The organism is Sphaerotilus natans, assembly GCF_900156335.1.
In the GTDB taxonomy this organism is placed as follows: Bacteria; Pseudomonadota; Gammaproteobacteria; order Burkholderiales; family Burkholderiaceae_C; genus Sphaerotilus; species Sphaerotilus natans.
Window position 1 is genome coordinate 57,672 of the sequence record NZ_FTMZ01000010.1, and the last position, 56,179, is coordinate 113,850.

Annotated in this window: 50 protein-coding genes (2 of these 50 only partly in view); 22 read left to right on the plus strand and 28 right to left on the minus strand. The window is 72.0% G+C overall.

Annotation, left to right across the window (positions count from 1 at the left end):
* Positions 1 to 805 carry the final stretch of an Ig-like domain-containing protein gene (locus BW996_RS10615; protein ID WP_139330834.1) on the plus strand. Its footprint begins 1,238 nt before the window's first position, so only the last 805 of its 2,043 coding nucleotides appear in the window; its start codon lies off the left edge, out of view; it ends in the stop codon at positions 803 to 805.
* A 16-nt stretch (positions 806 to 821) separates the two neighbouring features.
* Here BW996_RS10615 and BW996_RS10620 read toward each other — a convergent pair whose 3' ends face one another.
* Both BW996_RS10620 and BW996_RS10625 read right to left on the minus strand, forming a co-directional pair.
* Positions 822 to 1,412: an IMPACT family protein gene (locus tag BW996_RS10620; RefSeq protein ID WP_076458886.1), complete on the minus strand. Its 591-nt coding sequence runs from the start codon at positions 1,410 to 1,412 to the stop codon at positions 822 to 824.
* A 34-nt stretch (positions 1,413 to 1,446) separates the two neighbouring features.
* Complete coding sequence (locus BW996_RS10625) at positions 1,447 to 3,405, minus strand: aminotransferase class I/II-fold pyridoxal phosphate-dependent enzyme (RefSeq protein ID WP_076458887.1); 1,959 nt, start codon at positions 3,403 to 3,405, stop codon at positions 1,447 to 1,449.
* A gap of 314 nt (positions 3,406 to 3,719) precedes the next feature.
* On the opposite strand from BW996_RS10625, the gene BW996_RS10630 reads away from it, so the two are divergent.
* The 4 genes from BW996_RS10630 to BW996_RS10645 all read left to right on the plus strand — a co-directional run bounded on the left by BW996_RS10630 (position 3,720) and on the right by BW996_RS10645 (position 8,016).
* Positions 3,720 to 4,271, plus strand: coding sequence for a GNAT family N-acetyltransferase (locus BW996_RS10630; protein ID WP_076458888.1), 552 nt, complete (start codon positions 3,720 to 3,722; stop codon positions 4,269 to 4,271).
* Between the two features lie 89 nt (positions 4,272 to 4,360).
* The gene (locus BW996_RS21695) at positions 4,361 to 6,571 is read left to right on the plus strand and encodes a hypothetical protein (protein WP_156027852.1); all 2,211 of its coding nucleotides are present in this window, start codon (positions 4,361 to 4,363) and stop codon (positions 6,569 to 6,571) included.
* Between the two features lie 382 nt (positions 6,572 to 6,953).
* Positions 6,954 to 7,646, plus strand: a complete 693-nt coding sequence (locus BW996_RS10640) for a TerC family protein (RefSeq protein WP_037483372.1) — start codon at positions 6,954 to 6,956, stop codon at positions 7,644 to 7,646.
* A 118-nt stretch (positions 7,647 to 7,764) separates the two neighbouring features.
* Positions 7,765 to 8,016, plus strand: coding sequence for a hypothetical protein (locus BW996_RS10645; RefSeq protein ID WP_139330837.1), 252 nt, complete (start codon positions 7,765 to 7,767; stop codon positions 8,014 to 8,016).
* A gap of 13 nt (positions 8,017 to 8,029) precedes the next feature.
* Here BW996_RS10645 and BW996_RS10650 read toward each other — a convergent pair whose 3' ends face one another.
* Together BW996_RS10650 and BW996_RS10655 are read right to left on the minus strand one after the other, a co-directional pair.
* Positions 8,030 to 8,989, minus strand: coding sequence for a M14 family metallopeptidase (locus tag BW996_RS10650; protein WP_037483369.1), 960 nt, complete (start codon positions 8,987 to 8,989; stop codon positions 8,030 to 8,032).
* A gap of 55 nt (positions 8,990 to 9,044) precedes the next feature.
* On the minus strand, positions 9,045 to 10,100 hold the full coding sequence (locus BW996_RS10655) for a helix-turn-helix domain-containing protein (protein WP_076458889.1): 1,056 nt from the start codon (positions 10,098 to 10,100) through the stop codon (positions 9,045 to 9,047).
* A 234-nt stretch (positions 10,101 to 10,334) separates the two neighbouring features.
* Between BW996_RS10655 and eat the strand changes: the two genes are divergently transcribed.
* From eat to BW996_RS10675, 4 genes are read left to right on the plus strand one after another with little or no spacing between them, the layout of a single operon-like run.
* Complete coding sequence (gene eat / locus BW996_RS10660) at positions 10,335 to 11,729, plus strand: ethanolamine permease (protein WP_037483361.1); 1,395 nt, start codon at positions 10,335 to 10,337, stop codon at positions 11,727 to 11,729.
* Positions 11,730 to 11,748: 19 nt separating this feature from the next.
* The gene (locus BW996_RS10665) at positions 11,749 to 13,125 is read left to right on the plus strand and encodes an ethanolamine ammonia-lyase subunit EutB (RefSeq protein WP_037483431.1); all 1,377 of its coding nucleotides are present in this window, start codon (positions 11,749 to 11,751) and stop codon (positions 13,123 to 13,125) included.
* The gene (gene eutC / locus BW996_RS10670; protein ID WP_051632067.1) at positions 13,122 to 13,976 is read left to right on the plus strand and encodes an ethanolamine ammonia-lyase subunit EutC; all 855 of its coding nucleotides are present in this window, start codon (positions 13,122 to 13,124) and stop codon (positions 13,974 to 13,976) included. Before BW996_RS10665 ends, eutC begins: the two co-directional genes overlap by 4 nt.
* Before the next feature lie 50 nt (positions 13,977 to 14,026).
* Positions 14,027 to 15,034, plus strand: a complete 1,008-nt coding sequence (locus BW996_RS10675; RefSeq protein WP_206539520.1) for a DUF72 domain-containing protein — start codon at positions 14,027 to 14,029, stop codon at positions 15,032 to 15,034.
* Here the strand turns inward: BW996_RS10675 and BW996_RS10680 are convergent.
* The 11 genes from BW996_RS10680 to guaB all read right to left on the minus strand — a co-directional run bounded on the left by BW996_RS10680 (position 15,014) and on the right by guaB (position 27,059).
* Positions 15,014 to 15,751 carry a hypothetical protein gene (locus tag BW996_RS10680; RefSeq protein ID WP_051632066.1) on the minus strand — a complete coding sequence of 246 codons (738 nt, stop codon included), beginning with the start codon at positions 15,749 to 15,751 and terminating at the stop codon, positions 15,014 to 15,016. The two genes, BW996_RS10675 and BW996_RS10680, sit on opposite strands and share 21 nt — an antisense overlap.
* The gene (locus tag BW996_RS10685) at positions 15,748 to 16,863 is read right to left on the minus strand and encodes a hypothetical protein (protein ID WP_051632065.1); all 1,116 of its coding nucleotides are present in this window, start codon (positions 16,861 to 16,863) and stop codon (positions 15,748 to 15,750) included. Before BW996_RS10685 ends, BW996_RS10680 begins: the two co-directional genes overlap by 4 nt.
* A 57-nt stretch (positions 16,864 to 16,920) precedes the next feature.
* Positions 16,921 to 17,310, minus strand: a complete 390-nt coding sequence (gene arfB / locus BW996_RS10690) for an alternative ribosome rescue aminoacyl-tRNA hydrolase ArfB (RefSeq protein ID WP_037483357.1) — start codon at positions 17,308 to 17,310, stop codon at positions 16,921 to 16,923.
* Entirely contained in the window at positions 17,307 to 17,558 is a 252-nt protein-coding gene (locus BW996_RS10695) for a DUF1653 domain-containing protein (RefSeq protein WP_037483407.1), read from the minus strand. The genes arfB and BW996_RS10695 overlap by 4 nt, the downstream gene beginning before the upstream one ends.
* A gap of 62 nt (positions 17,559 to 17,620) precedes the next feature.
* A complete protein-coding gene (locus tag BW996_RS10700) occupies positions 17,621 to 18,319 on the minus strand; it encodes an expansin EXLX1 family cellulose-binding protein (RefSeq protein ID WP_051632064.1) in 699 nt (232 codons plus the stop codon).
* Positions 18,320 to 18,487: 168 nt separating this feature from the next.
* Positions 18,488 to 19,363, minus strand: coding sequence for a hypothetical protein (locus tag BW996_RS10705; protein WP_076458890.1), 876 nt, complete (start codon positions 19,361 to 19,363; stop codon positions 18,488 to 18,490).
* Between the two features lie 465 nt (positions 19,364 to 19,828).
* The gene (locus BW996_RS10710; RefSeq protein ID WP_076458891.1) at positions 19,829 to 21,094 is read right to left on the minus strand and encodes a ChaN family lipoprotein; all 1,266 of its coding nucleotides are present in this window, start codon (positions 21,092 to 21,094) and stop codon (positions 19,829 to 19,831) included.
* A gap of 93 nt (positions 21,095 to 21,187) precedes the next feature.
* Entirely contained in the window at positions 21,188 to 22,426 is a 1,239-nt protein-coding gene (locus BW996_RS10715; protein ID WP_162177988.1) for a GNAT family N-acetyltransferase, read from the minus strand.
* Positions 22,427 to 22,656: 230 nt separating this feature from the next.
* Complete coding sequence (gene guaA / locus BW996_RS10720) at positions 22,657 to 24,264, minus strand: glutamine-hydrolyzing GMP synthase (protein WP_037483351.1); 1,608 nt, start codon at positions 24,262 to 24,264, stop codon at positions 22,657 to 22,659.
* Positions 24,265 to 24,313: 49 nt separating this feature from the next.
* Positions 24,314 to 25,579 carry an MFS transporter gene (locus BW996_RS10725; RefSeq protein ID WP_241462011.1) on the minus strand — a complete coding sequence of 422 codons (1,266 nt, stop codon included), beginning with the start codon at positions 25,577 to 25,579 and terminating at the stop codon, positions 24,314 to 24,316.
* Positions 25,580 to 25,586: 7 nt separating this feature from the next.
* The gene (gene guaB, locus BW996_RS10730; RefSeq protein WP_037483346.1) at positions 25,587 to 27,059 is read right to left on the minus strand and encodes an IMP dehydrogenase; all 1,473 of its coding nucleotides are present in this window, start codon (positions 27,057 to 27,059) and stop codon (positions 25,587 to 25,589) included.
* Positions 27,060 to 27,169: 110 nt separating this feature from the next.
* Between guaB and BW996_RS10735 the strand changes: the two genes are divergently transcribed.
* Positions 27,170 to 27,727: a DUF4124 domain-containing protein gene (locus tag BW996_RS10735; protein ID WP_162177987.1), complete on the plus strand. Its 558-nt coding sequence runs from the start codon at positions 27,170 to 27,172 to the stop codon at positions 27,725 to 27,727.
* Here BW996_RS10735 and BW996_RS10740 read toward each other — a convergent pair.
* Both BW996_RS10740 and BW996_RS10745 read right to left on the minus strand, forming a co-directional pair.
* A complete protein-coding gene (locus BW996_RS10740; protein ID WP_241462010.1) occupies positions 27,705 to 28,034 on the minus strand; it encodes an RnfH family protein in 330 nt (109 codons plus the stop codon). The genes BW996_RS10735 and BW996_RS10740 overlap by 23 nt on opposite strands.
* 10 nt (positions 28,035 to 28,044) lie before the next feature.
* Positions 28,045 to 28,512 (minus strand): type II toxin-antitoxin system RatA family toxin, encoded by a 468-nt coding sequence (locus BW996_RS10745; RefSeq protein WP_037483339.1) that lies wholly within the window; start codon positions 28,510 to 28,512, stop codon positions 28,045 to 28,047.
* Between the two features lie 47 nt (positions 28,513 to 28,559).
* On the opposite strand from BW996_RS10745, the gene smpB reads away from it, so the two are divergent.
* Complete coding sequence (gene smpB / locus BW996_RS10750) at positions 28,560 to 29,027, plus strand: SsrA-binding protein SmpB (RefSeq protein ID WP_037483338.1); 468 nt, start codon at positions 28,560 to 28,562, stop codon at positions 29,025 to 29,027.
* Between the two features lie 12 nt (positions 29,028 to 29,039).
* Here smpB and BW996_RS10755 read toward each other — a convergent pair whose 3' ends face one another.
* The 6 genes from BW996_RS10755 to BW996_RS10780 form a co-directional block, all read right to left on the minus strand.
* Positions 29,040 to 29,585 (minus strand): OsmC family protein, encoded by a 546-nt coding sequence (locus tag BW996_RS10755; protein WP_051632063.1) that lies wholly within the window; start codon positions 29,583 to 29,585, stop codon positions 29,040 to 29,042.
* Positions 29,586 to 29,812: 227 nt separating this feature from the next.
* Positions 29,813 to 31,015 (minus strand): ABC transporter permease, encoded by a 1,203-nt coding sequence (locus tag BW996_RS10760; protein WP_037483336.1) that lies wholly within the window; start codon positions 31,013 to 31,015, stop codon positions 29,813 to 29,815.
* Between the two features lie 31 nt (positions 31,016 to 31,046).
* Complete coding sequence (locus tag BW996_RS10765) at positions 31,047 to 32,255, minus strand: ABC transporter permease (protein ID WP_037483333.1); 1,209 nt, start codon at positions 32,253 to 32,255, stop codon at positions 31,047 to 31,049.
* Between the two features lie 14 nt (positions 32,256 to 32,269).
* Positions 32,270 to 32,965, minus strand: coding sequence for an ABC transporter ATP-binding protein (locus BW996_RS10770; protein ID WP_037483331.1), 696 nt, complete (start codon positions 32,963 to 32,965; stop codon positions 32,270 to 32,272).
* A complete protein-coding gene (locus tag BW996_RS10775; protein WP_051632062.1) occupies positions 32,962 to 34,149 on the minus strand; it encodes an efflux RND transporter periplasmic adaptor subunit in 1,188 nt (395 codons plus the stop codon). Before BW996_RS10775 ends, BW996_RS10770 begins: the two co-directional genes overlap by 4 nt.
* A gap of 120 nt (positions 34,150 to 34,269) precedes the next feature.
* Entirely contained in the window at positions 34,270 to 34,716 is a 447-nt protein-coding gene (locus BW996_RS10780) for a hypothetical protein (RefSeq protein ID WP_139330838.1), read from the minus strand.
* A gap of 157 nt (positions 34,717 to 34,873) precedes the next feature.
* Here BW996_RS10780 and BW996_RS10785 point away from each other — a divergent pair, with 157 nt between their 5' ends.
* From BW996_RS10785 to BW996_RS10835, 11 genes are all read left to right on the plus strand, one after another.
* Complete coding sequence (locus BW996_RS10785; RefSeq protein WP_051632061.1) at positions 34,874 to 35,941, plus strand: LacI family DNA-binding transcriptional regulator; 1,068 nt, start codon at positions 34,874 to 34,876, stop codon at positions 35,939 to 35,941.
* 73 nt (positions 35,942 to 36,014) lie between these two features.
* Positions 36,015 to 37,172, plus strand: coding sequence for an ABC transporter ATP-binding protein (locus tag BW996_RS10790; protein ID WP_037483326.1), 1,158 nt, complete (start codon positions 36,015 to 36,017; stop codon positions 37,170 to 37,172).
* 1 nt (position 37,173) lies between these two features.
* Positions 37,174 to 39,180: a beta-galactosidase gene (locus BW996_RS10795; RefSeq protein WP_037483324.1), complete on the plus strand. Its 2,007-nt coding sequence runs from the start codon at positions 37,174 to 37,176 to the stop codon at positions 39,178 to 39,180.
* A 125-nt stretch (positions 39,181 to 39,305) separates the two neighbouring features.
* A complete protein-coding gene (locus BW996_RS10800) occupies positions 39,306 to 40,541 on the plus strand; it encodes an ABC transporter substrate-binding protein (RefSeq protein ID WP_139330839.1) in 1,236 nt (411 codons plus the stop codon).
* A 60-nt stretch (positions 40,542 to 40,601) separates the two neighbouring features.
* Positions 40,602 to 41,510, plus strand: a complete 909-nt coding sequence (locus tag BW996_RS10805; protein WP_037483322.1) for a carbohydrate ABC transporter permease — start codon at positions 40,602 to 40,604, stop codon at positions 41,508 to 41,510.
* Positions 41,510 to 42,361, plus strand: a complete 852-nt coding sequence (locus BW996_RS10810) for a carbohydrate ABC transporter permease (RefSeq protein WP_037483320.1) — start codon at positions 41,510 to 41,512, stop codon at positions 42,359 to 42,361. Before BW996_RS10805 ends, BW996_RS10810 begins: the two co-directional genes overlap by 1 nt.
* Before the next feature lie 19 nt (positions 42,362 to 42,380).
* Positions 42,381 to 44,531: an alpha-galactosidase gene (locus BW996_RS10815; RefSeq protein ID WP_037483318.1), complete on the plus strand. Its 2,151-nt coding sequence runs from the start codon at positions 42,381 to 42,383 to the stop codon at positions 44,529 to 44,531.
* Positions 44,524 to 45,600 (plus strand): UDP-glucose--hexose-1-phosphate uridylyltransferase, encoded by a 1,077-nt coding sequence (locus BW996_RS10820; RefSeq protein ID WP_241462009.1) that lies wholly within the window; start codon positions 44,524 to 44,526, stop codon positions 45,598 to 45,600. The genes BW996_RS10815 and BW996_RS10820 overlap by 8 nt, the downstream gene beginning before the upstream one ends.
* Positions 45,597 to 46,787, plus strand: coding sequence for a galactokinase (galK, locus tag BW996_RS10825; RefSeq protein WP_241462008.1), 1,191 nt, complete (start codon positions 45,597 to 45,599; stop codon positions 46,785 to 46,787). The genes BW996_RS10820 and galK overlap by 4 nt, the downstream gene beginning before the upstream one ends.
* Positions 46,784 to 47,779, plus strand: a complete 996-nt coding sequence (locus tag BW996_RS10830; protein ID WP_051632060.1) for a galactose-1-epimerase — start codon at positions 46,784 to 46,786, stop codon at positions 47,777 to 47,779. Before galK ends, BW996_RS10830 begins: the two co-directional genes overlap by 4 nt.
* A 32-nt stretch (positions 47,780 to 47,811) precedes the next feature.
* A complete protein-coding gene (locus BW996_RS10835) occupies positions 47,812 to 48,675 on the plus strand; it encodes a metallophosphoesterase (protein ID WP_076458892.1) in 864 nt (287 codons plus the stop codon).
* On the opposite strand, the gene BW996_RS10840 is transcribed toward BW996_RS10835, so the two are convergent.
* The 5 genes from BW996_RS10840 to BW996_RS10860 all read right to left on the minus strand — a co-directional run.
* Entirely contained in the window at positions 48,599 to 52,108 is a 3,510-nt protein-coding gene (locus BW996_RS10840) for an ATP-binding protein (protein ID WP_037483316.1), read from the minus strand. The genes BW996_RS10835 and BW996_RS10840 overlap by 77 nt on opposite strands.
* 7 nt (positions 52,109 to 52,115) lie before the next feature.
* Positions 52,116 to 53,414 carry a DNA repair exonuclease gene (locus BW996_RS10845; RefSeq protein ID WP_037483315.1) on the minus strand — a complete coding sequence of 433 codons (1,299 nt, stop codon included), beginning with the start codon at positions 53,412 to 53,414 and terminating at the stop codon, positions 52,116 to 52,118.
* A gap of 61 nt (positions 53,415 to 53,475) precedes the next feature.
* The gene (locus BW996_RS10850) at positions 53,476 to 53,838 is read right to left on the minus strand and encodes an H-NS histone family protein (RefSeq protein ID WP_037483313.1); all 363 of its coding nucleotides are present in this window, start codon (positions 53,836 to 53,838) and stop codon (positions 53,476 to 53,478) included.
* A 171-nt stretch (positions 53,839 to 54,009) separates the two neighbouring features.
* Positions 54,010 to 55,035 (minus strand): tRNA dihydrouridine(20/20a) synthase DusA, encoded by a 1,026-nt coding sequence (gene dusA / locus BW996_RS10855; protein WP_051632059.1) that lies wholly within the window; start codon positions 55,033 to 55,035, stop codon positions 54,010 to 54,012.
* A gap of 86 nt (positions 55,036 to 55,121) precedes the next feature.
* Positions 55,122 to 56,179, minus strand: partial view of a glycoside hydrolase family 2 protein gene (locus BW996_RS10860; RefSeq protein WP_051632058.1) — the 3' portion only. The gene runs 220 nt beyond the window's last position; only the last 1,058 of its 1,278 coding nucleotides appear in the window; the start codon falls outside the window, past its right edge — the gene reads right to left on this strand; the stop codon is at positions 55,122 to 55,124.

Below are 56,179 nucleotides of genomic sequence, written 5' to 3' on the forward strand. Positions count from 1 at the left end.
GGACTACCACAGCGTCGGCTACACGCTCAGCGTGGCCAACCGCACCGACAGCGGCGGCAACCCCGTCTACGACCGGGTCGTCGTCACCTCGCCGCGCGGTCACCAGCTCACGCTGCGCCCGACCAGCGGCAGCAGCTATCTGGTGCTGGTCAAGTCCGGCGGCACGCTGACCGGCACGAACTTCGTGCGCCTGCGCAGCCGCTACGCGGCAGCCGACGCCGGCGGCCACCCGTCCGAGCGCGACACCTCGCTGTTCTTCGCCCCGACCGACATGGAGGATGGCGAGCTGTCGGGCCTGTCGGCGCATTCGGTCTGGAAGTTCGAGTACTACCTGGCCTCGGCGCCGGGCACGATCGCGGCGACCCAGCACTACAAGACCCGCGCGCGGCCGCTGTCGATCGCCGAGCTGCGCCAGCGCGGCCTGGCCACGCTGACCGAGGCCGGACAGAGCGCCCTCGCCGCCGCCACCCTGCCGAGCAACGGCCGGCTGCCCCTGCCCGACAGCGGCGGCGTCACGCTGGACTGGCAGGTTCCCGACGGCGCGCTGGCACCGACCAACCTGAAGCTCTTTGGCCGTGCCAGCGCCTCGGGCGGCAGCTTCAACGACCAGCAGAACGTGGCCTCGACCGCCCGCAGCGGCACGATCGGCTGCTCGGCGCAGACCGCCAGCGACGCGCACTGCACCGTCGGCGGCGACTTCGTGCCGGCCGCCACCGCCGACGGCCTGCACCTGTGGGCGCGCGACGGCGACGGCCGCGAGTTCGCGTCCTTCTACGCGATGTACAGGCTGGCCACGCCGCAGTGAGCGGCCGCGGATGGGCTCAGGCCGGAGCGAGCCAGCCCACCCGCCCCTGCCCGGCTTCGTCGAGCCGGGCCTTCAGCCCTGGGGCCTGGGTCTCGGGCAGCTGGAAGTTTAGCTCGACCTGCGCGCCGTGGCGGACCTCGCCCAGCAGGGCGCCGGCGGCCTCGAGCTCGCGGCGCATGCGGCCCTCCAGCGCATAAGGCACGGTGCAGCGCAGCGCGGTCATGCGCTGCAGCAGCACCTTCTCGGCGCCCAGCAGCGCCTGCGCGACCGCATCGGTGTAGGCGCGCACCAGGCCGCCGGCGCCCAGCTTCACGCCGCCGAAGTAGCGCACCACCGTGGCCAGCACGCCCTCCAGGTCCTGATGGCGCAGCACGTCGAGCATCGGCCGACCGGCGGTGCCGCCGGGCTCGCCGTCGTCGTTGGCCGCCGACTGCCCGCCCGCCAGCAGCGCCCAGCAGACATGGGCTGCGCCCGGGTGCTCGGCCTTCAGCCGTGCCACCACCTCCAGGGCGCCGGCGCGGTCGGCCATCGGCTGCACGCAGCCGATGAAGCGGCTTTTCTTGATCAGCAGGTCGCTGTGGACGGGGGCGGCGAGGGTCTGGGGCATGGGGGGGCGATCTTATTTCAGCGCACGCCTCCCCTCACGCCAGCGGCCGCAGCCGCGCCCGCTCCGCCTCGCGCAGCACCCGCAGGTGCGGCTCGCCGTCGCGCATCGCCAGGCCGTGCAGCTCGATGGAGCGCTGCGACTGCAGCAGCCGCACCAGATAGCCCAGGATGGCCGCGTCGATCACCTGCCCCGGCACCAGCACCGGGATGCCCGGCGGATAGGGCACGATCTGGTCGCAGCAGACCCGATCGAGCAGCGCCGGGTTGGGCAGGCCGCGCTCGTCGAGCAGGGCCAGGCGCTCGCCGGCCTCGTAGAAGGCGTCGCGCGGCAGGCAGGCCAGCCGGGTGAAGTGCGGGATGCGCGGCAGCCGCGCCACCGGGCGGGGCTCGCGGCGCTCCTTCTGGGCCTGGCGCGCCAGCCGCAGCATCGCGTCGAACAGCCGCGAGACCTTGCTGCGGGTCGTGCCGATGGTCAGCAGCAGCGTCAGCGTGCTGTGGGTGTTCTTCTCGATCTGGATGTTGAAGCGCTCGATCAGCTCGTCGCGCAGCTCGTCGGCGCCCCAGCCCGAGGCCGAGATGTCGATCGTCAGCTTGGTCGGGTCGAGTCGGATGCCGTCGCTCCGCACCTCGTCGGCCAGCAGTTCGTCCAGGCCCAGCACCCGGAACACGCCGGTGGCATTGATCTTCTCGCGCAGCTCGGCGGCGAAGCCCAGCGAGCGCTCGAGCAGGCCGTAGCCCTCCATCACCGCCTGCCGGCGCGCCACATCCAGGCTGGCGATCAGGCCGTACTGCGGGCTGGTCGAGGCGTGCATGTTGAAGTTCTCCCGGAACAGGTGCTCGTCGAAGCCGGGGTCGTTCACATGGATCATGCTGGCCTGCGAGAAGGCCGAGAGCACCTTGTGCGTGCTCTGGGTGACATAGTCGGCGCCGGCCTCCAGCGCGGTCGGGCGCAGCGCGGGATGGAAGCGCGCGTGCCCGTACCAGGCCTCGTCGACGATCACCTTGATGCCGGCGGCGTGGGCGGCCGCGATGATCGGCGCCAGGTCGTAGCGCAGGCCGTCGTAGGTGCAGCTCGTCAGGATCAGCACCCGGGCCTCCGGATGGTCCTGGATCGCCTGCAGCACCCGCGCGCGCGGCACCGGCCCGAACAGGCCGTGGCGCTCGTTGACCGAGGAGTCCAGGTACACCGGCCGCGCGCCCGACAGGATCACGCCGTGGTGCACCGACTTGTGGCAGTTGCGGTCGAGCAGCAGCGTGTCGCCCGGCGCCAGCAGCGTCTGGAAGATGACCTTGTTCGAGGTCGAGGTGCCGTTGGTGGCGAAATAGGTGCGCCGCGCGCCGAAGGCCTGCGCGGCCAGGCGCTGCGCCTGCGCGATCACGCCGGTCGGATGCAGCAGCGAATCGAGCTGCGGCACCGACACCGAGAGATCGGCGCGCAGCATCTGCTCGCCGACGAAGTCGTGGAAGTCGCCCACCCACGGGCTGGCGCGGTAGGCGTCGCCGCCGGCGTGGCCCGGCGTGTGCCAGGAATCCTTGGCCTGCGCGACATAGGCGCGCAGCGCGTCATAGAAGGGCGTGGCCGCGGTCTCGGCCACCTCGGCGGCGAGGATGCGCACCCAGCCGGCCGGGTCGGCGTCGCCACGGAAGAAGTAGCCGTCGATGCGCTCGCTGGCCAGCGCCTCGACCAGGCCGCGGGTGTCGTCGTCGTCGAGCAGCAGGTAGATCGACAGCTCCGGGCGGCACTGCGCCAAGGCCTGCGCCAGCGCGACCGCCTCGTCGCCGGAGGCGATGTCGATCAGCACCAGCTGCACCGCCGCGTCGGCACGCACCGCCGCCAGCGCCTGCCCGGGCGAGGCGCCCTGCACCGCCAGCGCCGGGCGCGGCGCGGCGCGGCGCGCCTCGGCCGCCAGCGCCGCGACCAGCGCGGTGCGGCCGGCCTCGTCATGGCCGACGACAAGAAGATGGACGACGGGATCGGGGCTTGAAAGGCTCATCGCAGGCTCATGGCAAAAGGTTGCAGGTGTGCGAGCGCGTGACGGGATGCATCATTCCTGAAACCGCCATGGTCTCGGCGCAACCATCCCCCACGAATCGGTGGTCAAGAGTCGCTGCGTTCAGGATAGCCTGCGCGCAAACGCCTGAACTGCAAGAGCTTCCCAGGCATTCCGAACCCGCCTTCAGCCCCAAGCCAAGACAAGGTCAGAACAACATGCTGGCTCATGCCCGACACGATACCGCCCCCTCCCCGGCGCTGAGCGCCGTCCCGAAGGCTGCGCCCGAGCGCGCACGTTCGGTCCCGGCGGCCGACGTGGCAAGCATCGGCCTGAGCCGCCCGGCCGACTGGGTGGAAATGCTGGAGCTGGTCGACCGCTGCTTTCCCTACGCGACCGAAGAGATGATGGGCTGGTGGCTGTGCTACCAGCGTCCGCTGATGCATGTGGCCCGGCTGGACGGTCGCGTCGCCGGCTTCGTGCATGTGCAGGCCCGGCCCGAGAGCGACACGCTGTGGATCAACATCCTGGCGGTGACCGAGGAGTTCCGCCACCGTGGCATCGCCCGCCAGCTGCTGGCGCACTGCGAGCGTCTGGCCGCCGAATGGGGCCTGGGCCGGCTGGGGCTGCAGTGCCACGAGGACAATGCCTCGGCGCTGCGCCTGTACGCGCTGCAGGGCCATGCGCAGGTCGGCGAGGACTTTCATGCCGATGCCGGCGGCCGCTATATCGTGCATGACAAGGCGCTGCCGGCCAGCGCCATCGCCGCGGCGGTGCGCACGCCGGCGGCGGATCCACGCTGGCGCTGCATCGCGCACCGCCTGATCTATCGCGCCTGGACCCGCCGGCGCGCGCGCACCACGCGCTGACTGGCCGCTGAACGCCCGAACTGCAAGTCCGCCGCGGCTTGTGTCATCCTCACGCCCGCGGCGATCGGGGCCGCACATCGAGGCAAGGGATGACGAGCAGGCGGGGATCGGAGACAGGGCGACGGCAGCGGGTCGCCGACGTGGTGGCGGCGCAGATCGAGCCGCTGACCCGGTTCAGGGCCCAGGACCTGCGCGAGCTCGGGCCGGAGCAGGATTCCTGGGCCGACATCACCGTCACCACCCGTCAGCGGGTCGAGCTGGACTGGATCGTCACCGCCCATCCCGGCGCGCTGCCTGAGGGCATCGCTGCCTGCGCCGACGCCCAGGCGCTCGAGACCGAACTGCAGGCCCGGCTGGCCGAAGCCGAGCGCACCGCGCCGGCCCTGATACAGCACTGGGCCCATGAGGACAGCGGCCGCTACCGTCGGCTGCTGCCGGGCGGGCTGTTCAGCTCCGGGCTGGAGGCGCCATTGGGCCTGGACGAGACCTGCCCGGCCTGTCAGGGCCGCGCCCGGCTCGACTGCCCCGACTGCAGCGGGGGCCAGCAGCCCTGTGCCGGCTGCCACGGCAGCGGCCGGATCGGCTGCGCCGACTGCCGCGGCCTGGGCCGCATCGCCTGCGGCGCCTGCCATGGCAGCGGCCGCACCGCGTCGGCGTCGGCACCGGCCGGCGGCACGACCGACTGCCAGGCCTGCGGCGCCAGCGGCTGGATCGACTGCCGCACCTGCGCCCGCCAGGGCGAGCTGCCCTGCCCCGACTGCGGCAGCCGAGGCAGCAGGGACTGCGCACGCTGCCAGGCCCGCGGCGAGATCGACTGCGCCGACTGCCAGGCCAGCGGTCGACGCCACCGCATCGGCCGGCTGCGCGAGCAGATCCTCGTCGAGGACCAGATCGACATTCATCATCCGGACGCGACGGTGGCAGCGCTGTGCGCCCGCCACCTGGCCGACCCGGCGGCGCTGGGCGCGCTGGCGACGCTCGAGGCGGTGCGCTGGACCACCGCGCCCTTCGCGGTCCAGGCCACCCACCGGCTGCGCCTGCCGGTGCGCCAGGTCACGCTGCAGATCGGCGCCCAGCCACAGACCTTCACCGCGCTCGGCCCCGAGCTGCGGGTGCCGGAGCTGCACCACGCGGCCTCGCGGCTGCTCGCGCTCGACCTGCAGACGCTCGAGCGCAATGCGCTGGGCAGCGGCCGGCATGTGTCCGAGGCGCTGCAGCGCTTCCTGGCCTCGCCGCTGAACGCCCGCATCGCGGTCATCGGCCAGGCCGCCGCCGCTGGCGACGACCGGGTCGCGCCGGACTATCCGGCCCAGGCCCGCGAGCGCATGCAGCAGGCGGTGGAACGCCTGTGGCAGCAGCGGCTGTGGCGCCCAGGCGTGGCGCTGCTGGCCGGCGCGTCACTGCTCTCGGGCGGCTTCACGCTGCTCACCGCGCCGCAGCCGGACTGGATGCTGAGCGCGCTGGGCGGCGGCGTGGCGGCGGCGGCCGGCGCGCTGATGCTCGACTGGCGGCTGCGGCACCAGCTCGCCGCCGAATTCGGCGGCGAGGCCGGCGCGGCGCTGGTGCGCCTGCTGCGGCGTGCGCCGGTCTGGCGCCGCGGCCTGGGCCTGGGCATCGGCCTGGCGCTGCTGGCCTGTGCACTGCTCGCCTGGTCGGCCACCCGGCTGCCGCCGGCCAGCACCCGCATCGCGGCGCAGCAGGTCGAGCAGCAGGCGCAGGCACAGCTCGCGCACTGGGCCCAGACCGGCCGCGACTACCGGCTGCGCACCTACCCCGCCGTCGACTGGCTGCGGGCCCGCACGGAAGCGGGCGACCTGCAGGCGCAGCAGGTGCTGGCCTGGGCGCTGCTGCTGGGCGTGGAAGACCGGCCGGTCGATGCCGCCGCAGCCCGACGCCTGCTCAAGGCCCTGGTGACGGAGGCGGCCCCCGCCGACCCGGCGGTGCGCATCGGCCTGGCCCGGGCGACGCTGCTGCTCGAGCCGCGCTCGGTCGCGGCGCTGCAGGCGGCCGCCGACGACCTGGCCTTGATCCAGGAAAGCCAGGTGCCCGAGGCCACCTACACCCTCGCGCTGCTGAGGCTGGCACCGGCGCTGGTGGCCCGCCACGGCACGGCCGCCGGCCTGGAGGCGCTGCAGCATGCCGCCGACATGGGCCACCCTTCGGCCTGCCTGGCCCTGGGTCGCCGTCTGGCCACCGGCCACGGACTGCCCCGCGATCCGGTCGCGGCCCGGCGCTATCTCGGCTTCGCCGCCGAACGCGGCCTGCCCGGCGCGCAGCAGGCGCTGACCACGCTGAAATGAGTGGGCGAACCGCACGGACCCACAGCCAGACCCTCACGTTGCACCGAAGCGACATTTCGCCAAAGATGGCTTGATCCGCATCAGCAAGGGGTGACAAGCCTGGACCCGAGCTGTTCCAATCGCGGCTCTGAAGGGGAGTAGTCCCGCGCAGGTTCCGGTCCCGGATCACCTGCCGAGCGCGATTCGTCAATACGTGGTGGCCTTGCGGGCCGCCTCCGGATCGAGCGTCGAGCCACCCGGCACGATGGACAAGACCTTCGACCCGCTGCAGTCGCGGCGCGGGTTGAAGGCCGAACCGCTCCCGGGTCGCCTGCCGGATGCCTGCACGCGTGCTGCGTTGAACCGAACGAACAGCCTTGCCTGCGCACACCGCACCGTCCTCATGGAACTCTTCTCCTCCGCCTGGTTCTCGGCCCTGCTGGCCATCATCCTGATCGACATCGTCCTGGCCGGCGACAACGCCATCGTCATCGCGCTGGCCGCGCGCAACCTGCCCCCGCATCTGCAGAAGAAGGCGATCATGTGGGGCACCGTCGGCGCGATCGCGGTGCGCTCGCTGATGACGCTGGGCGTGGTCTGGCTGCTGAAGATTCCCGGCCTGATGCTGGTCGGCGGCCTGGGCCTGCTGTGGGTAGCCTACGGCCTGATCAAGCCGCAGGACGGCGGCGATGACCATGGCCCGGTGGCCAGCACCTTCTGGGGCGCGATGCGCACCATCATCGTCGCCGACGCGCTGATGGGCGTCGACAACGTGCTGGGCGTGGCCGGTGCCGCGCACGGTGCCTTCGACCTGGTGGTCATCGGCCTGCTGATCAGCGTGCCGATCGTCGTCTGGGGCAGCCGTCTGGTGCTGGGTCTGGTCGAGCGCTTCCCGGTCATCACCGAGATCGGTGCCGCGGTACTGGCCTTCACCGCCGCCAAGATGATCCTGGGCGAAAAGCTGCTGGGCGACGTCTTCACCGCGCAGCCGGCGCTGAGCTGGGTGCTCTACGCGGTGTGCATCATCGGCGTGCTGGGTGCCGGCCGCCTGGCCGCACGACGTGCGTCGCGTGAGGATGCCGCACCCGCAGTCTGAACCTCGGGGGACATCGAACAAGGGGGATGCAGCCGTGCCGGAATTGTCAAGGGTGATTTGACCAAGGGTTTACCCTCAGGTACAAACCAGACCCAGACAGAACTTGCACAAGATCATCATGCTGTACACCCCGATGAACCCGCTGACCCCCCTCTCGCCGCTGCGCGTCGCGCTGCCCTCGCAGCAGCGCGATGCCGACCGCGCGCTGCGCAACTGGCTGGCCCTGCCCTTCGACATGGCCCGCGCGCAGTACGCCAACGCGGTGCGCGGCGGCCTGATCCGGCCGTCGAAGCTGGCCTCGCGCGACTTCGAGCAGCTGGTCGGCTCGATGGAGCGCCTGACGCTGGGCCCGCTGGCCCGCCGCGTCTGAGCCTTGTGCGACCTCAGCCGAGCTGGCGCCCGCTGAGCTCGGCCAGATAGAACCACTCGGCGCCGACACGCGCACGCGGGTTCGGGAACACCACCCGCCCGTCAGCCGGCGCGAGCACCTCGCGGCCGTCGGCGCGCCAGCCGATCACTTCGCCGGCGCACACCGCGTCGAAGCTGGCCCAGTCGCGCGCCAGGCGGTCGCCCTCGGCCTCGCGGTCGACCACGTCGACCAGGCGCACCACCTCGAAGTCCGGCTGCGCGCAGGGCGCGGACGCGCCGGCGTCGATCATGCCCAGATGCTCGAGCGTGCGCAGCGTCGCCTGCCAGGCGACTTCAGGCGCGGCCGGATCGTCATGGCGACCGCACTCCAGCGTCAGCCCCCAGCCGCCGGCCGAGCGCATGTATTCGGTCGTGCCGATGCCGTACTGCGCATCGCCTCCACGCCGCGCCACGCCCTGGGCGTAGGCCTCCAGCCAGCCCTCGACCCCCTGCCGCACGCCCAGCGCCGCCGCCAGCGCGGTCTCGGCCGCCTCGTGGCGGAAAGGCTCGAGCCAGCCGTCGTTGTCGCGCGGGCCGATCATCACGAAGGGCTCGCCGTCGGTGTGGAAGGAATGCAGGTCCAGCAGCACCTCGTGGCGCGCCAGGAGCGGGCACAGCACCCGCGCGATGCGGTCCTCGTGGTCCTGCGGGATCGCCACCGGCAGCAGCCGGCGGTTCAGGTTGCGCTCGCCCTCGCGCCGGCCGGCCTGATGCGCCATCGGATTGCAGACCGGCACCAGCGTCAGCTCGCCGCGGCGCAGCTGCAGCCGGCCGGCATCCAGCGCCTCGATCAGCCGGCCCAGCGCGACCGTGCCGCAGGTCTCGTCGCCGTGCACGCCGCCGAGCACGATCAGCTTCGGGCCGGGCTGCAGCCCGAGGTACTGGTGCACGCGCAGCGCGGTCGGGGCCGGGCCCGGAAATTCGTCTCGGTTCATGGGATGAGCATAGCCGGGCCGGAGCGCGGCCGTCAGCGCAATGACCCGCACGCCCTCAGTGGCCAGGCCCGGCCACGCCCGGATGCAGCCGCCGCCAGGTCTGCGAGGGCAGCTCGCCGTACATGCGCCGGTAGTCCTGGGCGAAATGGCCGAAGTGCCAGAAGCCCCACTGCGCCGCCGCCTCGGTGACCGAGGGCGCCTCGCGCAGCGCTCGGCGCGCGCCCGCCAGCCGGGTCGCGCGCAGATAGGCCGCCGGCGCCAGCCCCAGCACCTGCTGGAAGGCCGCCTGCAGCGTGCGCCGGCTGGTCTGCAGCTCGGCGCAGAGCATCGCCACCGTGACCGGCATTTCCGGATCGCGATCGACGATCGCGCGGGCCTGCTCGACCAGCGCGCGCGGGCGCTGGCCGGCGTCAGGCGGCAGCGCGGCGGCGCCCACCAGCAGCTCCAGCGCATTCGACTGCGCCGCCTGCCGCAGCATGCTGCGCATCGCCGGATTGCGCAGCAGCTGCGGCTGCGCGGCCAGCATCTCGAAGGCACCGCGCACGAAGTCGCGCAGCGTCGCCAGCGCCCCGTGCGGCGCGCGGTGCAGCGTCGCCACCTGGCCGATGCGCTCGATCAGCGCCTGCTCCTCGGGCGTGGCCAGCCGCGCCAGCTCGGCGCGGTCGAACTCCATGCCGGCCATCACCAGCCCGGCCGGCGTGAAGAACTCGAAGCCGCCGCGACCGGAAAAGGTGCAGAAATGGCCCGCACCGGGCTCACCCGCGCCGTCGCCGTCGCACGACTGCCAGTCGGAGCGGCCGCAGAAGCGCGCCGGCCCGGCCTGCACCACTTCCGGCAGCGCCAGCGGCAGCCCGAGCGCGAGCCGGTCGGCGCGCAGCTCGCCGCGCTGGTGCAGACGCTGGCTGGTGGCCTCGACGAAGAGATGCACGCCGTCGAGCCAGGCCTCGTCGATGCGGCCCGCGAAGCCGCCGGCCGACAGCTGCGCGTAGTCCTGATGCCAGTCGGTCAGCAACGCGGCCTGCTCATCGACATCGCGGGTGTCGACATGCAGCACCGCGCACGGTCCGTGCGGCGAAGAAGCGATCGGGGCGGAAAGAGCGGTCAGGGTCATGGCGGCGGCAAGCAGGCGGAGAGAGCGGCGCGGCCCCGCACACCCACGCACCAGCGCAGGGCGGTCACGCCACGGTCACACAGCATCCAGCAAGCGCCATGCCGACGCATCGGTACCGGTCCGGGGCCGGACGCTGCCAAAACTGGATAGCGCGCCCGCGGCAGGCGCCGCCACCATCGGCGCCATCCCTGATCTCTCCGTGATCTTTTCCCTCTCTGCAAGGAGCCTTCGTCCATGACGACCCCCGCGACGACATCCGCCAGCACACAGCTGAAACCGGCGCTGAACGCCTGGCACCTCTGGGGCCTGGCCGTCGGCCTGGTCATCTCCGGCGAGTACTTCGGCTGGAGCTACGGCTGGGCCAGCGCCGGCACGCTGGGCTTTCTGGTGACCGCGCTGCTGGTGGCGCTGATGTACACCAGCTTCATCTTCAGCTTCACCGAGCTGACCACCGCGATCCCGCATGCCGGCGGGCCCTTTGCCTACGCCTCGCGGGCGCTGGGGCCGACCGGCGGCTTCGTCGCCGGCTTCGCCACGCTGGTGGAATTCGTGTTCGCGCCGCCCGCCATCGCGCTGGCGATCGGCGCCTACCTGAACGTGCAGTACCCCGCGCTCGATCCGAAGCTGATGGCCGTCGGCGCCTACCTGGTGTTCATGACGCTCAACATCGTCGGCGTGAAGACCGCCGCCACCTTCGAGCTGTTCGTGACGGTGGTGGCCATCGGCGAGCTGCTGATCTTCATGGGCGTGGTCGCGCCCGGCTTCTCCTGGGACAACTTCACTGCCAAGGGCTGGGCCGGCGCGGACGAGTTCTCGATCGGCACGCTGGCCGGGATCGCGGCGGCCGTGCCTTTTGCCATCTGGTTCTTCCTGGCCATCGAGGGCGTGGCGATGGCCGCCGAAGAGGCCAAGAACCCGCAGGTGACGATTCCGCGCGCCTACATCGGCGGCATCCTGACGCTGCTGGTGCTGGCCATCGGCGTGATGATCTTCGCCGGTGGCGCGGGCGACTGGACGAAGCTGTCCAACATCAACGACCCGCTGCCGCAGGCGATGAAGATGATCGTCGGCGAGAACAGCGGCTGGCTGCACATGCTGGTGTGGATCGGCCTGTTCGGCCTGGTCGCCAGCTTCCACGGCATCATCCTGGGCTACTCGCGCCAGATCTTCGCGCTGGCCCGCGCCGGCTACCTGCCGGCCCGCCTGGCCAGCGTGCATCCGCGCTTCGGCACGCCGTGGCTGGCGGTCATCGCCGGCGGCGTGGTCGGCATCCTGGCGATCTTCAGCGACGAGGTGATCAAGATCGGCGGCCAGACGCTGACCGCCAACATCGTCACCATGTCGGTGCTCGGCGCCATCGTCATGTACATCATGTCGATGTGGAGCCTGTTCGTGCTGCGCCGCAAGGAGCCCACGCTGACCCGCCCCTTCCCCGCGATCGGCTATCCGGTGCTGCCGGCCATCGCGCTCGGACTGGCCGTGCTGTGCCTGGTCACGATGGTCTGGTTCAATCCGCTGGTGTCGGCGATCTTCGCCGCGCTGATGCTGCTGGCCTACGGCTACTTCCGCCTGACCGCCGGCCACCGCGCGACGCTGGCCGCCGATGAGGACCTTCTCCCTCAGACCTGAGCCCTCAGGCTTGATGCCCATGCCCTATTCCCACACGCTGGGCGGCCAGGTCTGGCACTTCGCCGACCTGGCCACGCTGATGGCCCGCGCGACACCGCTGCGCTCGGGCGACGTGCTCGCCGGCGTGGCCGCGCGCACCATGACGGAGCGCATGGCCGCGCGCATGGCGCTGGCCGAGCTGCCACTCAAGGCCTTCCTGTCCGAGGCCCTGGTGCCCTACGAGAGCGACGAGGTCACCCGGCTGATCGTCGACAGCCACGACGCCGCGGCCTTCGCCGAGATCGCGCACCTGACGGTGGGCGACTTCCGCGACTGGCTGCTGCAGGACAGCACCGACGAGACGACGCTGGCGCGGGTGCGCGCCGGCATCACGCCGGAAATGGCCGCGGCCGTCTCCAAGCTGATGCGCAACCAGGACCTGATCCGGGTGGCGCGCAAGTGCCGGGTGATCACGCGATTTCGCAACACGCTCGGCCTGCCCGGGCGCATGGCGATGCGGCTGCAGCCCAACCACCCGACCGACGACGCCCGCGGCATCGCGCTGTCGATGCTCGACGGGCTGATGTACGGCGCCGGCGACGCGGTGATCGGCATCAACCCGGCCGGCGACGGGCTGGACGCGCTGGGCGCGCTGATGCGGCTGACCGACGAGGTGATCCAGCGCTTCGAGATTCCGACCCAGTCCTGCGTGCTGACGCATGTCACCAACCAGATCCGCGCCATCGAGCAGGGCGCGCCGGTCGATCTGGTCTTCCAGTCGATCGCCGGCACCGAGGCGGCCAACCGCAGCTTCGGCATCGACCTGGCGGTGCTGCGCGAGGCGCGCGAGGCGGCGCTCTCGCTCGGGCGCGGCACGCTGGGCGACAACGTCATGTACTTCGAGACCGGCCAGGGCTCGGCGCTGTCGGCCGGTGCCCACCACGGCCTGGACCAGCAGACCTGCGAGGTGCGCGCCTACGCGGTGGCACGCGCCTTCGAGCCGATGATCTGCAACACGGTGGTCGGCTTCATCGGGCCGGAATACCTGTTCGACGGCAAGCAGATCGTGCGCGCCGGGCTGGAGGACCACTTCTGCGGCAAGCTGCTGGGCCTGCCGATCGGCTGCGACGTCTGCTACACCAACCATGCCGAGGCCGATTCGGACGACATGGACAACCTGATGCTGCTGCTGGGCGCGGCAGGCGTCACCTTCCTGATCGGCGTGCCCGGCGCCGACGACGTGATGCTGAACTACCAGAGCACCTCCTTCCACGACGCGCTGGTGCTGCGCGAGGTGCTGGGCCTGAAGCGCGCCCCGGAGTTCGAGGCCTGGCTGGAGCGCATGGGCCTGACCGACGCCGACGGCCGGCTGCTGCCCGCACCGTCGCGGCATGCGCTGCTGGAGCATTTTGCATGAGCGACGACCGCAAGAGGCTGGACGTTCTGGACGCGCCGGACGCGCTGGCGCCGACCGATCCGTGGTCGGCGCTGCGGGCGCTGACGCCGGCGCGCATCGGCCTGGGCCGCGTCGGCGCCAGCCTGCCCACCCGCGAGCTGCTGGCCTTCGGCGCGGCGCATGCGCAGGCGCGCGACGCGGTGCACCTGCCGCTCGATGTCGCCGCGCTGCGCCCGCGCCTGCAGGCGCTCGGGCTGCAGCCCATCGAGCTCGCCAGCGCCGCGCCCGACCGCGCGACCTACCTGCTGCGCCCGGACCTGGGCCGGCGGCTCGGGGCCAGCGGCGGCGCGCTGCTCGACGCACACACGGCCGCGCACGGCCCGCTGCCCGACGACGCGCTGCTGATCGTCGTCGGCGACGGCCTGTCCTCGGCGGCGATCGAGCGCCAGGCGGTGCCGCTGCTGGCCGAGGTCCAGCGCCAGCGCCCGCCGGGCTGGACGCTCGGGCCGGTGGTGGTGGCCACCCAGGCGCGCGTCGCGCTGGGCGACGACATCGGCCAGCGCCTGGGCGCGGCGATGGTGGCAGTGCTGATCGGCGAGCGCCCGGGCCTGAGCTCGCCCGACAGCCTGGGCATCTACCTGACACGCGCGCCCCGCGTCGGCCGCAGCGATGCCGAGCGCAACTGCCTGTCCAATGTCCGCGCCGAAGGCCTGGTCCACGCTGAGGCGGCGCGTCGGCTGTGGTGGCTGGCCGAAGCCGGGCGCCGGCTGGGCGCCACCGGCGTGGCGCTCAAGGACGACAGCGGCCTGGCGCCCGGCGCCGGTCTCGGCGTCACCGCGGCGGCCCCGCTGCCGTCCGGCCGCAGCGGCTGAAGCCGGCCGCTGCACCGCGCCAGCCCGCGATCCGGTGCATCATCGCGGCCGTGCCGCACCAGGATCTTCTCTTCGACCCGCCCGAGCCCGCCGTCCGGCCGGCGCGCCCCGACCCGGACCAGCTCGCGCTGGCCGCGCAACTGCCCGCCAGCCTGCGCCTGGGCACCTCGTCCTGGAGCTTTCCGGGCTGGGCCGGCCAGGTCTGGGCCGACCAGCATGACGAGGCGACGCTGGCGCGCGAAGGCCTGGCCGCCTACGCGCGCCACCCGCTGCTGCGCACCGTCAGCCTCGACCGCAGCTACTACCGGCCGATGAGCGCCGCGCAGTTCGCCGCGCTGGCCGCGCAGGTGCCGGAGGATTTCCGCTTCGTCGTCAAGGCCCCGGCGATGATCAGCGACGGCGCGCAGCGCGATGCCGGCGGCCGGCCGGTCGGGCTCAACCCCGGCTTTCTCGATCCGGCGCTGACCACCGAACAGTTCGTGCAGCCGGCGCTCGACGGTCTGGGCGCCAGGATCGGCGCGCTGGTGATCGAGATCGGGCCGCTGCCCGGCAGCCTGAAGGCCGACCTGCCGGCGCTGCTGCAGCGGCTGGCGCGGCTGCTCGACGCGCTGCCGCCGCTGGCCCCGCGCGCGCCGGACGCGGTGATCGCCGTCGAGGTGCGCGACCCCGAGTGGCTGGTGCCGGCCTTCCGCGACGTGCTGAAGGCCGCCGGCGCGCGCTACTGCCTGGGCCTGCATCCACGCCTGCCGCCGATCGAGGCGCAGCTGCCGCTGCTGCGCGCGATGTGGCCCGGCGCCTTCGTCTGCCGCTGGAACCTCAACCGGCGCCACGGCGCCCACGGCTACGAGGCCGCCAAGGCCGGCTATGCGCCCTTCGACCGGCTGGTCGATCCCGACCCGGCCACCCGCGAGGCGCTGGCGCGCATCATGCGCGGCACCGCCGCGGCCGGGCATCCGGTGCTGGTCACCGTCAACAACAAGGCCGAGGGCTCGGCGCCCTGCTCGGTGGCCGAGCTGGCGCGCGCGGTCGCATCGGACTCAGCGGCACCAGGCCGGTGAGGGCGCGCTCGCCTCGCAGGCCAGCTGCGCCCGGTCCAGCGTGTCGAGAAAGACCGGCGCCTGCGGGCCCAGCCGCTGCCAGCGGGTGCGCGCCACGCCGCGGCGCTCGAAGGCATTCAGGCCCTCGACCGTCTTGCGCTGGCCGGTCAGCAGATTGGTGCTGATCTCGGTCTGTTCGCCGCTGGCGCGCGAGAACTCGCTGCGCTCATGGCCGATCAGCCGCAGCCGCGTGCCTTCCAGCCGGAAGATGAACTGCTCGCGGCCGGCGCCATAGCTGCCGCAGCTCGTCCAGTGCTGCAGCGCCAGCACCAGCCGCCCCGGCGGCATCTCCACGCCGCCGCCGTCGAGCGGATCGGCGACGCAGGGCGACTCGGCATCGTGCTCGCTCGGCAGCAGGCCGTCGCGGCGCAGCAGCACCCGCTCGTCCGGCCCGACCTGCAGCAGCACCAGCAGCCGGCGCGGATTGAGGTTCAGCACCGGCGCGCCCAGACCCGGATTGTCCCGGCGCCGTGCCGCGTCGGTCGTTTCCAGCACCAGGGCGGCATCCTCGCGACCATCGCCATCCAGATCGCCGCTGACGGACGACAGCAGGCGCCAGCCCGGCGGCACATGGCGGTCAAACGTCTTGTCTGCGCTCGACGCCCCCGGTGCGGCGGCCATCACGCCGCCGAAGCCCGTCGCCAGCAGGGCGGCGGCGATCGCCAGGCCACGCTTCATCCGAAGGCCCGCAGCCAGGCGCCAACCGTCTCGCGGTCACGGCACCAGCCCAGATCGCGTTCCAGCGCGGTGCTGCGCGCGCGCAGCTCGCGGATCTCGGTGCCCAGCAGCGTCTCGACCAGCTGCGGCGTGACGGTGTCGGCGCGCGCCGGCAGGTCCGGGCGCAGCACCGCGAAGCGGCGCACCATCTCGTCGATCTCGGCCTGCAGGCGCTCGCGCTGCACCTGCAGCGCCGCCTCGATGTCGTTCGCGCTCGTCGCCAGCGGTGCCGCAGCCGCCTGCGCGACCGGCTCGGGCAGGTGGAGACGCTGCAGCGCCAGCAGCGCCAGCAGGTCGCCGGCGGCATAGGCCTCGTTGACCTGCTGCATCAGCGCGGTCTTGCGCACGCGCTCGGCCGCATCGGGCTCGCGGTCCGGGTGCAGCCGGCTGGCCAGGCGGCGGAAGACCTCGCGCAGCGAGGCGGTGCCGGCGCTGGCGCCGCGTCCGGCGTGGCGTTCGCGGCGCTCGCGCTCGGCCTGGTCCTTGCGACCCTTCCTGGCGGTGCGGCGGCTGGCCTCGGCCTGGGCGCGACGGCGCTCGGCCTCGCGTTCCCAGGGCTCCAGGCCATCGTCGGGATCGTCGGCGGGCGCCTGCGCGCCCGCTTCGTGGCCTGGGTCGTCCTCGTCGCCCGCATCAAGCGGCGGCGCGACGTCCTCCTGGTGGCGCGCCCGCAGCGCCAGCATCTCGGCATCGTCCGGCCGCTCGACCAGCACCGCCTCGGCCAGCGACAGCATCCACTCGGCGGCCCTGCGCTGCGCCGCGCGCCCGATCGGCTTGCCCGGCGGCGGATCGAGGAAGAGCGCGCCCTCCATCCGCAGCGCCAGCTCGCGCAGCCGATCGCACCAGCGCCTGATCTCCGGCTGCAGCTCGCGCGCGATCCGCTCGTGGTAGCGGCTCTCGCACTGCTGCCACTGCTGCAGCCGCTCGCGCAGTTGCTCGATCTCGCGCAGCAGGCGCTCGTGGCGCGCAGAAGGCGCCGGCGGCTCGGGGGCACGGGGGGCCGGCACGGGCGGCAGGGTCGCCGGCAGGCACGGATCGGGCAGATCCGCCGGGCAGGGGTCGTCAGGGGTCATCGGCAGCGCGTCAGAAAGGGAGCGCCATTGTGCCGGCTCGCTCGTCGCCTCGCCGCCTCACCAGCCGACCTTGCCGCGCCCGGCCTTGATCTCGCCGCGCTGCGACTTGGTCTCGAGCCGGCGGCGCTGCGAGCCGCGCGTCGGCCGGGTCGCCTTGCGCGGCGGCTGCACGCGCGCGGCCTCGGCCACCAGCGCCTGCAGCCGCGCCAGCGCCTCCAGCTTGTTCTGCTCCAGGCTGCGCGAGGACTGCGCCTTGATGACGATGACGCCGTCGCCGCTGACGCGCTGGTCGGGCCGCTGCAGCAGCCTCTCCTTGACCGCCTCCGGCAGCGAGGAGGCGCGGATGTCGAAGCGCAGGTGCACCGCGCACGACACCTTGTTGACGTTCTGCCCGCCCGGCCCCTGGGCGCGGATCGCGGTGAAATGCAGCTCGTGCGGGGAGATCATGCCGGGTCGTCGTCCAGCGGGCTGAAGCGCAGCACGCGCTGCCCCTCGTGCTCGACCGTCTCGAGGAACATCTCGAAGGGCCGCACCCAGTCGCCGACATCGCGGCCCAGCGGGCGATAGAGCACCATCGGCTCGAGGGACTCGCTGTGGCGCACCACGCCGAGCACCCGGTATTCGCCGCCCTTGTAGTGGCGATAGCGACCGGTGCGGATGGTGGGCAGCGGGGAAAGATCGTCGTCGTTCGTCATGGCGCGCATGGTGCGGCGGGCGGGCGTGGGGCGCAAGCCCGGCGGCCGGGGCGCGGCGGCGTTCAGGGCGCCGCGGGAAACTGCGTCTGCCCCTTGACGGTGGCATTGGCCCTGAAGCGGATGCCGTCGTCGACCAGCTGGTGGCCGAACAGGTCGGTGACGCGGAAGCGGTAGTCGCGCGGCCCCCTGCCCGGCAGCTGCATCTCGAAGTAGTTGTAGTCCTTGCGCGGCACCTCGACCCACTGGCCGCCGGCCTCGTATTCCAGCCGCACCAGCGGGTTGCGGTGGTTGCGCACCTGCACCGCCAGCCAGTAGGGGTTGCTCTCGCGCTTGAAGTGATACGCGATCGGGCCCTGCAGCGGCAGGCTGACGAGCTGCCAGCGGATCGGCACCTTGCCCGTCACCAGATCGGCGAGCTGCGCGAACGCCTCGCGGCTCAGGTCCAGATGCCCGGCCTTGCATTCCGGGCAGCGGTTGACGATGCGCACCACGATGCTGTTGCCCTGCGGCCCCTCCACCCGCACCTGCGCGCCGCACCAGTCGGCCTGGCCGTACTGCGCCTCGTTCATCGCCGCGATCATGCGCTCGCGCGGGTCCAGGTCGAAGGCGCAGGACACGGGGCCGGTGGCGTCGTAGTGGGTGGCGATGCCTTGCTGCGGCTCGGGCGTGGCCTGGGCGTGGGTCTGCAGGGGCGAGAGCAGTGAGCAGACGAGGGTCAGCGCGGCGGTAGCGATGCTGGGTTTTGGTTTTGCCGTTTGCATTTTTTCCCTGTCAGCCGCTGGTTTTGTGTGCGTTGGTCAGATTGTTTTATCTCTGCTCAAGCATGTTTCAAAAACCTGCCAGGGGAGGCTTTATCGACATCGCGGGGATGCGCTTGTAGTTCGAGCTAAGCGGGCGACGACAGCAGGGCGCTCCGCTTGAGCGAGGGGTTAGGCCCCAGCGTCACCAACTGCCTTCTGAATTGCAGCTTTAGCAGCAGCAATCTTGTTTGCACGCTCCCGCGCTTCAAGCCGCTCATCGAGTATGAGTTCAATGCCTAAGCGTAGCGTTGCAAAGTGCTTGAGACACTCATCCTCAGAGAGCTCGTGGATGCCCTTACTAAGTAAGGAATACATTCCAGGGTGCTCTACGAGAAAGGTTGGCAGATGCGCCTTGAGCATGGAGATCTTCTCTCCCATTCGGCAGCGAGAATAGGAATCCTCGTCCCAGCTAGACGCCTCTTTCGCGACTACATGAGCCTCTTCGACAAGGTTTTCGAAGATGCGGCGCAAGTAGACGTACGCGCCAACGCCTACGTCATGTGAGGCCAGACCTATGGCTCGCGTTAGTTCACCCAATTGCGCCTTCGACAAAACATGCGTGTACTTCTTGACCTGAAGGAGATGAAGGTCACCATAAGATGGCTGCTGACCGATCTTCTGAATTGACCATTTAACGATCGGCGGATCAGAGTCGCTTGGGATTATCTGGTAGTCAATAAAGAACAGGAAGTCTTGCCGGTGACTTTCATGCCTGGTGCAATTGGCTCCAACTGAGTAGACCGCAGAGGGAGGGAGCGGATGTTCCGAATCGACCCCGTGTTGCCGCTCCCATTTCTCTCGCACGTAGTTTCGCTTGTATTCGTCAGGCCTGTGGGGTGCGCTGACTTTAAAAGTTGATTCGCGCTTGCACTTTACGCAGAAACTGTCGTATGTACCGCTGAAGTATAGAACCTCCAGAACATCCCAGACCTGTTCGCCTTCGTACGCGACAGGCGCGTAGAGGGGTAGACCGAGGAGGAATTCGAGTGGCTTTGGAATAGTCATGAAAATTAGTGAAGCGTATTCTAGGGCCTAACGAATGAAAGGGCCATCCCCTCGCACCGCGCGCGATACGGAGGATTCTGCCAATAGGCGCCGCGCTTGCCCAGCGCGCACCATGAGACGGCAAAATCTCAACCCACAGCCGGACGCCGCAAGGAGATGCCCATGACGGTGGTATTTCTCGGAATCGATCTGGCCAGGAATGTCTTCGTGCCGCACGGCGTGGCGTAGCGTGGCGTGGCAGTTCGCTGGCTTCGGCTGTGCCGTACATGCTTTCTCCCCTGGAAGAATCGATCCGAAACCCTGTGGCGGGGTTTGATGCTGGCGTTGTTATTGTTGCTGCCAGCATAGCGATTGCTCGTTTTTTCGTCTATGGGCGCGGTGGCAGCGGTGGGTCCTCGCCTGCGCGAGGATGACGGGATGTGACGGAATGCCGGATCAGGGGCGGTAAGCGGCCGATGCGGAAGATCAACCGCCGGCTGGAAAGCGCACCACCACCTCCTGCACCACCGGCGCCCGCCCCGCCCCCTCGCGCTGAACCTTCAGCGGCAGCCAGGTACCGGGCGGCTGGCGCTGCACGAGGGCGCGCAGGGCGTCGGGGCTGCGCAGCGGGCGGCCGGCGGCCTCGGTGAGCAGGTCGCCCTCGCGCAGGCCGGCGGCGGCGGCCAGGCTGCCAGGGGTCACGGCGCTCAGGCGCACGCCGTCGGGCGCGGGCGCCATCGCGATGCCCAGGCGCGGCGGGGCGTCGTCGCGGGGCGGGTCGATCAGATAGAGGCCGTCGGCCAGCGTCTCGCCCAGGGCCTGGCAGCTCTCGGCGCGCTCCCAGGTCAGCAGCGCGCCGATGCGCGGCACGCCCAGGTCGCGCAGCTGATGCGCCACGCCGTGGCCGTCGCGCACATGGCCGCCGCCCAGGATGCCGACGATCAGCAGGCCGGGCTCGCGCGCCAGCCGCGCGGCGATGGCCTCGGCCATCGCGCGGTCCCAGAAGGCCTGCGCGCCGATGAAGCGCGCGAAGGCGTCCGGCGGCGGCGCGTCAGGGGCGGTCGGGGAAGGCTGCGCTGCGCCGCCCTCGCCGGCCGGGCCGGGATGGGCGTGGAAGACCTGGCGCAGCATCTGCCGGTAGGCCTCGGGCGGCTCGGCGGGTCGGCCGACGCCCTCGCGCTCGGCCTCGCTCAGCGCCTCGAAGCCGCGCCGGCCGACCGCCGCCACCACGCCACGCTCGACATTGAGCGCCAGCATCGGCAGCCGGTTCATCCGGGCGAAATGGAAAAGCGGCAGGTACAGGCGCGCGTCGAAGCCCCAGACCTGGTCCCACTCCGACTGGCGCAGGAACTCGGCCTCCGACAGCCGACCGGCCACCCAGGCATCGAGCACCGGCTGCAGCCGGCGCGGGAACATCTCCAGCCCGAGCGCCAGCGCCGGCCGGCGCGCGTGCAGCTGCGCCAGGACCTGGAGCTGCCAGCGGTGGTCCTCGGCGCTGTCGTGGCGCTCGCCGAGCAGCACCACCTGCGCCTCGGCCATCCAGCCCAGCAGCTCGGCGGCGGGCAAGGGGCGCGGCGCGGCGGCGGTCGGCGCCAGCCACTGACCGGGAGGCTGGTCAGGCGCGCAGAGCGCGGCCGCAGGGGGCGGCTCGGCCGCCGCGCCCGGCCCGGGCAGCATCAGCATCGGCACCAGCAGCGCCGAGAGCAGCCACGGGCGGGCCGGCGACAGAACGGACGGAAGCGGCAGGCGCATGGGCAGGACTCCGGGAAGCGGCGCGAACAGACGGAAGGACAGCCGTCCCGCCGATCATCGCACCGCGATCTGCCCCGCCCTGACCCCAGGCCTTCAGGCCTCCGCCGCGGAACGAGGCGAGCGCAGCGCGCGCAGCCGCTCCAGCCATGCCGTCTGCCCCTGCCACACGCCGCAGCGCAGGCGCGACATCAGCGAGCCGGTATTCACCGCCAGGTAGCGGCGGTGCGAGAAGACATGGTTGCCGAAGTCTTCCTTGATCTTGGTGGTGCCCGGCATCATGTCGATGTGATGCGTGTCGCCCCGGGCGATCTCGGCCTGGATCTTCAGCAGCATCAGCACCCGACCGGGCTCGTACTTGGCGTGCGCGCTGTCGAAGGCGGTCAGGTGGAAGAACAGCGTGCCGGCGAAGTGGAAGCACAGCGCGAAGGCCAGCACCCGCCCCTCGCCCGACTTCAGCAGGTAGTGGCGCGCCCAGCCCCGCTGGGAGGCCGTCTCCAGCATCGCGTGGTAGATGCCGCTCTCGGCCGGAATCTCGAACAGCGAATGGCGTTCGCGCCCCTTGCCCGCCAGTTCCCGCTGCCGCTGCACATGCAGCGCCTCGACCTGTTCCAGCTCGTCGGCCGACAGGCGCGAGACGCACGTCAGGTGCGCCCCCAGGTCCCGTTCGGCGGCACGAAGCCGGTTCATCACCTTGCCCAGCACCGACTTCTTCAGCGTCGCGCAGTAGGCATCGAACGTGGGAGCCAGCACCGCCCAGTGCGACACCATCGGCTCGATCTGCTCGGGCGCGATGTGGCTGGCGGCCTCGAACGCCACCTGGCAGGGCGAGGCCCCCCGGAAGTAGGCCAACTCGATGTAGTCGGCCGGCGCCGACGGCCCGCGCAGATGCGCCACGAAGGCCCGGGCGCATGGGCGGACATCGGTGGCCTCCGGAACGAGGAAGTCCCCTTCCAGCGCCAGCGAGCCCTGCACCTTGCCCCAGAACCAGACCCGGCGCACATGGCCTCGAACCCAGGGCCGCTGCTCGATCACCAGCGGGGCCATGCCAATCAGTCGCTCGCCGCGCCAGGCCAGCAGGAAATGCATGCGCCGGCCCGACTGCAGGAACAGCGGAGCCATCAGCCGCACCCACTCGGGCTGGTAGAACAGCCCCCGGCCATCGGGCACACGGTCGAGCAGGTCATGGATCGCGATCGCATGAGCCGACAGCTCATCGGGATGGGCGACCACCGTGATGCGGGGGAGCGCCGGCGAGGCCATCAGCTCACGCCCTGCATCCAACCCTGCAATTCGGGGGAGGAAGGACTCGGCCATCTCGTGGACAGGCAACATCAGGCGCGAGTCAGTCATGACACCCCCCCGCAAATGGGTGTAGAAATTGAATTCATTTTGTGCGAACAGCGATCTGATCCCGCCTGATCGCGGGATATAGGTGGAATTCACCGCCTTTCTATCCGTAAAAAGCAAAAAGCCCGAGCTTTGTAGCCCGGGCTTTACAACACACGAGGTCAGATGATGAACAGGTCACGGAACAATCCGGGACCCGAAGAATCGACGCCGTTTCACTCCCACTCGATCGTTGCCGGCGGCTTGCTCGAGACGTCGTAGGTGACGCGGTTGATGCCGCGGACCTCGTTGATGATGCGGCCCGACACCTTCTTCAGCAGGCTGTAGGGCAGCTCGGCCCAGTCGGCGGTCATGAAGTCGCTGGTCTGCACCGCGCGCAGCGCCACGACATAGTCGTAGGTGCGGCCGTCGCCCATCACGCCCACGCTCTTGACCGGCAGGAAGACGGTGAAGGCCTGGCTGGTCAGGTCGTACCAGCTCTTGCCGGTGGCCGGGTCGATCGTGGCGCGCAGCTCCTCGATGAAGATCGCGTCGGCGCGTTGCAGCAACTTGGCGAACTCGGGCTTGACCTCGCCCAGGATGCGCACGCCCAGGCCCGGCCCCGGGAACGGATGGCGGTAGACCATCTCGGGCGGCAGGCCCAGGGCCACGCCCAGCTCGCGCACCTCGTCCTTGAACAGCTCGCGCAGGGGCTCCAGCAGCTTCAGGCCCAGCTGCTCGGGCAGGCCGCCGACGTTGTGGTGGCTCTTGATCGTGGTGGCCTTCTTGGTCTTGGTGCCGCCCGACTCCACCACGTCCGGGTAGATCGTGCCCTGCGCCAGGAAGGTCGCGCCCTTGACGCCGTTGCCGGCCGCCTTGAGCTTCTCGGCCTCGGCCTTGAAGACGTCGACGAACAGGCCGCCGATGATCTTGCGCTTGCGCTCGGGATCGGTCACGCCGGCGAGCTGGCCCAGGAAGAGCTCGGAGGCATCGACGCGGATGACCTTGGCGTGCAGCTTGCCCTCGAACATCTCCATGACCATGTCGCCCTCGTTCAGGCGCAGCAGGCCGTGATCGACGAAGACGCAGGTGAGCTGGTCGCCGATGGCGCGGTGGATCAGCGCGGCCGCGACCGACGAATCGACGCCGCCCGACAGGCCCAGGATGACTTCCTCGTCACCGACCTGCTCGCGGATCTTCTGCACCGCCTCGGCGATGTAGTCGCCCATGATCCAGTCGCCGCGGCAGCCGGCGATCTCGCGGACAAAGCGCGTCAGCATCGCCTGGCCCTGCAGCGTGTGCGTGACCTCAGGGTGGAACTGGACGGCGTAGTAGCCCTTGTCCTCGTTGGCCATGCCGGCGATCGGGCAGCTCGGGGTCGAGGCCATCAGCTTGAAGCCGGGCGGCAGCTGCGTGACCTTGTCGCCGTGGCTCATCCAGACCTTGAGCATGCCGTGGCCCTCGGGCGTGGCGAAGTCCTGGATGTCCTTGAGCAGCGTGGTGTGGCCGTGCGCGCGCACCTCGGCATAGCCGAACTCGCGGGTGTCGGACCAGCTCACCTCGCCGCCGAGCTGCACCGCCATCGTCTGCATGCCGTAGCAGATGCCCAGCACCGGGACGCCGGCGTCCCAGACTGCCTGCGGCGCGCGCAGCTGGTGGTCCTCATAGGTCGAGGCGTGGCTGCCCGACAGGATGATGCCCTTGGGCGCGAAGCTCCGGATGAACTCGTCGGAGACGTCGTTCGGGTGGATCTCGCAGTAGACGTGGGCCTCGCGCACGCGGCGGGCGATCAGCTGCGTGACCTGCGAGCCGAAGTCGAGAATGAGGATCTTGTCGTGTTGCATGGGCGGTGCGATTCGGATGCGATTCGGTGCGATGCGGCGCCGGACGGGCTCAGACCGCGTGCGGCGCCGAAGAGGAGACAAAGGCCGGATGGCGGCGGAAATGGCGCACGGCCAGCACGAAGGCCGCCAGCGTCAGCGCCGAGCAGAGATAGAGCGGCGCGCCGATGCGCCAGTCGCCCCGGGGCAGGTCGGACACCAGGCCGAGCAGGCCGGCACCGATGACCGGCGCGAAGACCTGCATCGCGCTGTTGAGCGAGGCCACCGCGCCGAGCGAGCGGCCCTGCGCGCTGTCGTCGGCGGCGTTGGAGACCAGCGTCTGGATGGCCGCCTGCGTCATGAAGCCGAAGACGTTCATGCCGATGATGGCGTACACCATCCAGGCCTCGGTCGCCGCGCCCCACAGCGCATAGCAGACGGTCGACGACAGCAGGCCGATGACGGCGATGCGCTGCGGCGTCGAGCGCTTCAGCGCCACCCGGATCAGCCCGCCCTGCACCAGCACCGACATCACGCCGATGGCGAACAGCGACCAGCCGTTCTCCTTCGGCCCCCAGCCGAACTTGAAGGTGGTGTAGAGCACCCAGGTGGTGTGCAGGATGAACTGCGCCAGCCCCGCCAGCGCGATCACCGTCACCAGCGCGCCGATGCCGTGCAAGTCGCGCAGCTGGCGCAGCGAGGTCAGCGGGTTGGCGCGCTTCCAGTCGGCCGGGCGGCGCTTTTCGGGCGGCAGCGACTCCGGCAGCACGAAGACGCCGTAGATCGCGTTGAGCACCGCCAGCCCGCCGGCGACGAAGAAGGGCAGATGCAGGTCGATCGCGCCCAGCAGCCCGCCGAGGACCGGCCCGAGCACGAAGCCCATGCCGAACATCGCGCCCAGCATACCGAAGCGCTTGGCGCGCTCCTCGGGGGCGCTGATGTCGGCCACATAGGCCTGCGCGACCGCCGCATTGGCCTGCATCGCGCCGCTGACCAGGCGCACCGCCACCAGCATCCACAGCGCGGTGGCCAGGCCGGTGACGATGAAGCTCAGCGCCAGGCCGAAGAAGCCCAGCAGCAGCACCGGGCGGCGCCCGTGCTGGTCCGACAGCGCGCCCAGGATCGGCGAGCCCCAGAAGCTGGCGAAGCCGAACGCGAAGGTGATGACGCCATACCAGAAGGCATGGTCGCCCTGGTCGCCGGTGAAGGTGCCCACCAGCGGGGCCAGCACCGGGATGATCAGGCCGATCGACACCATGTCGATCAGCACCGTCAGCATGATGAAGGGCATGGCCGCGGCCCGAGGGGGGCGCGGCACCTTCGCGTCGGCAGCGCTCACGAGACGATCACTCCAGCCGGTAGTTCGGCGCTTCCTTGGTGATCTGCACGTCGTGGACGTGGCTCTCGCGGATGCCGGCGGAGGTGATCTCGACGAACTCCGCCCGGTCGTGCATCTCGGCGACCGAGGCGCAGCCGCAGTAGCCCAGCGAGGCGCGGATGCCGCCGGCCATCTGGTAGATGATCGCCAGCACCGAGCCCTTGTAGGGCACGCGACCTTCGATGCCTTCCGGCACCAGCTTGTCCTGGTTCGGGTTGGTGGTCTCGTCGTTTTCCTGGAAGTAGCGATCGGCCGAGCCGGCCTTCATCGCGCCGATCGAGCCCATGCCGCGGTAGCTCTTGTACGAGCGGCCCTGGTACAGGATGACCTCGCCCGGGGCTTCCTCGGTGCCGGCGAACATGCCGCCCATCATCACGGTCGACGCGCCCGCGGCCAGGGCCTTGGAGATGTCGCCCGAGTAGCGGATGCCGCCGTCGGCGATCAGCGGCACGCCGGTGCCCTTCAGCGCGGTGGCGACGTTGTCGATCGCGGTGATCTGCGGCACGCCCACGCCCGCGACGATGCGGGTGGTGCAGATCGAGCCCGGGCCGATGCCGACCTTGACCGCGTCGGCGCCGGCCTCGGCCAGCGCCAGCGCGGCCGCGCCCGTGGCGATGTTGCCGCCGATGACATCGACCTGCGGGAAGTTCTTCTTCACCCAGCGCACGCGCTCGATGACGCCGTGGCTGTGGCCGTGCGCGGTGTCGACCACCAGCGCGTCGACGCCGGCGGCCACCAGCAGCTCGATGCGCTCCTCGGTGCCGTCACCGACGCCGACGGCCGCGCCGACGCGCAGCTTGCCCTGCGCGTCGCGCGCGGCGTTCGGGAAGCTGGTCTGCTTGGTGATGTCCTTGACGGTGAACAGGCCGCGCAGCTCGGACTGCTCGTTGAGCACCAGCACGCGCTCGAGCTTGTGCGTGTGCATCAGCGCCTTGGCCTCGGCCAGCGAGGCGCCCTCGTTGACGGTGACCAGGCGCTCGCGCGGGGTCATGATGTCGCGCACCGGGGCATCAAGACGGGTCTCGAAGCGCAGGTCGCGGCCGGTGACGATGCCCACCACCCGGCCGTTCTCGACGACGGGGAAGCCGGAAATGCCGTGGGCACGCGACAGCTCGATGACGTCGCGCACGCGGGCGTTCGGCGCGATGGTGATCGGGTCCTTGAGCAGACCGGATTCATAGCGCTTGACGCGGGCGACCTCGGCCGCCTGCTGCTTCGGGCTGAGGTTCTTGTGGACGATGCCGATGCCGCCTTCCTGGGCGATCGCGATCGCCAGGCGGGCCTCGGTCACGGTGTCCATCGCTGCCGACACCAGCGGCAGGTTCAGCGTGATGTTGCGCGACAGCTGGGTCGCCAGGGAGGTGTCGCGGGGCAACACCTGGGAGTACGCGGGGACCAGCAACACATCGTCGAAGGTCAGGGCTTTGCCGAGAAGGCGCATGGGAAGGGGCTCCAGACGCAAAAGGAGATTATACGGACCCGTTACAGCCTCTTCCCAGTCCTCATGATCTGGACATGTTCGGCGCGGGCTGGCGCACTACACTTCGTGGCATGTCTTCGCCTTCGAATTTCCAGCTCCGGGCGCGGATGCCGGCCCTGCTGCTGTCGCTCCTGGGTGTGCTGGGCGGGCTGATGCTGAGCTCGCCCGCAGCCGCGCAGTGGAAGTGGCGCGATGCCCAGGGCCGCGTGCAGTACAGCGACCGCCCTCCCCCGACCACCGTGCCCGACCGCGACATCCTGGCGCGACCGGCCGCCGCCCGCACCACCGGCACAGGCACCGTCTCCAGCCCGTCGGTGGCCAGCGCATCCGGTCCGGTGTCGGGCAGCGCGGCCAGCGCCGTGCCGGCCCCGGCCGCCGCATCGGCGCCGACCGCCGGCGAGACCCGCCGCCGGGCCCAGGAAGACGCCACCCGCCGCGCCGACGAGGAGCGCCAGGCCCGCCAGCGCGCCGACAACTGCGCCCGCGCCCGCGACTACGCCCGCACCGTCGAATCCGGCCAGCGCCTGACGCGCACCAACGAGCGCGGCGAGCGCGAGTTCCTCGACGACGGCCAGCGCGCGGCCGAGCTGCGCCGCGCCCGCGAGGTCATCGCGAGCGACTGCCGCTGACGCGCCGGCGCCCGCCCTCGCCCTGCGCGCGGTAGCGCTGGCGGCGCGCCTCCTTCGGATCGACCTTCAGCGGCCGGCAGATGTCGAGCCGGTCGCCCGGCTGCATCGGCGTGTCGGGCGCGACCAGGCGGCCGCCGATGCCGAAGGCCAGGCCCTCGGCGCCGACCAGCTCGGCATGGCGCGCCACCAGACCGCTGGCCGCCAGCGCCTGCGCCGCGCTGGCGCCGGCCGCCAGCGTCACCCGCACCCGATCGATCTGGCGCGGCCCCGGGCTGAAGGCGACCTCGACCTGCATCGGCAGGCTCATCGGCGTGTCCTCAGCGCCGGCCATGCACCTGCTCCGCCCGCGTGACGAAGGCGTCGACGAAGGTGTTGGCGATGCGGTCGAACACCGGGCTGACCACCATTTCCAGCGGCCGGCTCGAGAAGGCATAGCTCAGCTCGAACTCGACCCGGCAGGCCTGCGGCCCGGACTCCGGGCGCGAGGCCGCCGGCGTGCCGATCGGGATGAAGCGCCAGGAGCCGTCGAGCCGCGAGAACGGGCCGTCGACCAGGCTCATCGTGACCGACTCGCCCGGCACATGGCTGTTGCGGGTGGTGAACGCATGGCGCACGCCGGCATAGGCCAGGTGCAGCCGCGCGGTCACCGCACCGGCTTCGTCACCGAGCACCTCCGCCTTCTGGCACCAGGGCAGGAACTTGGGATAGCTGGCCACATCGACGACGAGATCGAACATCTCGCGCGGCGAGTACCAGAGCAGGACGGACTTCTTGACGTGCTTCATACAATGCCCGGATTGTATTGAGTCCCAGAACGAACCCGTCCCAAGCCATGAGCATCGTCGAGAACCGGAAAGCGCGTTTCAACTACCACATCGAGGAACGCTTCGAGGCCGGCGTGGTGCTGTCAGGCTGGGAAATCAAGGCCATCCGCGCCGGCCAGGTGCAGCTCACCGACGGCTACATCGTGCTGAAGGACGGCGAGATGTTCATGATCGGCTGCCGCATCAACGCGCTGCGATCGGCCTCGACCCATGTGCGCCCGGAGGCCGACCGCACCAAGAAGCTGCTGATGAAGAAGGAGCAGATCCGCCGGCTGATCGGCAAGGTCGAGCAGAAGGGCTTCACGCTGGTGCCGCTGGACCTGCACTTCAAGGGCAGCTACGTGAAGGCCGAGATCGCGCTGGCCAAGGGCAAGGCCGAGCACGACAAGCGCGAAACCGAGAAGAAGCGCGACTGGGAGCGCGAGAAGGGCCAGCTGATGCGCACCAAGGTCTCCAGCCCGCGCAAGGACGACTGAGCCCGAGCCCGCTCAGGCCCCGGTCCGTGGCGCCAGCGGTTGCAGCGGCGCCAGACGCTGCAGCCTCACCTCCAGCGGCGGCGGCTCGCGCAGCGTCTGCGCGATGACGCAGTAGCGCTCGGTCAGCTTCAGCAGCGTGGCGAGCTGCTCGTCGGAGGCGTCCGAATCCACCTCGAAGCGCAGCCGCAGCGCGGTCAGGCCGACCGGCACGTCGCACGCCAGCCCCAGCGTGCCGCGGAAATCGCTCTCGCCCTCGACGATCACCCGCGCGGTGCGCAGCCTCACCCCGGTGGCGGTGGCCACCACATTGAGCGTGACGCCGGCGCAGGCGGCCAGGGCCTCGAGCAGCATGTCGCCGGAGCAGGCCTCGCCGCCCTCGCCACCGGCGGCCGGGTGCAGTCCGGCGTCGAAGGCCGCGAAGCGGGTCTCGATGCGGCACGAGGGCTTCTCGGGGTGCAGCAGCGCCTCGGCGCGAAAGGTCTGGCGCGCGGCGGCCGGCTCGTCACGGTAGCGCGCCTTGATCGGCGCCTGGCGCTGGCGCAGTTCCTCGGGGGTCATCGGCGAGTCTCCTGGGCGAAAGGCGAATGTCGTTGTGATCTGGAACACGCCGATGATGACCGCCCCCCCGCCCCCGCGCCATCGGGAACGCCCTTGTCGACGCCGGCCGCGGCGTTGCGCCACGTCAATGCGGGGACATGAATGAAGCCACGCGCCGAACCGCACCGAAACGCGCCGAACCGCCGTCATGCCCGCGCAGGCGGGCACCCACGCCGGACACCCGCCCCCTACTCCGCCCGCAGCGCCTCCACCGGATCAAGCCGAGCGGCCGCGCGCGCGGGCATCACGCCGGCGAGCAGCCCCACCGCCGCCGACAGGCCCAGCGCCAGCAGCACGAAGGGCAGCGGCGTGCTGACCGGCAGCGCCGGCAGCAGCAGATGCACGCCCTGCGCGATGCCGATGCCGATCGCCAGGCCCAGCAGGCCGCCCAGCGCCGACAGCACCACCGCCTCGCCGAGGAACAGCGCCATCACCGTGCGCCGGCGCGCACCCAGCGAGATCAGCAGGCCGATCTCCGCGGTGCGCTCGCTCACCGCGATGGTCATGATGGTCACGATGCCCACGCCCCCCACCAGCAGCGAGATGCCGCCCAGCGCGCCCACCGCCATCGTGACGATGTTCAGGATGTTGGAGAGCGTGCCCAGCATGTCGGCCTGGGTGACGATCGTGAAGTCCTCGCGGCCGTGGCGGGCACTCATCAGCGCGCGGGCCTGCGCGACCACCGCCGCGGGCGACAGGCGCTCGTCGTAGGTCAGGTGGATCTCCATCAGGCCGGGGCGGTTGAACAGCTCCAGCGCGCGCGCCGACGGGAGGTAGGCGACATCGTCCAGGTCGACGCCGAGGAACTGCCCGCGCGGCGCCAGCACGCCGATGACGCGGAACTGCTGGCTGCCGATGCGCAGGCGCTGGCCCAGCGGCGAGCTGCTGCCGAAGAGCTCGCGGCGCAGCGTCGAGCCCAGCACGACGAAGTCGCGCGCCTGTCCGGCCTCCTCCTCGGGCAGGAAGCGGCCCGTCGCCACCGTCAGGTGGAAGGCCGGCACCAGCGCGGCGCTGGTGCCATAGACCAGCGCACGGCGCAGCCGCCCGCCGGCCTGCATCTCGGCGTTGCCGGTCACGCCCGGCGTCACGCCGGTGAGCTGCGGCAGGTGGCGGCGCAGCGCCTGCGCATCCTCCAGCGTCAGCGGCCGCACCGAGGACGGAAAGCCCGGATTGGTGCCGCCGGTGGTGGTGCGCCCCGGCGAGAGCGTGACCACGTTCGTGCCGATCTGGCTGAACTCGGCCAGCAGGAAGCGGTGCAGGCCCTCGCCGATCGAGGTCAGCAGGATGACGGCGGCGATGCCCACCGCGATGCCCAGCAGCGTCAGCACGCTGCGCCCGCGCTGCGCGACGATCGCGCGCCAGGCCATCGAGACGGTGTCGGTCCAGCGCATCGGTGCGGCCCTGTCCTGTCCTTGTGTCCGTTCAGCGCCGCGACAGCGCCGCGACCGGCTCGAGCCGGGCCGCGCGCCGCGCCGGCATCACCCCGAACAGCAGCCCGGTGCCGATGGCGGTGCCCAGTGCCGCCGCCACCGCCCACAGCGGCGGCCAGGCCGGGAACTGCGGATAGAGCAGCCGGATCACCCAGGCGCCCGCCTGCCCGACCACATAGCCCAGCAGCGCGCCGGCCAGCGACAGCAGCGCCGCCTCGGTCAGGAAGACCGCGCGAATGGTCGCCGCAGGCGCGCCCAGCGCCTTGAGCAGGCCGATCTCGCCGGTGCGCTGCGCCACCGCCACCAGCATCACGTTCATCACCAGGATGCCGGCCACCGCCAGGCTGATCGCCGCGATCGCCGCCACCACCGCGGTCAGCGCCAGCAGCACCCGGTCGAAGGTGGCCAGCACCGCGTCCTGGGTGATGACGGTGACATCCTCCTCGCCGTCGTGGCGGGCCTTGAGCAGCGCGGTGGCCTGGCGCTTGGCCGCCGGGATGGCATCGCGGCTGCGCGCCTCGATCAGCACCCGGAACAGCGTGTTCGAGTCGAACATCGCCTGTGCCAGCGCCACCGGCACGATCGCGAGCTCGTCGGCATTCATGCCCAGGCCCTGGCCGGCCGGGGCCATCACGCCGATGACCCGCAGCCGCCGCCCGCCGATGCGCACCGTCCGGCCCAGCGCCGAGCCCTGGCCGAAGAGCTCGCGCGCCAGCGCCGCGCCCAGCACCGTGACCGCGCTGCCGCGCCCCCAGTCCTCGTCGGGCAGGAACTGCCCCTGCGCCAGCGCCAGCCGGCGCACCGCGAGGTAGCTGCGGCTGGTGCCCAGCACCATCGCCTCGCGCAGCCGCCCGGCCACCGCCACTTCCGACAGCCCCACCGCCAGCGGCGCGACCTGCGCGACCGCTGCCAGTCGGGTGATCGCCTGCGCGTCGTCGATCGTCAGGTCGCGCGGCGTGGTGCTGACCGCATTGGCCGGGCTGAAGCCGCCGGTCTGCGAGCGCCCGGGCAGCACGATGACCAGATTGGTGCCGATCGACGAGAACTGGTCGACCACATAGCGCCGCGCGCCGTCGCCCAGCGCGGTCAGCACCACCACCGCCGCCACGCCGATGGCCATCGCCAGCGTCATCAGCAGCGTGCGCAGCGGGCTGCCGGTGGCGGCGCGCCGCGCGAAGTCCAGGATGTCCCACCCGCGCATCGGTCCGGGCCCGCTCAGGGCGCCGCGCGCTCGTCGCGCCGCAGCTGGCCGTCTTCCATCATCAGGCGCCGGCGCGCCCGGGCGCCCAGGCTGGCGTCATGGGTGACGACGATCAGCGTGACGCCGCGCGCGTTGAGCGCCTCGAGCAGGCGCACCACCTCGTCGCCGGTGGCGCGGTCGAGGTTGCCGGTGGGCTCGTCGGCCAGCAGCAGCGGCGGCTGCATGATCGTCGCGCGTGCGATGGCCACGCGCTGACGCTGCCCGCCCGAGAGCTCGCTGGGGCGGTGGTCGGCGCGCTGGGCCAGGCCGTAATCCTTCAGCGCCTGCGCGACGCGCGCCTGGCGCTCCTTCGGCGCGATGCCGGCCAGCACCATCGGCAGCGCGATGTTCTCGGCCGCGCTCAGCCGCGGCACCAGATGGAAGCTCTGGAAGACGAAGCCGATGCGCCGGCTGCGCACCGCCGCCTGCTCGTCCGGGCTCAGCGTGGTGACGTCGCGCCCCTCGAGCAGCAGCCGCCCGCGGCTGGGCTGATCGAGCAGGCCCAGGATGTTGAGCAGCGTCGACTTGCCCGAGCCGCTCGGGCCCATGACCGCGACGTATTCGCCGGCCTCGATGCCCAGGTCCAGCCCCTGCAGCGCATGCACCTCGCTGTCGCCCAGGCGGAAGGTGCGCTCGACCTGCGCCAGCTCGATCAGTGCCGGCGCGCTCATGGCGTCGCGCCCGAGGCGGCCGGCTCGACCCGCGCCAGCACGCCCGGCTTGACGCCCTCGCGCTCGAGCGAGCTGACCACCTGCTCGCCGGCCTTCAGCCCGTCGAGCACCTCGACCTGCTCCCAGTTCGACAGCCCGGTGCGCACCCGCCGCTCGGCCAGCACACCGTCGGCGCCGATCACCAGCACCCGGCCGCCCTCGCCGATCGCCGCCGCCGGCACCCGCAGCACGTCGCGGTGCACGTCGAGCACCACCTCGACATCGGCGCTGTAGCCCACCCGCAGCGGCCCGGCCGCCTTCAGGTCGTCGAAGTCGACATCGATGTCGACGGTGCGCGCCTGCTTCTCCAGCGCCGAGACGATCGGCGCGACCCGGCGCACCCGGCCGGCGAAGGTCCGGCCCGGCAGCGCGTCGATGGTGATGCGCACCGGCTGGCCCGGCTGCAGGCGCGGCGCGTCGACCTCGTCCATCGGGGCCTTCACATAGAGGCAGCTGTCGTCGAGCAGGTCGATCGCCGGCGGCGTGGGCACGCCCGGCGGCGACGGCGTCGAGTATTCGCCCACCTCGCCGACGATCTTCGCCACCGTGCCGTCGAAGGGCGCCAGCAGCACCATGCGGCCCTGCTCGACCTGCGTGGCCGCCAGCCGCGCCTCGGCGGCGCGGGCGTCGGCCTGCGCGGTCTGGCAGGCGGCGCGGCGGGTACGGGCCTCGCTGAGCGCGCGGTCTTCGGCGGATTCGGAAATGAAGCCCTGCTCGCGCAGGCCGCGCTGGCGATCGGCCTCGCGCTCGGCCGTCTCGGCGGCCGAGCAGGCCTCGACGATGCGTCGGCGGCTGGTGTCGAGCTGCGCGGCGGCCAGCGCCGCCTGCGCGCGCTGGTCGTCGTTCCACAGCTTCATCAGCAGCTGGCCCTGGCGCACCCGGTCGCCCTCGCGCACCTCGAGCCGCTCGATGCGCCCGCCCAGGATGGTCGAGAGCCGCGTGCGCTGGCAGGCCTCGACCGTGCCGGCGCGGGTGTTGGCGATCGTGGCCTCGACGGTGCCGCGCGTCACCTCGACCGCGCTGACCGCCACCGGCTGCGGCCGGCGCAGCCAGGTCACCGTGCCAGCGCCCAGGCCCACGACCAGCAGCGCGACCAGGCCGCGGCGCAGCCAGACGGAGGAAGCGTTCGGGGCAGCGGCGCTCATCGGGATCCTTGTCGGTGCGGCACACGATGGCGTGCGCCATGGCACGCATTCTGCCGACCGGCACCGGTCACGCGCATGACCGGCGTCAATCTGACCGACGGGTCAGCAATGTCAGCAGGATCAGCAGTCGCAGGATTCGCGGAAGACCGCCGCGGCGTCGGCGGCCAGGCCCAGCGTCAGCGCGCCGGCCTCGATGCGCAGCGCGGTGCCGTGGATCAGCTGCAGCTCCAGCACCAGCGGCGCCGCCGCCGCCCCGTCCAGATGACCGGGCAACGGCAGCGCGTCGATCACCCAGCCAGCCTGCAGCACCCGCGCGGCGCGGATGCCGCCGAAGAGTTCTTCCAGCGCGGCTCCGTCGCAGCGGGCCTGCGCCAGCCGCAGCTCGACCGGGCGCAGATAGCCCGCCACGCCGTCGGCGGTGCGCCGCACCGCCGCGGCCGACAGCCGCAGCACCAGCGTGCCGGACGCAGGTCCGGCCGCGCCCTCTATGCGGGCCGCGGCGATCTCGCTGCCGGCCAGGCTCAGGCGCCAGGGCGCGCTCCAGGGGAGAGAATCGAAAGCCATCATGGCCGCCAGCATAGCCGAGGCCGGGTTATCACCAATTATTAGCAAATCATCACCCGGCATGATCCCGGTGGCGGGGCGAGCGGCCGCCTCGCTACCATCGCGGCCTGCCCGTCGATCCTTCCACCGAACTGCCGTGACCTCCCGCAAGCCTGCCCCGATGCCCGTGCGCCGCCCCACCATGACCGATGTGGCCAAGGCCGCCGGCGTGTCCCAGTCCACCGTGTCGATGGTGCTCAACAACATGAGCGGCGCGCGGCTGTCGGCCGAGACGCGCAGCCGCGTGCTTGGCGTGGCGATGGAGCTGGGCTACCGGCTGCCGCGGCGCGAGCAGCCTACGCCGCAGGTCGCCGCGGCCAGCCCGGCGCCCGGGCTGAGGCGCAACCTGATCGGCTACCTGGTCGACGAGATCTCGACCAGCCCGCATCCGGTGGTCAGCGTCGATGGCGCGCGCGACGCGGCCTGGGAGCACGACTGCCTGGTCAGCATCATCGTCACCCGCAGCAATGCCGACCAGGAGGCGGCGGCGATCGCGGCGCTGCGCGCCAATCCGATGCTGCTGGGCATCGTCTACTCGACCATCTTCACCCGCGAGGTGACGCTGCCGGCGGCGCTGACCGACGACGCCGAGCTGCCGGTGGTGCTGCTGAACTGCCACGACGAGCGCCACCGCCTGCCCACCATCGTGCCCGGCGAGGTCGGCGGCGGCCACGCGGCCACCGAGCACCTGATCGCGATGGGCCACACCCGCATCGGCTTCATCAACGGCGAGCCCTGGATGGAGGCGGCCAAGGACCGGCTCAAGGGCTACCGCCGCGCGCTGGCCACCGCCGACCTGCCCTTCGACCCGGCGCTGGTGCGCGACGGCGACTGGATGTCGGGCACCGGCTTCGAGGCGACGCTGTCGCTGATGCGCGAGGCGCGCCCGCCCACCGCCCTCTTCTGCGCCAACGACCTGATGGCGCTGGGCGCGATGGAGGCGCTGGCCCAGCTCGGCCTGAAGGTGCCCGAGGACGTCTCGCTGATGGGCTACGACGACCAGGAGATCTCGCGCCACACCCATCCGCCGCTGACGACGATGGTGCTGCCCAACTACGAGATGGGCCGCGCCGCGGTCGAGGCGCTGCTGGCCGCGGCCGACCTGCCCGCGACGCAGCGCGCCGCGCGCCGCCACCTGATCAAGATCGACTGCCCGCTGGTGGCGCGACAGACGGTGCGTCCCCGCTGAGGCGCTGAGGCGCAGCGGACGCCCGGGTTTTCACCGATTATTGCTAATAATATTGGCAGCAAAATGCCGCCTCATGGCGAGCATCGAACTTTCATCCGTCTTCAAGGCCTACGGCGACCACGCCCCCGTCATCCGGGACGTGAACCTGCACATCGCGCAGGGCGAGTTCTGCGTCTTCGTCGGGCCTTCGGGCTGCGGCAAGTCGACGCTGCTGCGCATGATCGCGGGGCTGGAGGACATCAGCGGCGGCGAGCTGCGAATCGGCGGCCAGCGCATGAACGAGGTGGCGCCGGCGCAGCGCGGCGTGGCGATGGTGTTCCAGTCCTACGCGCTGTTCCCGCACATGAGCGTGTACGAGAACATGGCCTTCGGCCTGGGGCTGGCCAAGGTGGACAAGGCGGTGATCCGCGAGAAGGTGACGGCCGCGGCCCGCGTGCTGCAGCTCGAGCACCTGCTCGAGCGCAAGCCCAAGGCGCTCTCGGGCGGCCAGCGCCAGCGCGTGGCCATCGGCCGCGCGATCGTGCGCGAGCCCGGCGTCTTCCTGTTCGACGAGCCGCTCTCCAACCTGGACGCGGCGCTGCGGGTGCAGACCCGCTTCGAGATCGCCAAGCTGCACCGCGACTTCGGCCGCGCCAGCACCGTCTACGTCACCCATGACCAGGTCGAGGCGATGACGCTGGCCGACCGCATCCTGCTGCTCAACAGCGGCGAGGCGGTGGCGCGCGAAGGCTCGGTGGCACAGTGCGGCAGCCCGCTGGAGCTCTACCACCGCCCGCGCAATCTCTTCGTCGCCGGCTTCATCGGCTCGCCGAAGATGAACTTCCTGCGCGGCCGGCTGGTCGAGGCCGGACCGGCGCAGGCCACCGTGCGGCTGGACGGCGGCGCCGGCGAGCTGCTCCGCGCCGCGGTCGACGCGCGCCGGCTGCAGGCGGGCGCACCGGTCACCCTGGGCATTCGTCCGGAACATGCACGGCTCGGCGGCGACGAGCAGCCTATCGTGCGGCCGATGCAGTGGCAGGAACGCCTGGGCGAGGCGACCTACTTCTACCTCGAGGCCGGCGGCGGCGCCGAGACCTTCGTCGCGCGGGCGCCGGGCCAGGCGCACGCGGGCGCCGGCACCCGGCTGGCGGTCAGCCTGCCGGCCGAGGCGATCCACCTCTTCGACGCGCAGGGTCTGGCGCTGCCGCGCACGGTCGAGGCCGCCGACATCCGTCTGCCGGAGGCCGCCTGACATGAAGCTCGGCGTCTGCTACTACCCCGAACACTGGCCGCGCACGCTGTGGGCCGAGGACGCGCGGCGCATGCACGCGATGGGCATCCGCGTGGTGCGCATCGCCGAATTCGCCTGGAGCCGCATCGAGCCCGAGCCGGGCGTGTTCGACTGGGCTTGGCTGGACGAGGCGGTCGAGACGCTGCACGCCGCCGGCCTGGGCGTGGTGATGTGCACGCCCACCGCGACGCCGCCGAAGTGGCTGCACGACCGCATGCCCGACATGGTCGCCGTCGACCTGCAGGGCCGCCCGCGCGGCTTCGGCTCGCGGCGCCACTACTGCTTCTCGCACGCCGGCTACCGTGCCGAGTCGCGCCGCATCAGCCGCGCGGTGGCCGAGCGCTACGGCCGCCACCCCGCGGTCGTGGCCTGGCAGACCGACAACGAGTACGGCTGCCATGACACGGTGCTGAGCCTGTCCGAGGCGGCCCGGCAGGGCTTCCGGCGCTGGCTGGCCGAGCGCCACACGACGATCGACGCGCTCAACGCGGCCTGGGGCACCGTCTTCTGGAGCCAGGTCTACCGCAGCTTCGACGAGATCGATCTGCCGGCGCTGACCGTCACCGAGGCGCATCCGGCGCACCGGCTCGACTGGCGCCGCTTCGCCTCGAGCGAGGTGCGCGCCTTCAACCGCGAGCAGGTCGAGATCCTGCGCGAGCACTCGCCCGGTCGGCCGGTGTCGCACAACTTCATGGGCTTCTTCACCGAGTTCGACCACCACGAGGTGGCCGCCGACCTCGACATCGCCACCTGGGACAGCTATCCGCTCGGGTTCACGCAGATGTTCTTCCTCACGCCGGAGGAGAAGACGCGCTGGGCCCGCACCGGCCACCCCGACATTCCCGGCTTCCACCACGACCTCTACCGCGGCCTGTGCCGCGACGCGCAGGGCCAGGGCCGCTGGTGGGTGATGGAACAGCAGCCCGGCCCGGTCAACTGGGCGCACTGGAACCCGGTGCCCGAGGACGGCATGGTGCGGCTGTGGAGCTGGCAGGCCTTCGCGCACGGCGCCGAGGTGGTGAGCTACTTCCGCTGGCGCCAGGCGCCGTTCGCGCAGGAGCAGATGCACACCGGCCTGCTGCGCCCGGACTCGAGCGAGGACCAGGGCGCGGCCGAGGCCGCGCAGGTGGGCGCCGAGCTGGCCGCGCTCGGCCTGGACGACCGCGGCCCAGTGCGGCTGGCGGTGCAGGCGCCGGTGGCGATGGTGGTCGACTACGCCGCGCTGTGGATGCTGCAGATCCAGCCGCAGGGCGCCGACTTCAACCCGCTGGAGCTGCTGTTCCGCGCCTACGAGGGCCTGCGCGGCCTGGGACTGGACGTGGACCTGGTGCCGGCCGACGCGGACCTGTCGGGCTACCGGCTGATCGTGCTGGCGGCGCAGCCGCAGATCAGCCCGGCGCTGCAGGCGGCGCTGGAGGCGGCCGCAACGCGCGGCGCGCAAATCGTGCTGGGCCCGCGCGCGGGCTCGAAGTCAGAGCATCTGTCCTTCCCTGCAGGCGATTCGCCCACCGGCCACGGCCTGCCGCCGGGGCCGCTGAGCGCGCTGGCTGGCGTGCAGGTGCAGCGCTCGGCCTCGCTGCCGCCGGGCTGCGCCGAGCCGGTCGTCATCGGCGGACAGACCGTGCAGGTCCGCCGCTGGCGCGAGGATCTGGCCCCGGCCGAGGGCACCGAGGTGCTGGCGCGCTTCGCCGACGGCCGCGCGGCGCTGACCCGCCGCGGACCGGTGCGCTACCTGGCCGGCTGGCTCGACGCCGACGGCTGGCAGGCGCTGCTGGCCGAGGCGGCCGGCGAGGCCGGCCTGGCGGCCGCGCCGCTGCCCGAGGGCCTGCGCCTGAGCCGCGCCGGCCACCTGCTGCTGGCCTTCAACTTCTCCGACCGGTGCCTCGACGCGCCGGCGCTCCCGACCGCGGCGCCCCTGCTGGGGCAGCGGCCCCTGCCCCCCCGGGGGCTGGCGATCTGGCGCACCTGAGATGACCGGAGGCGGCTTGTCCCGCCGCACGGCCCGCGCCCTTTTCTCTCACTTTTCTCTCACCTCACCGACCGACAACGACGTCCGACACCCGTTCGACACGACGACACGACAGGAGACAAGCGATGAAGACGATCCAGAAGACGACGATGAAGCTGGCCGTGCTGGCCTGGGCCGCGGCCGCCTGCGCCGCGCAGGCCGGCACGCTGGTCATCAACACCGACGCCTCCGACCCGGCGCCGAAGGCCGCCTGGGAGGCGATGGCCAAGGGCTTCATGGCCGCCAACCCGGACGTGACGGTCAAGATCAACACCTTCGACCATGAAGGCTTCAAGACCTCGATCCGCAACTTCCTGTCGGCCAACCCGCCCGACATCGTGACCTGGTATGCCGGCAACCGCATGGCGCCGTTCGTCAACGCCGGCCTGTTCGAGGATGTCTCCGACGTCTGGACCAAGGAAAACCTCGGCACCCAGCTCAAGAGCGCCGCCTCGTCGATGACGATCAACGGCAAGCAGTGGGGCGTGCCCTACACCTACTACCAGTGGGGCATCTACTACCGCAAGGACATCTTCGCGAAGAACAACATCGCGGTGCCGAAGGACTGGAAGGAGCTGCTGGCCGCCAGCGCCAGGCTCAAGGCCGCGGGTGTCACGCCGTTTGCCATCGGCACCAAGGCGCTGTGGCCGACCGGCGGCTGGTTCGACTACCTGAACATGCGCGTCAACGGCTACGAGTTCCACATGGACCTCACCGCCGGCAAGGTGCCCTACACCGACCGGCGCGTGCAGGAAGTGTTCGACCGCTGGGACGAGCTGACCAAGCCGGGCTATTTCCTCGCCAACCACGCCAGCTATGACTGGCAGGACGCGGTGCCGGCCTTCGTCAAGGGCGAGGCGGCGATGTACCTGATGGGCAACTTCGCGGTCGACCCGTTCAAGAAGGGCGGCCTGAGCGAGGCGCAGCTCGGCTTCATGCAGTTCCCGAAGATCAACAACGTGCCGATGGCCGAGGACGCGCCGACCGACACCATCCACATCCCGGCCAAGGCGAAGAACAAGGCCGACGCCCGCCGCTTCCTGGCCTATGTCGCCAGCGCCAAGGTGCAGACCGAGGTCAACGCGATTCTCGGCCAGCTGCCGGTCAACAAGGACGCCACCCGCCCGAGTGACACCTACCTGAAGGACGGCTTCACGATGCTGTCGAACGCCTACGCGCTGGGCCAGTTCTACGACCGCGACGCGCCGGCCGAGATGGCCAAGGCCGGCATGGAGGGCTTCCAGCGCTACATGGTCAAGCCGGAGTCGCGCAAGGAGGTCCTGGAGCGCCTCGAGCAGGTGCGCCAGCGCGTCTACAAGTAAGAACAAGCCCCGGCCCCGCCCGCCCAGCCTCCCCCGATGTCCGCCCTTGCGTCCCGTCCGATGACCGCCCCGCCCCCTCGCCTGTCCTGGTGGCGCCGCCACCAGCGCCAGCTCGCCCCCTGGCTCTTCCTGATGCCGGCGCTGCTGATGTTCGGCCTCTACGTGATCGCGCCGATCTTCGAGTCGATCGCGATCAGCCTGTACGACTGGGACGGCCTGGGCGAGGCGAAATACATCGGCCTGGCCAACTACATCGAGCTGGCGGGCGACCCGGACTTCCGCGTCGCGCTGAGGAACAACCTGCTGTGGCTGGCGCTCTTCCTGCTGTCGGTGCCGATCGGGCTGGGCCTAGCGCTGTTCCTGAACCAGACGGTGAGCGGCATCCGGCTGGTCAAGTCGATGTTCTTCTTTCCCTTCGTGATCTCGCAGGTCGTCATCGGCCTGGTCTTCACCTGGTTCTACAACCCGACGATCGGACTGCTGCCGCAGCTGCTGGCGCTGGTCGGCCTGCCGGACGTGGCGGTGCTGTCCGACGAGCGGCTGGTGAACTACGGGGTCATCGCCGCGGCGCTCTACCCGCAGATCGCCTACTGCATGATTCTCTACCTCACCGGGCTGAACGGCGTGCGCCCGGACCTGATCGAGGCCGCGCGCCTGGAGGGCGCCAAGGGCTGGTCGATGCTCTGGCATGTGGTGCTGCCGCAGCTGCGCCCGGCCACCTTCATCGCGATGGTGGTGACCATCATCGGCTCGCTGCGCAGCTTCGACATGGTCTCGATCATGACCTCCGGCGGCCCCTACGGCTCCTCGCGGGTGCTCGCCTTCTACATGTATGAGCAGGCGCTGAGCGAATACGGCTACCGCATGGGCTACGGCACCGCGATCGCCACCGTGCTGTTCTCGATCATGCTCGTCTACATCACCTTCGTGCTGTGGCGCATCTACCAGCAAGAGAAGGACCTGGCCTGATGTTCCCGACCCCGATCGAACGCTGCTCGCCGCTGACGCGCGGGCTCTACAGGGCCGGCCTGCCGCTGGCGCTGATCGTCTGGCTGCTGCCCATCCTGGCGGTGGCGATGACCTCCATCCGCGGCGCCGGCGACATGGCCGCCGGCAACTACTGGGGCCTGCCGACCGAATGGCAGCTGCTGGAAAACTACAGCGCGGTGTTCCGCGACACCCCGATCGCGCGCTACATCGGCAACAGCCTGATGGTGGCGATCCCGACGGTGATCGGCGCGATCGCGCTGAGCTGCCTGGCGGGCTTCGCGCTGGGCGTGTACCGCTTCAAGGCCAATCTGGCGGTGTTCTTCCTCTTCGTCGGCGGCAACTTCATCCCGTTCCAGATCCTGATGGTGCCGGTGCGCGACCTCAGCCTGCGCCTGGGCCTGTACGACTCGATCGGCGCGCTGGTGCTGTTCCACATCGCCTTCCAGACCGGCTTCTGCACCTTCTTCATGCGCAACTTCATCCGCGACCTGCCGCACGAGCTGATCGAGGCGGCGCGCATCGAGGGCGCCAGCGAGTGGCAGATCTTCTGGCGCGTGGTGCTGCCGCTGGTGCGCCCGGCGCTGGCGGCGCTGTCGGTGCTGATCTTCACCTTCATCTGGAACGACTATTTCTGGGCCACCGTGCTGATCCAGGGCGACCACGCGATGCCGGTCACCGGCGGGCTGAAGTCGCTCAACGGCCAGTGGGTGGCGCAGTGGCATCTGGTGTCGGCCGGGTCGATCATCGCGGCGCTGCCGCCGGTGGCGATCTTCTTCCTGATGCAGAAGCAGTTCATCGCCGGCCTGACGCTCGGCGCGACCAAGGGCTGAGGACCGAGCCGTGACGACGATGTCCGCTGAATTCATCGCGCTGCACGGCCGGTGCAGCAGCCTGGTGCTGGAACTGCCGCCCGGCGAGGCGCCGCTGTGGCGCCACTGGGGCGCACGCCTGCCCGACGATCTCGACCCGGGTGCGGCGCTGCGCGACACCCGCGCGCTGCCGACCTTCGCGCTCGACCAGGACCTGCCGCTGACGGTGGCGCCGGTCTTCGGCACCGGCTGGTTCGGCCAGAGCGCGCTGCTGGCGCACCGCGAGGGCCGCGACTTCGCGCAGGGCTGGACCGGCTGCGTGCCCGAATGGACCGTGCCGGGGCGCGCGCTGACGCTGCACCTGAGCGATGCGGTGGCGCAGCTGCGCCTGGACCTGTCGATCACGCTGGACGCCGACAGCGACGTGCTGGTGCTGCGCGCGACGCTGCACAACGACGGCGACAGCGCGCTCGACCTGCAGTGGCTGGCCGCCGGCACGCTGCCGCTGCCCGGCCACTGCGACGCGGTGCGCTCCTTCGCCGGCCAGCATGTGCACGAGTTCCTGCCGCAGACCGATCCGCTGACGCGCAGCCTGTGGCGCCGGGAGAGCCGGCGCGGGCGCACCAGCCACGACTGCTTTCCCGGCGCGGTGGTCACCACGCCGGGCGCGACCGCGCAGACCGGGCGGGTCTTCGGCGCGCACCTGGCCTGGTCGGGCAACCACCAGCAGACGATCGAATGGCTGCATGACGGCCAGTACCAGTGGCAGTTCGGCGAATGGCTGGCACCGGGCGAAGGCCGGCTGGCGCCGGGCGCCTCGCTGACGACGCCGGAGCTGGTGGCGAGCTGCTCCGACCAGGGTCTCGACGGCCTGGCGGCCAACTTCCATGCCGAGCTGCGCCGCCGCCTGGACTGGCCGGGCGGCGCGATGCGCCCGCGCCCGGTGCATCTCAACACCTGGGAGGGCGTCTACTTCGACGTGCATCCGGGCCCGGTCAAGGCAATGGCCACCGCCGCCGCGGCGCTGGGCATCGAGCGCTTCGTGCTCGACGACGGCTGGTTCCACGGCCGCCACCATGACCGCGCGGCGCTCGGCGACTGGTGGCCCGACGCGACCAAGTTTCCCGACGGCCTGGGCGGGCTGATCGCGCATGTGAACGCGCTGGGCATGGAGTTCGGCCTGTGGGTCGAGCCGGAAATGGTCAGCCCGGACAGCGAGCTGTTCCGTGCCCATCCCGACTGGGCGCTGCAGATCGCCGGGCGGCCGCTGCTGACCGCGCGCAACCAGCTGGTGCTCGACATCGCACGCCCCGAGGCGAGCGACCATCTGTTCGAGAAGATCGCCGCGCTCCTGGCCGCGCACCCGATCCGCTACCTGAAATGGGACCTGAACCGCGACCTGGCGCCGGCCGGTCTGGGCGACGGCCGCGCCGGCTACCGCGCGCAGGTGCTGGCGGCCTATGCGCTGATGGCGCGGCTGCGCGCGGCCTTCCCCGAGGTGGAGATCGAGAGCTGCTCGGGCGGCGGCGGGCGCATCGACTTCGGCGTGCTGCGCCATGCGCACCGGGTCTGGACCAGCGACTGCATCGACGCGCTCTCCCGGGTCGAGATGCAGCACGGCTTCCTGCAGTTCTTCCCGCCGGAAATCATGGGTGCGCATGTCGGCACCGCGCCGGCGCACACCACCGGGCGCACGCAGTCGATGGCCTTCCGCGCCGCGGTGGCGCTGTCGGGCCATCTCGGCGTGGAGCTCGACCCGCGGCGGCTCTCGACCGAGGAGGCCGACGAGCTGCGCGGCTGGATCGCGCTTCACAAGCAGCTGCGCGAGCGGCTGCACCACGGCCGGGTCTGGCGCGGCGAGGCCGGCGACGGCCTGCGCTGGCAGTTCCATGCCGATGCGGACCGCGCCGACGGCGTGCTGATCGTGCTGCGCACCCGCCCGAGCGACCACCGCCAGCCGCCAGCGCTGCGCCTGCCGATGCTCGACGCCGCCGCCCGCTACCGGGTGCGCGAGCTGCGCCCCGACGGCGCGCCGCCGCGCGAGGGCCGGCACGACACCGCACCCTTCTTCGATGCGCAGGACAGCGCGGAGGGCGTGACCCTGGCCGGCGCCTGGCTGGCCGAGGTCGGCCTGCCGATGCGGCGCGCCCCGGCCGAGACCGCCTTCATCGCGAGGATCGAGCGTGTCTGAGCCGACCGAACTGATTCCGCGCCGCTTCGATCCGGCCGAGCACAGCCACCGCCGCCGCAATGCGCTGACCGGCCAGTGGGTGCTGGTCTCGCCGCACCGGGCGAAGCGCCCGTGGCAGGGCCAGCAGGAGGCAGCCGACGACACGGTGCTGCCCGCGCATGATCCGCACTGCTATCTGTGCGCCGGCAACACGCGCGTCAGCGGCGAGGTCAATCCGCCCTACACCGGCACCTTCGTCTTCACCAACGACCACGCGGCGCTGATGCCCGAGGTGCCGGCCGCGGCGCCCCAGGCCGGCAGCGACCCGCTGTTCCAGGCCGAGGCCGCGCGCGGCACCAGCCGCGTCATCTGCTTCTCGCCCGACCATGCGCGCACGCTGCCGGAGCTGCCGCTGCCGGCGATCCGCGGCGTGATCGACACCTGGGCGGCGCAGAGCGAGGAGCTCGGCGCGCGCTATCCGTGGGTGCAGGTCTTCGAGAACAAGGGCGCGATCATGGGCTGCTCGCAGCCGCATCCGCACGGCCAGATCTGGGCCTGCGACCACCTGCCCAACGAGGCCGCCACCGAGGACCGCCACCAGAGCGAGCACCTCGCCGCACACGGCCGGGCGCTGCTGCTGGACTATGCCGAACGCGAGGCCGCCGCCGGCGAACGGGTGGTGGTGCAGACCGCGCACTGGCTGGCGGTGGTGCCGTGGTGGGCGACCTGGCCCTTCGAGACGCTGCTGCTGCCGCGCTTCGCGGTGCAGCGCCTGCCCCAGCTCACGCCCGCGCAGCGCGACGACCTGGCCGAGGCGCTGCGCCGGCTCACCAGCCGCTACGACAACCTGTTTCGCTGCAGCTTTCCCTACTCGATGGGCTGGCACGGCGCGCCCTTCGACGGCACGGCCGGCCCGCACTGGCAGCTGCACGCGCATTTCTATCCCCCGCTGCTGCGCTCGGCCACGGTGCGCAAGTTCATGGTCGGCTTCGAGATGCTGGCCGAGGCGCAGCGCGACCTCACCCCGGAGCAGGCCGCCGCGCAGCTGCGCGCGGTCAGCGACGTCCACTACCGATGCACATCCCCATGAGCGCCCTCCGCGATCCCCTGGCGCGCCGCTGCGACGACGCGATGCACCAGGCCTTCGGCCAGCCGCCGGACTTCCATGTCCAGGCCCCCGGCCGCGTCAACCTGATCGGCGAGCACACCGACTACAACGACGGCTTCGTGCTGCCCTGCGCGATCGACTACCGCACCGTCATCGCGGTGCGGCGGCGCCCGGACCGGCAGCTGCGCGTCGTCGCCGCCGACCTGCACGGCGAGACCGACGAGATCGACCTCGACGGCGAGATCGCGCACCACCCGACGCAGCAGTGGAGCGACTATGTGCGCGGCACGGTGCGCATGCTGCGCGAGCACCTCGCGGCGCGCGGCCTGCGGCTGGCGGGCGCGGATCTGGCAATCGCCGGCAATGTGCCGCAGGGCGCCGGGCTGTCGTCCTCGGCGGCGCTGGAGGTGGCGGTCGGCCAGGTCTGGCGCCAGCTCGGCGGCCTGGGCGACGCGCTGCTCTCGCCCACCGACCTGGCGGTGCTGGCGCAGCGCGCCGAGAACCGCTTCGTCGGCGTCAACTGCGGGATCATGGACCAGATGATCTCCGCCTGCGGCCAGGCCGGCCACGCGCTGCTGATCGACTGCCGCCACCTGGCGCGGCGCCGCGCGGTGCCGATGCCCGCCGGGGTCGCGGTGATGATCGTGCACTCGCGGGTGCGCCGCGGCCTGGTCGACAGCGAGTACAACACCCGGCGCCAGCAGTGCGAGGCCGCGGCCGCGCACTACCGCGTGCCGGCGCTGCGCGATGTCGACGAGACGCGGCTGGTGCAGGACGCCACCGGGCTCGATCCGCTCGTCTTCCGCCGCGCCCGCCACATCGTCACCGAGAACGCGCGCACGCTGGCCGCGGCCCAGGCGCTGCAGGCCGGCGACCTGAAGCGCCTGGGCGAGCTGATGGCCGCCTCGCACGTCTCGATGCGCGACGACTTCGAGATCACCCACCCGGCCATCGACCGCCTGGTCGAGATCGCCCAGGGCGCGATCGGACCGCAGGGCGGCGCCCGCATGACCGGCGGCGGCTTCGGCGGCTGCATCGTCGCGGTGCTGCCCGACGCGCAGGTGGACGCGGTGCGCGCCGCGATCGAGGCCGGCTACCGCTCACCCGAGGGCGAGCCGCCGGCGATCTGGATCAGCCACGCCGCCGACGGCAGCGGCGTCCTGCCATGAAGTCGCCCCTGCTGTGCCTGCACGGCCCCGACGGCCTGGAGATCGCGCTGAGCCCGCGGGGCGCGTCCTGGCTGTCGTGCCGGGTGCCGGTCGACGGCGAGGCGCAGCCGCGCGAGGTGCTCGCCGGCGGCACGGACCCCGAGGATGCGCAGCGCCTGGCCTGCTACGCCGGCGCCACCGTCGGGCGCTGGGCCAACCGCATCGCCGGTGCGGTGCTGCGCCGCGACGGCCGCACCTGGCCGCTGGTGCCGCACCCCGCCGGCTCCGCCCACCAGCTCCACGGCGGCCCGGACGGCTGGAGCCACCGGCTCTGGCGCGTCGAGGCGCAGACCGCCGACCAGGCCGTCTTCGCGCTGCATTCGCCTGACGGCGACCAGGGATTCCCCGGTGCGGTCGAGGTGCGGGTGCGCTATCGGCTGCAGCCGGGACGGCGGCTGCGCATCGACTTCGAGGCCTGCGCCGACGCGCCCACGCCGCTGGCGATGACGAACCACGCCTACTTCAACCTCGATGGCGCCGGCGCTCCCGGCGACGCGCGTGCGCAGCGCCTGCGGCTGCAGGCCGACGCCTGGATGCCGGTGGACGCCGCGCTGATCCCGACCGGCCCGCCGGTGGCGCTGGGCGGCGAGATCCGCGCCGACGATCCGATGGATCTGCGCGCGCTGCGCCCGGCCGACGCCCGGCCGTTCGCGGCCCATCCGGCCCTGGCCCCGGCCGGCGGCTACGACCACGGCTGGCGGCTGGCGGCCGGCCATGCGCAGGAGGCCGCGCGGCTGGTCTCGGCCGATGGCCGGCTGGCGATGACGATCGCCACCTCGATGCCGGCGCTGCAGTTCTACGACGGCCGGGCGCTGGCGCCGCCCTGCGCCGGCCTGGCGCTCGAGCCCGGCTGGCTGCCCGACAGCCTGGGCCGCGACGACACCGGCCAGCCCGACGCCTGGCTGCGCCCGGGCGTGCCGCGCCACGACTGGATCGAGTACCGCTTCGGCTGACAGGCCTGCAGGCCGGCCGCTAGACTGGCCGGATGCGCCTGCAGATCCTCTCCGACCTTCATCTCGAGACCCAGCCGGACTGGACGGCCGCGCCGGCCCCGGACGCTGACCTGCTGGTGCTGGCCGGCGACATCGGCTCCTACCAGCGCGGCTCGCGGCTTCAGGGCGACGATTTCGGCCTGGGCCGCTTCGCGCCGCGCCCGGGCTGGTCGCGGGTGCTGTTCGTGCCGGGCAACCACGAATACGACGGCCTGGACCATGACGCCACCGGCCCGCGGCTGCAGGCGCTGTGCGCGCGGCTGGGCATCGAGTGGCTGGACCGGCGCGTGCGGGTGATCGACGGCGTGCGCTTCATCGGCACGACGCTGTGGAGCGACTTCGCCGCGCTCGGCCATCTGGACAAGGCGCTGCGCGCCGCCGACTGGTACCTCAGCCGCAACACCACGCTGCGCGAGGGCCGGCTGGTGATGGCCGCCGAGCTGCGCGAGATGGCGCTGGACTGCCAGCGCTGGCTGCGCGCGGCGCTGTGCGAGCCGCATGAAGGCCCGACGGTGGTGGTCAGCCATTTCGCGCCGACGCTCGACAGCGCCGATCCGCGCTACGGCATGGTTCCGGGCACCGCGGGCTTCTGCAACACGCTCGACGCGCTGCTGCCGCTGGCCGATCTGTGGATCCACGGCCATCTGCACTGCCCGGTGGACGTGACGCGCGCGGGCTGCCGCATCGTCTGCAACGCGCTGGGCTATGTGCACAAGGGCGAGCAGGACGGCCACCGGCCCGGCTGGTGCGTCGAGGTGCCCCGGCCTTCGGCCGAGGCGCTCACAGCGCGACGGCGTGCAGCCGCGTCGCTCCGAGCGTCTGGCGCGCAGGTTCCAGCAGATGCAGGTGGTGGGTGAAGACGATGATCTGCCCGCCATCGCGCTCGCAGGCCTCGGCCAGCGCCTGAAGCACCCGCAGCGCCCGGCCGTCGTCCGAGGTCATCAGCACATCGTCGAGCACCATCGGCAGCATCAGGCCGCGTGCGCGCTGCTGCGCCAGCGCCGCCAGCCGCAGCGCCAGGTGGAGCTGGTCGCGCGTGCCCTCGCTCATCGCCTCGACGCCGATGGCGCGGCCGCCGCGTCGGCGCGCCAGCAGCACCGCACGAGCACCCACGTCGTCACCGGCATCGGCCTCGAGCCGCTCGAACTCGCCGGTCATCGCCGCGAACAGCGTGGAGGCGGCATCGAGCATCGGCCCCTGGCTGCGCTCGCGAAAGCGCTGCATCGACTGCGCCAGCAGCGCATGCGCCAGCCGCGCGCGCATCCAGTGCGGCAGCTCGGCGCGCACTGTGGCGGCGGCCTGCTCCAGGCCCTCGCGCGCCAGCACCGCGCGGTCGTCGCCGTCGATCGCGTCGAGCGCGCGCCGGGCCAGCTCGTCGGCCGCACGCGCCTGCTCGAGCACCTCGTCGGCCTCGGCCAGGCGCTGCTCGAGCCGGACCTGCGCCTGTGCGGGATCGTCGGCCGCGGTCGCGTCCGCGGGCCGCGTCCCGGCCAGCCGGGCGCGCAGGCCGGCCTCGTCATCGCGCGAGACCTCGGCCAGCATCGCGCCGGTGCGCGCCAGGCGCAGGGCCGCCTCGCGCTGCTGCTGCCACTGCGCCTCGCGCTGCGGCAGCAGCTCGGGCGAGGCCACGCCGGCGCGCTCGCACAGCCGCCGCAGCTGCGCCTGCACCTCGGCCAGCGCCGCATGGTCGGCGGCCAGACGCTCGTCGGCCTGCTGGCGCTGCTGCTGCAGCCGGGCGCGCTCGCCCTCGATCGCGCGCGCCTCGCCCAGCCGGGCCGCGAGCCGGTCGATCCAGCCCCGCAGCGCCTCGCCGGCCGGCGCCGGCTCGCCCAGCGCCGCAGCCAGCACGGCGGCACGCTCCTGCAGATCGGTCTCGACCAGCCGCGCCTGCGCCAGGCGCTGGCGCTGCAGTTCACGCTGCTCGGCCAGCGTGCGCAGCCGCTCGCCCGCCTGACGGCGCGCATTCGCCAGCGCCAGCGCCTGCAGCGCGTCCTCGGGCAGCACGATGCCACGGCCGTCCTCGTCGAGCAGGGCCTGCAGCGCCGCATGCGCCTGGCGCTCGGCGGCGCGGCGCAGGGCGGTCTGGCGCGCCAGCCGCTCCAGGCGCTGCTGCGCCGCCTGATGCGCGCTGCGCTGCGCCTCCAGCGCGGTCTGCCGCTCGCGCAGGGCCTGCAGCCGCGCGCGCGCCTGGCCCAGCAGCGCGGCCGCATCGTCCGGCGCGACGCCGGCCGGCATCGGGCCCAGCGCCTCGCGCAGCTCGGCCGCAGCGGCCTCAACCCGATGGTCGAGCACCTGCAGCGCCTCGTCGACCGACTGCAGCGCCTGCGCCGCCTCGAGGTGGCGCGCCTGATGCTGCTGCCACTCGCGCAGCGCCTGCGGCCCCAGGGACGGCAGGCCGGCCGCGGCCAGCGCCTCGTCCCAAATGCGGCCCTGGCGCTCGAGGTCGCGCTGCAGCGCCTGCCGCTGCGCGTCCAGCACCGCCCGGTCCTGGTCCAGCTCGGCCAGCGCGCGCTGCAGCGCCTGCAGCCGGGCCGCACGCTCGCCGTCGCGGCTGCGGCCGTCCGCCAGGCGGTCGGCATGGTCGAGCAGCTGCGCGAACAGCGCGCGGTCCTCGGCCGACGGCGCGGCCGGGCCCGCGGCCAGCCGCTGCCACAGCGCATCGCGCACCCGACGCGCCTCGGCGATGTCGTCATCGGTCGGCACTGCGCCGGCGGCCAGCAGCTGGGCACGCTCGGCCGTGCGACCGCGCCGCGCCTCGTCGATCTGATCGATGCGCTGCGCCAGCGCCGCCAGGCGGGTGGCCGCCGACTCGCGCTCGCGCAGCGCCTGGTCGATGTCGGCCTCCAGGCGCGGACAGGCGGTCAGCGCCCTGCGCGCGATCGTCTCGCCGCCCAGCTGCAGCGCGGTGCGCTGCAGCGTCTCGTGGCGTTCGGCACGCTGGCGCTGCAGCGCCTCGCGGCCAGCCTGCAGCGCCACCTCCGGCGCCAGCCGGTCGCAGCGCTGCTGCAGCGCCTGCACCTGCACAGCCAGCGCCTGCGGCGACACCGACAGCTCGGCCGGCGGCACCTCGGCCGCGGGCTCGGCGGCCAGATCGTCAAGATGCTGGGCCAGCGCGCGCGCCTGCTCCTGCAGCTGCGCGGTGGCGGCGTCCAGGCGCGCCTGCCAGGCTGCGTCGGGCCGCCGGGCCAGCAGCGCCTGGGCGTGCGCACCCGGCTCGAGCGCCTGCGCGGCCGCCTCGAGCTGCCGATCCAACGCCTGACCGTGCTGCTCGAGCTCGCGGCACTGCAGCCGTGCGGCCTCCAGGCCGTCGGCGGCGGCGACCAGGCGGTCGATGCCGGCGGCCTGCTCGAGCCAGCGCGGCGTGCCCGGCGGCAGCGTCTGGAGCTGCTCGTCGAGCCGAGCGCGCAGCGCCTGCTGCGCGGCACGGGCGGTCTGCAGCTCGTGCTCGCGGGTCTGCAGCGCGATGCGCTGGCGCGGCAGGTCCTCGTCGGACGGCGGCAGCAGCGACAGCGCGGCCAGCTCGGCGCGGGTGTCGTCGAGCGTGCGCAGCAGCGGCGCCACCGCGATGCGCTCGCGCAGGTCGCGCAGCGCCAGATCGGCCGCAGCGCGGTTCTCGCGCGCGCGCTCCAGCGCGGCCTGGGTCTCGTCGGCACGCTGGCGCAACGCGGCCCATTCAGCCGGGCGCAGCTGCGCGTCACGCAGCGCCTCATGCTGCTCGCGATGGCGGCGCAGCGCGATGTTGACGCTGCCGGTGCTGCCGCGCGGCACCAGGCGCGCGCGCGCCTGCTGGTCAAGCCGCTCCAGCACCGTGCGCAGGCTGTGCACGCCGGCGCTGGCCTCGAACAGCGCCGCGCCGATCTCGCCCTGGCCGGCCAGCAGCTGCTCGCCGCCGGCGCGCAGGCGCGGGTGATCGAGCGCGAACATCAGATCATGATCGGCGCGCTTCAGGCCGCCGGTGAGCTGCAGCTCCAGATCGGCCGCGGCCGGCAGGCTGCTGCCGTCGGACGCCAGAACGGACAGCGTGGGCTCGCGGCCCTTGCGGCGCAGCAGCTGCAGCTCGCGGCCCTCGCGGTCGAGCACCACCGCGCCGAGCGCCATGCGCGCATGCTCGTGCACGAAGTTGTCGGTGCTGCGATGCTCGATGCCGAAGCGCAGCGCCGTGAGCGCGCGCAGCATCGAGGACTTGCCGGCCTCGTTCGGACCGGCCAGCAGCGTCAGGCCGGGGCCGAAGTCGATCCAGCGATCGGTGAACGGCCCGAAGGCCTGCAGATGCAGCCGGCGCAGTCTCACCGCCGCCTCACGTCGTCAGATCCCGGCCCAGCTGCGCCAGCACCATCGCCTCGGCGTCGCGCAGCAGCGCGCGCCAGCTCGCCTCGTCAAGGCGCTCCGGGCGCAGATCGGCCAGTTCAGCCGGCAGATTCGCGCCGGCGCCCAGCGCCGCCTCGGCCCAGGTGCGCAGCGCCTGCGGATCGGCCAGCAGCCGGTCGACCTCGCGCAGCACCTCGCCGAGCGCATCGTCGCGCGCAGCCAGCGCGCCTCGGTCCAGCGGCGAGGCCAGCTCGACGCGGACCTGCTCGATCCACAGCCGCCCGGCCTGCTGCAGCGCCTGCGCGCGCACCGCGGCCTCCAGCAGGCCCGGCTGCGCGGCCTCGGCGCCGTGCAGCCGGCTTCTGCCGCACAGCACCACCCGCACGCAGTGCAGGCGCGAGGCCGCGCCCGCGTCGACGCCGACCGCACACCCCGGCCCGGTCTCGCCCGCCAGCAAGGCCTCGAAGGCCGGATCGATGCGCCGCGCCAGCGCCTCCAGATCGTCGATGCCGCCCAGGTCCAGCGCGAGCCGGTGCCAGCGCAGCACATCGAGCACCACCGGCTCATGGCGCACGATGCGCCCGTGCTCGATCTCGACCAGCTCGCAGCCTTTCGGGCCGGTCTCGCGGGCATGACGGCCCTGGAGATTGCCGGGATACACGATGCAAGGCGAGGATTCCCGCACCACCTGACGCTGATGGATATGTCCCAGCGCCCAGTAGTCGTAACCGGTTGCAATCAGGCGGGCTTCGGTGGTCGGCGCATACGGATCATGGTCCGGATTGCCGGTCAGGCTGGTGTGCAGCAGCCCGATATTGAATCGCCCGGGCACGGGCGGCGGATATCCGGGCAGCAGATCTTCGGTCACCGCCGGCTTCGAGAAGCTGCGGCCATGGATCGCCACCCCCGAATCCGGCAGATCGACGGTACCGCCGCGCCGGGATTCGAAGACATGCACATGCGCCATCGGCGGCAATTGCCGGGTGATGCGACTTTCCGCATCATGATTTCCCCGGACAATGAACACCCGGATATCCCGGCTGGCCAGCCGGTTCATCTGCTGGTGGAAAAACAGCCCGGTGCGGAAATCATCCCAGTCACCGTCATAGAGGTCACCGGCAATCAGCAGCGCCTGGACCTCGCGCTCGATCGCCAGATCGACCAGGGCGATCAGCGCACGCCGGGTGGCCGAGCGCAGCGGCTCGACCGGTGCGCCTTCATGCCGATCCAGCCCACGCAGCGGACTGTCGAGATGCAGATCCGCCGCATGAAGAAAACGCCAGCGCATCGATGCCGTGATCAGCGGGCCGTGCAGCAGGCCGTGGCAGCCGAGGTCATGGCGCTCGCGCTCACTCGGCGGCGGGCGCCTCGACCAGGAATTCCTCGAGCGAGCGACCGGCTTCCAGCGCGCTGGCCAGCCAGCGCGGCTTCAGGCCACGACCGGTCCAGGTCGAGCCGGTCTCGGCATCGCGGTACTTGACCGCGACCTTGGACGGCTCGCGGGTCTTGCCCTCGGCGGCGGCACGGGGGGCTCGGCCGGCCGGCGTTTCCAGATCGGCCACCGTCAGACCGTGCTGGGCCATCATGGCCTTGATCTCGGCGATCACGCCGGCGCGCTGCGAGGAGCGGATTTCCTCGATGGAGCGGGCAATTTCTTCCTGCTGCTTGCGCAGTTCTTCCTGCTTGGCGCGCAGGTCCTGGAGGGTCGTCATGGCAGAGGCATTCCAAGGCGGTCGAGCACATGCTCGGCGCGGAGTATGCCCGAATTGCCCACAGGCACGGAAATATTTCAGCCTTGAATTCCCGGGGGGCACGCCTGGGATTCCCTGGAGTCGCGTGAAATGTCGCGGCTTTCCTTGCCTTGTTCCCGGCAGTGCGCCGGATCAATTCGATGCCGAACCCGCCTGGCGAGCCAGATCATGGAATCGGCGGGCCAGTTCGGAGGGACGGGCCTCGCGGTGGCGGTGATCGGACCAGAACTGGCGCCAGACCCGGGCGCCGCGCTGGCCATTCCACAGCCCGAGCGCATGGCGCATCGCGGTCGGCCAAGGCCGGCCGCCGGTCTGGACGCCGTCCAGATATTCGATCCAGGCCGATTCGACCGCCTCGCGCGAGGCCGCCGGCCCCGGCTCGCCGAAGAATCTCGCATCCCAGCCGGCCATCTGCCAGGGCTCGTGATAGGCCTGCCGGCCGACCATCACCCCGTCGACATGGGCCAGATGCCGCGCGATCTCGTCATCGTCGCGAATGCCGCCGTTGATGACGATCGTCAGCGCGGGGAAATCGCGCTTGAGCTGCCAGACCCATTCATGGCGCAGCGGCGGAATCTCGCGATTCTCCTTCGGGCTCAGGCCTTTCAGCCAGGCGTTGCGCGCATGCACGATGAAGACCTCGCAGCCGGCCTCGGCGATCTGGCCGACGAAGTCGCGCACGAAGTCATAGGACTCGATGCGGTCGATGCCGATGCGGTGCTTGACCGTGATCGGCAGATCGACCGCATCGCGCATCGCGCGCACCCCGTCGGCCACCGTGGCGGGCTCGGCCATCAGGCAGGCGCCGAAGGCGCCGCGCTGCACCCGCTCGCTCGGGCAGCCGCAGTTCAGGTTGACCTCGTCATAACCCCACTTCGCCGCCAGCCGCGCGCAGGCGGCCAGGTCGGCCGGTTCGCTGCCGCCGAGCTGCAGCGCCACCGGATGCTCGATCTCGCCGAAGTCAAGATGGCGCGACTGATCGCCGTGCAGCAGCGCGCCGGTGGTGACCATCTCGGTGTAGAGCCGCGTGCGGCGGGTCAGCAGGCGGTGGAAATGGCGGCAGTGGCGGTCGGTCCAGTCGAGCATCGGCGCGACGGACAGGCGCCAGGGCGACAAGGGGGCGTCGGCAAGCGCCGCGGCAAGAATCGGTTCGGACATCGGCGGGGGCCCGGTGGGCCGGAAAGACGGGCCGGAACGACGAGCCCGGCGGGAGCGCGATTCTGACCGATTCAGCGTGCCCCGTTTCAGAACGCACCGCTCACGGCGCCGGACAGGCACAGGCTATCGGGCAGGGCCTGCATCACCTGCGTCACCACCGGATCGCAGGCCGGCGCGTCCACGCGCACCCAGGCCAGCGAGGCGCGCGCCTGCCAGCGCGCCAGCTGCTGGGCCCGCTGGGCGGCGGGTGCTGCGGCGCTGTCCTGGCTCAGGCCATGGCCGATCAGCAGGCCCTGGGCGTCGCAGGCATCGAGCAGCGCCTCGTCGGCATCCGGCCCGCCTGCGGCCGCGATGTCCAGCAGATCGATGCCTGCAGCTCGCGCCTGCGCGACCTGGGCGGCGACCTCGGCGGCCGGCATGTGCACGCCTGGCGCCCAGCAGGTCCGGCGCAGCGGCACAGGCATCGGCATGCCGTTGATGATCAGTCGCCCGCGCGAGCGGTCCTGCACGATCTGGCGCCAGCCGATGCGCCCCAGCGACAGCACCTGGCGCGCGCCCTCGGGCCGCAGCACATGCAGCTCCAGCTCATGCAGGGCCGGCTCGCCGAGCGCATGCGGCCACCACAGCGCCGGCGCCTCGACATCCAGCAGCCCCTGCCACAGGCCGCCGCCCTGCCCGGCTCCGCCCCCCAGCACCATCGGCGCCTGCCAGCGCCGGCCAGCGTGGCGCAGCACCATCGACAGCCCCAGCAGCGGCTCCTGCACCCGCAGGCGCAGCGCCAGCCGCCCCCGGCCTGGATCGAGCAGGCGCGCCCGCAGCGCCGGCGCCTCGGCGGCCAGCCGCTCGCCCACCCGGCGCACCGGCCGCCACAGCCCGACAGCGGACACCGGCTCGTCGCGCAGCACCAGCCAGAGCACGGTGTCGGCCGCGCCGGCCGGCAGCTCGACGCGGTGACGCAGCCGCGCGCTGTCGCTGCGCAGCAGCAGGCGCTGGTGTCCGGTCTCGACCTGATGCAGCCACAGCTCGGCACGGCGTCCGGCCACGCCGTCGAGCGCCAGCCAGCGGCGGCGCCGATCGGCGCAGGCCGGCAGCGGCCGACACAGCCACCAGTCCCGCACGCCGGCATGGACCGCCGACAGCACCG

What these genes read in the sequence shown, in the direction of transcription:
- BW996_RS10620 (WP_076458886.1), bottom strand. Translation starts at nt 1,412, where the DNA reads ATGCCCCAGACCCTCGCCGCCCCCGTCCACAGCGACCTGCTGATCAAG.
- BW996_RS10625 (WP_076458887.1), bottom strand. Translation starts at nt 3,405, where the DNA reads ATGAGCCTTTCAAGCCCCGATCCCGTCGTCCATCTTCTTGTCGTCGGC.
- BW996_RS21695 (WP_156027852.1), top strand. Translation starts at nt 4,361, where the DNA reads ATGACGAGCAGGCGGGGATCGGAGACAGGGCGACGGCAGCGGGTCGCC.
- BW996_RS10640 (WP_037483372.1), top strand. Translation starts at nt 6,954, where the DNA reads ATGGAACTCTTCTCCTCCGCCTGGTTCTCGGCCCTGCTGGCCATCATC.
- BW996_RS10645 (WP_139330837.1), top strand. Translation starts at nt 7,765, where the DNA reads ATGCTGTACACCCCGATGAACCCGCTGACCCCCCTCTCGCCGCTGCGC.
- BW996_RS10650 (WP_037483369.1), bottom strand. Translation starts at nt 8,989, where the DNA reads ATGAACCGAGACGAATTTCCGGGCCCGGCCCCGACCGCGCTGCGCGTG.
- BW996_RS10655 (WP_076458889.1), bottom strand. Translation starts at nt 10,100, where the DNA reads ATGACCCTGACCGCTCTTTCCGCCCCGATCGCTTCTTCGCCGCACGGA.
- eat (WP_037483361.1), top strand. Translation starts at nt 10,335, where the DNA reads ATGACGACCCCCGCGACGACATCCGCCAGCACACAGCTGAAACCGGCG.
- BW996_RS10665 (WP_037483431.1), top strand. Translation starts at nt 11,749, where the DNA reads ATGCCCTATTCCCACACGCTGGGCGGCCAGGTCTGGCACTTCGCCGAC.
- eutC (WP_051632067.1), top strand. Translation starts at nt 13,122, where the DNA reads ATGAGCGACGACCGCAAGAGGCTGGACGTTCTGGACGCGCCGGACGCG.
- BW996_RS10680 (WP_051632066.1), bottom strand. Translation starts at nt 15,751, where the DNA reads ATGAAGCGTGGCCTGGCGATCGCCGCCGCCCTGCTGGCGACGGGCTTC.
- BW996_RS10685 (WP_051632065.1), bottom strand. Translation starts at nt 16,863, where the DNA reads ATGACCCCTGACGACCCCTGCCCGGCGGATCTGCCCGATCCGTGCCTG.
- arfB (WP_037483357.1), bottom strand. Translation starts at nt 17,310, where the DNA reads ATGATCTCCCCGCACGAGCTGCATTTCACCGCGATCCGCGCCCAGGGG.
- BW996_RS10695 (WP_037483407.1), bottom strand. Translation starts at nt 17,558, where the DNA reads ATGACGAACGACGACGATCTTTCCCCGCTGCCCACCATCCGCACCGGT.
- BW996_RS10700 (WP_051632064.1), bottom strand. Translation starts at nt 18,319, where the DNA reads ATGCAAACGGCAAAACCAAAACCCAGCATCGCTACCGCCGCGCTGACC.
- BW996_RS10705 (WP_076458890.1), bottom strand. Translation starts at nt 19,363, where the DNA reads ATGACTATTCCAAAGCCACTCGAATTCCTCCTCGGTCTACCCCTCTAC.
- BW996_RS10710 (WP_076458891.1), bottom strand. Translation starts at nt 21,094, where the DNA reads ATGCGCCTGCCGCTTCCGTCCGTTCTGTCGCCGGCCCGCCCGTGGCTG.
- BW996_RS10715 (WP_162177988.1), bottom strand. Translation starts at nt 22,426, where the DNA reads ATGTTGCCTGTCCACGAGATGGCCGAGTCCTTCCTCCCCCGAATTGCA.
- guaA (WP_037483351.1), bottom strand. Translation starts at nt 24,264, where the DNA reads ATGCAACACGACAAGATCCTCATTCTCGACTTCGGCTCGCAGGTCACG.
- guaB (WP_037483346.1), bottom strand. Translation starts at nt 27,059, where the DNA reads ATGCGCCTTCTCGGCAAAGCCCTGACCTTCGACGATGTGTTGCTGGTC.
- BW996_RS10735 (WP_162177987.1), top strand. Translation starts at nt 27,170, where the DNA reads ATGTCTTCGCCTTCGAATTTCCAGCTCCGGGCGCGGATGCCGGCCCTG.
- BW996_RS10740 (WP_241462010.1), bottom strand. Translation starts at nt 28,034, where the DNA reads ATGAGCCTGCCGATGCAGGTCGAGGTCGCCTTCAGCCCGGGGCCGCGC.
- BW996_RS10745 (WP_037483339.1), bottom strand. Translation starts at nt 28,512, where the DNA reads ATGAAGCACGTCAAGAAGTCCGTCCTGCTCTGGTACTCGCCGCGCGAG.
- smpB (WP_037483338.1), top strand. Translation starts at nt 28,560, where the DNA reads ATGAGCATCGTCGAGAACCGGAAAGCGCGTTTCAACTACCACATCGAG.
- BW996_RS10755 (WP_051632063.1), bottom strand. Translation starts at nt 29,585, where the DNA reads ATGACCCCCGAGGAACTGCGCCAGCGCCAGGCGCCGATCAAGGCGCGC.
- BW996_RS10760 (WP_037483336.1), bottom strand. Translation starts at nt 31,015, where the DNA reads ATGCGCTGGACCGACACCGTCTCGATGGCCTGGCGCGCGATCGTCGCG.
- BW996_RS10765 (WP_037483333.1), bottom strand. Translation starts at nt 32,255, where the DNA reads ATGCGCGGGTGGGACATCCTGGACTTCGCGCGGCGCGCCGCCACCGGC.
- BW996_RS10770 (WP_037483331.1), bottom strand. Translation starts at nt 32,965, where the DNA reads ATGAGCGCGCCGGCACTGATCGAGCTGGCGCAGGTCGAGCGCACCTTC.
- BW996_RS10775 (WP_051632062.1), bottom strand. Translation starts at nt 34,149, where the DNA reads ATGAGCGCCGCTGCCCCGAACGCTTCCTCCGTCTGGCTGCGCCGCGGC.
- BW996_RS10780 (WP_139330838.1), bottom strand. Translation starts at nt 34,716, where the DNA reads ATGATGGCTTTCGATTCTCTCCCCTGGAGCGCGCCCTGGCGCCTGAGC.
- BW996_RS10785 (WP_051632061.1), top strand. Translation starts at nt 34,874, where the DNA reads ATGCCCGTGCGCCGCCCCACCATGACCGATGTGGCCAAGGCCGCCGGC.
- BW996_RS10790 (WP_037483326.1), top strand. Translation starts at nt 36,015, where the DNA reads ATGGCGAGCATCGAACTTTCATCCGTCTTCAAGGCCTACGGCGACCAC.
- BW996_RS10795 (WP_037483324.1), top strand. Translation starts at nt 37,174, where the DNA reads ATGAAGCTCGGCGTCTGCTACTACCCCGAACACTGGCCGCGCACGCTG.
- BW996_RS10800 (WP_139330839.1), top strand. Translation starts at nt 39,306, where the DNA reads ATGAAGACGATCCAGAAGACGACGATGAAGCTGGCCGTGCTGGCCTGG.
- BW996_RS10805 (WP_037483322.1), top strand. Translation starts at nt 40,602, where the DNA reads ATGACCGCCCCGCCCCCTCGCCTGTCCTGGTGGCGCCGCCACCAGCGC.
- BW996_RS10810 (WP_037483320.1), top strand. Translation starts at nt 41,510, where the DNA reads ATGTTCCCGACCCCGATCGAACGCTGCTCGCCGCTGACGCGCGGGCTC.
- BW996_RS10815 (WP_037483318.1), top strand. Translation starts at nt 42,381, where the DNA reads ATGTCCGCTGAATTCATCGCGCTGCACGGCCGGTGCAGCAGCCTGGTG.
- galK (WP_241462008.1), top strand. Translation starts at nt 45,597, where the DNA reads ATGAGCGCCCTCCGCGATCCCCTGGCGCGCCGCTGCGACGACGCGATG.
- BW996_RS10830 (WP_051632060.1), top strand. Translation starts at nt 46,784, where the DNA reads ATGAAGTCGCCCCTGCTGTGCCTGCACGGCCCCGACGGCCTGGAGATC.
- BW996_RS10835 (WP_076458892.1), top strand. Translation starts at nt 47,812, where the DNA reads ATGCGCCTGCAGATCCTCTCCGACCTTCATCTCGAGACCCAGCCGGAC.
- BW996_RS10845 (WP_037483315.1), bottom strand. Translation starts at nt 53,414, where the DNA reads ATGCGCTGGCGTTTTCTTCATGCGGCGGATCTGCATCTCGACAGTCCG.
- BW996_RS10850 (WP_037483313.1), bottom strand. Translation starts at nt 53,838, where the DNA reads ATGACGACCCTCCAGGACCTGCGCGCCAAGCAGGAAGAACTGCGCAAG.
- dusA (WP_051632059.1), bottom strand. Translation starts at nt 55,035, where the DNA reads ATGTCCGAACCGATTCTTGCCGCGGCGCTTGCCGACGCCCCCTTGTCG.